Genomic DNA, 55,210 nt, shown 5'->3' with positions numbered 1-55,210 from the left:
GTGACCCACGGATTTGCACCGTTTGTCGGGTTTGCACCGTCACCTTCGGAACCGGCAACGTCGTTTTCCAGATCGATGGTGGCTGCAAGAACCGCACCTGTGAATTCCGCGGTGGAGCTGTCAAAGCTGCCGCTGTTTTCAGAAGTTGCTACAACATTGGCTGTGAACTCTGACGTTGGAACCGGCGTGACATCGGTTGGGAGTGTCGCAAGCAAGGTCACCTTGCGTGTTTCACCCGAAGCCAGAGGTCCTACAGTCCCTACGATCGGTGTCGCACCGTCTTCGGCAACCATGCGGAAGGTTGTGCCTGTCGGGAAGTCCACGTTGCTGACATCCAGAGTGTAGCTGTCTGTCACGTTAGAGGTGTTGGAGATCACAAACTCGAACGGGATCGTCGCACCTTGGGAGACATCAGCGTTATCTTCGACAACGTCGTTCGCAGTGGCATCCGTATCCGTTGCAGAGGCAACTGTTCCGTCACGCGTGCCGTCGAGATTGATCTTTGTATCGTCAATTTCGAGGCTGAACTGTTCATCTACAGTGATCTGGGCCGTGTTGGAGTCCGGGAAGGCAGTTCCGTCAACCGATTGGGTTGCGGTGTTGGGGATGATACCTGCTGGTACTCCGTCTGCCACTGTGGCTTTAAAGGTAACTGTACCGGAACGGCCGGACGGTACGCTGCTCAGGACAAACTGGAGAGTTTGTGCAGAGTCGTAAGACCATGCGATTGTTTGGCCGCCACCGTTGGTTTTGTCGGTTGCGTTCGCGCCGTTGCTTTCGTCCAGGGTACCGGTGGCATCAGACCATGTTGCGGAGTCCGCTACATATTCCAAACGTCCGTCAAGAATATCCTGTACGATATAGTTGCTGGCATCTGTCAGACCTGTGCTGGAGTAAGTCAGCTTGATGGTCACTTCGTCGCCGGCATCGACAATCGCGTTGTTGCCTGTACCCGAAGCGGGATCCACTGTCATCGATTTGACAACCTCGACAATCGCGCCGGTGGAAATGGTCAGAGTGTCTGTGTTGGTGTCTGCAATCGTGTTGTCCAGCGCGGATGTGGCTTCGACAGTGATGTCATCTGTGCCGGTTTCAGCAGCGTCGGCTGTGGCTTCGATGACAAAACCGAACTGTTCACCCGGAGCAAGGACCGGTGTTTCTGTGATCGGCGTTGCGCTGTCAGCGACACCGTCCATGTCCGCATCGGGATAGAAGACCAGTGTTGTGTCCAGTGCGCCGGTGTTTTGTTCCGTTGCCGTCAGTGTGAAGTAATCCGGTCCGTTACCGTCGTTGGTGACAACGTGCGGCAGGAAGGCTTTACCACCTGGTGCGATGGCTTCGGAATTGTCCGAGATCATCGTCAGGCCGGCGACTTGTTGAACGACTGTTTCAACTTTGTTCGACGTTACGGTGATTGAGTCACCGGAACTGTTGGTATAGGTTGCTACCGCTTGGTTGCCGATCACGGATCCGGCTTCCGGCGGCGCGGCCATTGCTGCGGCCCCTACGACCGACAGGAGTGCGGCTGCTGAACAGCCACGAAGGAAGATTGAACTAGAATTCACTTTACTCACCATTTGTTAAGGTTTGGATTGGTTAGGGTTGAGGGGGGGGTAATTTCGTCCGAATGGATGCCACGCGGGCTTAGTTCACGATCACGCGGTACGAATTCTCTGAGGCGCCACCACCGGGCAGCGGAGAATCAAGAACCCAGCGCACCGCTTCGATTGCTTCTGCGGGGACCGGCTCAAGCCGTTCCGAACCGTTCGCGTCGACTACCTTGCGCATCGCCGGAAGAGTGGACCATTCCAGTCCGGGAAGATCTTCGTCCAGCTCGGCCTCGATTTCGAAAGTCGCTGGAAGAGAGCTGTGGTGCTGATCCATAACGAAGGTCACGCCGTCGGGGATCGGGCCGGAAACAACCAGACCGGAAAGGTTGTCTTCGGTCGTGTTTTCGTGGGTGATAATATACTGGATGGTTTCACCGGGGGCGACGCTTGCGCGTTCGGCCAGAACTTCGTTCCCGTCGGCGTCCTGTTCTACAATGCGAAAGTCAAAGGATGACTTCAACGCATCGGCACTGGCGTGGGGCGCCTGAAAAACCACTGCGGCGACAATGACGCCGGCAGCAGAAAAGATACTTTTATTAAACAACATGTGATAGCTCCTTTTGGCCCCATCCCTAAGAGGCCGGTTGGTTTGAAACGCTTTCGAAAACCCAAGAGGCATCCGAGAACGATCAAGCTTTCACATTGATTGGGCTTTCCGAGCTATCCCCCCGAACGCATACCGTGAGTTGCATTTGATTAGGAAAATGCGCACAAGTCGTAACGGACTGAACGGATGCGTAGGCCCGGTATCCGATCGCAATATATTCCTATCCTTTTGAGAAGAGGTTCTCCCAAACCGCGCAGGGGAATCGCACGTCGAAAGAATCCCTTTCACGGGGAATCACCACTCTTGGAAGATAAAAGATTCCTAAAATTTTTTATAAAATACAGAAGGTTAATTGAGTATTCAGGTTGTGTCCTTCTGTCCGAACTGTCAGTTTCGCTTTATCGAATCCACGCAACGACAATTTTTCCGGCGTCCCCGGAAGGAGCGCGCCATGCGGACCATCCGAATACAATCAAACGATAGATCTGCTGCCTCAAAGCAGATACGTGCATGTGTTGGTGTCTTTGCAGGGTCTTGTCCCCCGGTGGAGTGCTTCACACTTGATCAGGCGTCGAAGAAGGGCGCAACAGGACTTAAGGCAAATGGGTTCTCTCTTATGGCTGCGTGGTTAACCGGTGGTATCTCGACAGGTAGCGCGCAGGGCATCCCGTGTATTCATCCGCGTGAAGGACTACACCTCCGGCTGTCGGAAGACTCAAAGGAGCTTTGCGGTAATCCTGAACCGCGAAACCCTGCGCCCCCTTCAAATGATACTCAAAGCGGTGCGCAGACAATTCCGTTGGCCCAGCTGGACGACGCGGGTTTGGGGCTCAATGTTCTGGTTGTGGAAGATAACGAATTGAATGCCGCGTTCATGCAGCAGGTTCTGCGCCGGTCCGGTGCCCGAGTTTGCGTGGCGGAAAATGGTGCGACAGGGCTGGAACGGATATTCGAAGAGACATTTGACATCGTACTGACAGACATCCAGATGCCGGTGATGGATGGTATCCAGATGTTACAGGCCTATGGAGAAAGCAGCCGTAAGCCGTGCGATTGGCCCCATTTTGTGGCTTGTAGCGGTGCTACAGAAACGGGAGGTCCGACCAATCTCCACTCTCTCGGTTTCGACGATGTGCTTGAAAAGCCGATTTCGATCAAGACAATCGTAAAGCTGCTGTTGAGTTTCGATGAAAAGAGAACGGCAAGTGGGGATTTGGGGCAAGTCAAATCAATGCCCTTAGAAAGGCTCGATCAGACAGGAGTAGTTGAGGGGAAACAGGCTTGTCACAGGAGCTGAAAGGCGATTCAGAAAGACAGCCTAATTCTGCTTCGCAATAGCAGCGAATCCGCATTCTGACGAAAGCAGTGTTGAACTTTGTCGATGAGCGGTAGCGGATTGATTTTGTTTGAAAAACTATACATTTAAGATAGTTTTGGTGCCCAGAAGAGGACTCGAACCTCCACGTCCATACGGACACTAGCACCTGAAGCTAGCGCGTCTACCAATTCCGCCATCTGGGCAACAGATCACGTAGGGGGCGATTTACAGATGGTCGGAGGGGGTGTCAACGGGTGATTCACATCTAATTTCAGCAATTGTGCTTGTGAGTGGGGCCACATCGCATTATTTCAGGGCAAACCCCAGTTGTCGGAGCGCAATTATGTTACAATCGCCTAAAGTTGTTACCATTTTCGGTGGGTCCGGATTTGTCGGCCGCTATATCGCGCGGCGTATGGCGAAAGAGGGCTGGCGCGTTCAGGTTGCTGTGCGCCGACCTAACGAAGCCGTTTTCGTTCGCCCTTATGGTGTTGTTGGACAGGTGGAGCCGGTTCTGGCGAATATCCGCAACGACGATTCTGTTGCGCATGTGATTGCGAACTCCGATGCGGTTGTGAACTGTGTGTCTGTTCTACAGGAGCATGGCAAGCAGACCTTTGAAGCGTTGAACGTCGAAGGTGCTGCACGTATTGCGAAGGCTTGTGCAGCGGCAGGCGTTGCGCGACTGGTGCATATTTCAGCGCTGGGCGCAGATGCGGACTCCGACAGTGCTTCGGCGCGTTCCAAAGCGGAAGGGGAGCAGGCCGTGCTGGATGCTTTTCCAACTGCGATGATCCTGCGGCCTTCTGTTATTTTCGGGAATGAAGACCAGTTCCTGAACCGGTTCGCCCAGATGTCTTCTTTCTCGCCAATTCTGCCGCTGTTTGGCGGAGCGTCCAAATTCCAGCCGGTCTATGTTGATGATGTGGCGCAGGCAGCTTGTAAGGGTATTCTCGGTCAGGCCGAGCCGGGGATCTACGAACTCGGCGGACCGGATGTGGAAAGCCTGTCTGACATCGTGAAGAATATGCTGCGCATCATCCGTCGCCGGCGTCTTGTGATCAACCAGCCGTTCTTTGTTGGAACGCTATTGGGCAAAACGCTGGATATGGTGCAAAAGCTGACACTCGGGCTGTTTACTAACACAATCCTGACCGCTGATCAGGTAAAGCAGCTGCGCAATGACAATGTTGTTTCCAGCACAGCCAAATCGTTTGCAGATCTTGGTATCACGCCAACATCTTATGAAACCGTAGCAGAGCAGTACCTCTATCGTTACCGCCCGTCCGGCCAGTATGCCGAGCTGACGGAAAGCGCACGCCATTTGCGTGGTGCCCCGACGAGCAGCGATTTCTAAGCTGATCGTCCGGAAGTGAAAACCTGCAAGCCCCGCCAGCGCGGGGCTTTTTGCTGTGTGGGTGTTAGCTGTAAGCGACCCCGAGCAGGATCAGCCCGAGAATGACGCGGTAGATCACGTAAGGGGTAAAGCTGACGCTGCGCAGCAGCCGCATCATAAGGGACAATGCCAGAAGTGCTGTCAGAAAGCTGAACACAGCCGCTATCGCGCCATCGCGCAAACCTGCGGCATTTGCTTCGGCCACAGCCTCCACCCCAAGAAGGACGGCAGACGACAGGATCACCGGAATCGACATTAGCATCGCAATGCGTGTTCCGTCTTCCCGTTTGTAGCCCAGAAACCGGGCGCCTGTAATGGCGATACCGGAGCGCGAGGTGCCCGGAATCAATGCAACCGCCTGCCATAAACCCAATTTTATGGCGTCCGGCATTCCCCAGTCGCTTTGCGTCCTTGATTGCGCGCCGCGCTGGTCGGCGATGTATAAAAGGATGCCGAATGCCAGCATGGTCCAGCCGATCACCGTTATGTTGCGCATTGCGTCCGACAGACCGGACAGTTTCAGGACAAGTCCGAAAAGAACCGCAGGAATGGTCGCTATAATCAACAGCAGGGCCAGTCTTGCGGACTGTGTGCCGGTGTTCCCTGTGGCAAGGTGGAAAAGTCCGGTGAAGGCGGATTTCGAGTCTTTCCAGAAGAATAGGATCACTGCGCCAAGGGTGCCGATATGAACCGCCACATCAATCAGTTGCCCTTGATCTGCTACCCCCATTACATTTGGCAGCAGTATCAGATGGCCAGAGCTTGAGACGGGTAAAAATTCGGTAATGCCCTGCACAATTGCGAGTATGAGAAGGTGGAGCAGGGGCATGGCGCTGGCCTTTGTGATTCGTTCTGAAAGGGAGACTATGCCCTGTAAGGCAGGAATGGAATCTCCGCTTAAGGTAAACTATGCTGACCTATTTATTTTTATGAGTGCGAAAAAATTGTAAAATTCAGGTTTATCAGATTATTTATGTCAGCATGATTTACCTATATTGCAGTTTTCCCTTTGCCTGTGGGAAAACATTGGTTAGAAGGCAGGCTCTGGAAGTAGATATTGCGGGTGTGTGGCCATGGCTGAACAAAAAATGCTGAAATTTGTAAACGTGGACCGCGATATGCCGGAGAAACGTGTGCCAAACCTGCGCACGTCCGATTTTGACGAGATTTACCAGCAGTTTGCAGCTGAAAAAGCAGCCGAGCAGTCCAGCCGCTGTTCCCAATGCGGTGTGCCATTCTGTCAGGATCACTGCCCACTGCACAACAATATCCCCGACTGGCTGAAACTAACAGCCGAGGGCCGTTTGCAGGAAGCCTATGAAGTCAGTCAGGCGACGAACCAATTCCCCGAGATTTGTGGCCGTATCTGCCCGCAGGACCGTCTGTGTGAGGGCAACTGCGTGATTGAACAGTCCGGCCACGGTACAGTGACAATTGGTGCCGTAGAGAAATACATCACTGACACCGCATGGGAGCAGGGTTGGGTCCAGCCGATCAAGCCATTCGCAGAACGCACGGAATCGGTAGGTATCATCGGTGCCGGCCCTGCTGGTCTGGCAGCGGCGGATGTTCTGCGCCGTGCAGGGGTTCAAGTGACGATTTACGATCGCTATGACCGCGCAGGCGGATTGCTGACCTATGGCATTCCCGGATTCAAACTGGAAAAAGAAGTGGTCGAGCGGCGCAATGGCCAGCTGGCAGAAGGCGGCGTGACCTTCAAGCTGGATTGTAACGTTGGCGAAGACATCAGCTTTGCAGAGCTTCGCAAGACACATGACGCGGTTCTGATCGGAACAGGCGTTTACAAATCCCGCGATCTCGGCGGACCGGGTGCAGGTTTGAACGGAATTGTTAAAGCTATAGACTATCTTACAGCATCTAACCGTCAGAACTTTGGCGACACGGTTCCCGAAATCGACAGCGGAGAACTTTGGGCCGAGGGTAAGAATGTGGTCGTCATCGGCGGCGGCGATACCGCGATGGACTGTGTGCGTACCGCGATCCGTCAGGGCGCGACTTCGGTGAAGTGTCTTTACCGTCGTGACCGTCAGAACATGCCGGGATCCCTGCGGGAAACTGCGAATGCGGAAGAAGAAGGCGTGGAATTCGTCTGGCTGTCTGCGCCCAAAGGCTTTGCCGGCGATGACAAGGTCACAGGCGTATATGTTCAGCAAATGCGACTCGGCGCACCGGATGTGACCGGTCGTCAGGCCCCAGAGGAAATTCCGGGTGCAGAATATCTGGAAAAGGCCGATCTGGTGATCAAGGCGCTTGGTTTTGAGCCGGAGGAACTGCCAACGCTTTGGGATACGCCGGAACTGGAAGTGACCCGCTGGGGTACGGTAAAGGCCGATTTTGTCAGCAAGCGCACAGCACTGGAAGGTGTGTACGCCGCAGGGGACATCGTGCGCGGTGCGTCTTTGGTTGTCTGGGCCATCGCAGACGGGCGCGACGCAGCAGGTTCGATCCTTGCAGATCTGAACGCAAAATCCGCCATCGCAGCCGAATAAAGACCGGAGCACGCGCAGCCATCAACCTGTGCGGTCCGTCACAGTATAAGATCCGGCCCTGACAGAGATCGGGGTTTTGAAAGGGAAAGCCACCATGACACAATATGATGCAAAATGGGTAGCCGAAGAAGAAGCAAAACGGGCCATGCTGGCCGAACAGGGGCTTTACCGCGAAGATGACGAGCATTCGTCTTGTGGTGTTGGCCTTGTCGTTTCCGTTGATGGTAAACCGAACCGCCGGGTGGTGGACGCCGGTATTACAGCCTTGCAGGCTATCTGGCACCGTGGCGCGGTGGATGCAGACGGGATGACAGGCGACGGTGCTGGTATCCATTTGCAGATCCCCAAAGAGTTTTTCTACGATCAGATCCGCCGGACAGGCCATGAGCCAGACACCGAAAAGATGATCGCTGTCGGTCAGGTCTTCCTGCCGCGGACAGATTTTGGGGCGCAGGAAAACTGCCGGACCATCGTGGAAAGCGAAGTGCTGAAGATGGGGTATTACATCTACGGCTGGCGCCATGTGCCGGTGGATGTGTCCTGTCTGGGGGAAAAGGCAAATGCGACCCGCCCTGAAATCGAACAGATCCTGATTTCAAACAGCAAAGGCGTGGACGAGGAACAGTTCGAGCGCGAGCTTTATGTCATTCGTCGCCGCATCGAAAAGGCCGTGGCCAAGGCAGCGATCCGTGATTTCTACATTTGTAGCCTGTCCTGCCGCTCGGTGATCTACAAGGGCATGATGTTGGCAGAACAGGTTGCAGTGTTTTACCCTGATCTGAAAGACGACCGGTTCGAAAGCGCCTTTGCGATTTATCACCAGCGTTATTCCACCAACACCTTCCCGCAATGGTGGCTTGCCCAGCCCTTCCGTATGCTGGCCCACAACGGTGAGATCAACACGCTTAAAGGCAACGTCAACTGGATGAAATCCCACGAAATCCGGATGGCATCCAAAAACTTTGGTGAACACGCCGAAGACATCAAACCGATCATTGCTGGCGGGTCGTCTGACTCTGCCGCGCTTGATTCCGTGTTTGAGGTGATGGTGCGTGCGGGCCGTTCTGCGCCGATGGCGAAAACCATGCTGGTACCGGAAAGCTGGTCCAACCTTTCCCACGAAATGCCCGATGCGTGGAAAGACATGTACGCCTATTGCAACTCTGTGATGGAGCCTTGGGATGGTCCTGCAGCGCTGGCGATGACTGACGGTCGCTGGGTTGTGGCCGGTCTGGACCGCAACGGTCTGCGTCCGATGCGCTATGTCATCACGAACGATGGTTTAGTGATTGCTGGCTCCGAAGCGGGCATGGTGCCTGTCGATGAATCCAGCATCCTGCGCAAAGGTGCGCTGGGTCCGGGCCAGATGCTGGGCGTTGACATGCAGGAAAACAAGGTCTGGCATGACGCTGAACTGAAAGACTCGCTTGCAGCGGCGCAGCCGTTCAGCAAATGGGTCGGGTCGATCACCAACCTTGAAGAGGCCACCAAGTCCATCAAGGAAAAGGCCATCTATAGCGGAGCGGAACTGCGCAAGCGTCAGATCGCCGCCGGTTTCAGCATTGAGGATCTGGAAGTTATCCTGCACCCGATGGCCGAGGACGGCAAAGAGGCTATTGCTTCTATGGGGGATGACACGCCAAGCGCGGTTCTGTCGGATAAATACCGCCCGCTAAGCCATTTCTTCCGTCAGAACTTCAGTCAGGTGACAAACCCGCCGATCGACTCCTTGCGCGAGTTCCGCGTGATGAGCCTGAAAACCCGTTTCGGGAACTTGGGCAACGTGCTGGACGAAAGCAATGCACAGACCGAGATTCTGGTCGTGGAAAGCCCCTTCATGGCCAACGCCAAGTTTGAGGCGATGGTCGAGGCTTTTGGTGCGAAAGTCACTGCGATTGACTGTTCGTTTGACCGCAATAACCCCAATGGCCTGCGCGATGCAGTAAACCGCATTCGCTCTGAAGCGGAAGAGGCTGTTCGCTCCGGTGCGGGGCATCTGGTGCTGACAGACCGTCAGCAAAACGAGGATAAAATCCCCGTTCCGATGATCCTTGCAACCTCTGCCGTGCACTCTTGGTTGACAGCAGCGGGTCTGCGGACCTTCTGTTCGATTAACGTTCGTTCGGCTGAATGTATGGACCCGCATTACTTTGCCGTTCTGATCGGTTCCGGCGCAACGACTGTGAACGCCTATCTGGCGCAGGACAGTCTGGCGGACCGGATCGAACGGGGCCTTCTTGATTGCACACTGGATGTAGCGATGGACCGCTACCGCGAGGCAATCAATCAGGGCCTTCTGAAAATCATGGCGAAGATGGGGATCTCTGTGATCTCCAGCTATCGCGGCGGCTTGAACTTTGAGGCTGTCGGCCTGTCCCGTGCGATGGTTGCCGAGTATTTCCCCGGAATGCACAGCCGGATTTCCGGTATCGGTCTGTTTGGTATCCAGAAAAAGATCAGCGAAGTGCATGCGCGCGGTTGGCTTGGCCAGCAGAACGTGCTGCCGATCGGCGGTTTTTACAAGGAACGGCGCAGCGGTGAGAAACACGCCTGGGAAGCGCAATCCATGCACATGCTGCAAGCGGCATGTGATCGGGCCAGCTTTGATCTGTGGAAACAGTATTCCCGCAAGATGCAGAGCAATCCGCCGATCCACCTTCGGGATCTGTTGGACTTCAATTCCACCGCGAAACCGATTTCTGTCGACGAGGTGGAAAGCATCACCTCTATCCGCAAACGGTTTGTGACACCGGGGATGTCTCTGGGGGCTTTGTCGCCTGAGGCGCATAAAACCCTGAACGTCGCGATGAACCGGATCGGAGCGAAATCCGACAGCGGTGAGGGCGGCGAAGATCCTGCGCATTTTGTGCCTGAACCAAACGGTGACAACCCGTCCGCCAAGATCAAACAGGTGGCTTCCGGCCGGTTTGGTGTGACAGCGGAATACCTGAACCAGTGCGAAGAACTGGAAATCAAGGTGGCCCAAGGCGCGAAACCGGGCGAGGGTGGCCAGCTTCCGGGGATCAAGGTCACAGACCTGATCGCGCGGTTGCGCCATTCGACCAAAGGCGTAACGCTGATTTCACCGCCGCCGCACCACGATATCTATTCGATCGAGGATCTGGCGCAGCTGATTTATGACCTGAAACAGATCAATCCGCGTGCGAAAGTGACTGTTAAACTGGTTGCAAGCAGCGGTGTCGGGACGATTGCGGCTGGTGTGGCCAAAGCCAAGGCGGATGTGATCCTGATTTCGGGGCACAACGGCGGAACAGGGGCATCCCCTGCAACTTCGATCAAATACGCCGGTCTGCCGTGGGAAATGGGGCTGAGCGAGGCGCATCAGGTTCTGTCCATGAACAAGCTGCGGGATCGTGTGACCCTTCGCACGGATGGCGGTTTGCGCACAGGGCGTGACATCGTGATTGCTGCCATGCTTGGTGCCGAGGAATATGGCATCGGCACCGCAGCGTTGATTGCGATGGGGTGTATCATGGTGCGCCAGTGCCAGTCCAACACCTGCCCTGTCGGGGTTTGTGTGCAGGACGAAGACCTGCGCAAGAAGTTCACCGGCACTGCGGATAAGGTTGTGAACCTGATCACTTTCTACGCACAGGAAGTGCGCGAGGTTCTGGCATCCTTGGGGGCACGTTCGCTCGACGAGGTGATCGGCCGTGCGGATATGCTGGCACAGGTGTCCCGCGGGTCTGCCCATCTGGACGATCTTGATCTGAACCCGCTTCTTGTCAGCATCGATAACGCCAACACCATCGTCTACAACCGTGACAAACCCCGTCAGGCTGTACCCGATACGCTGGATGCTTCGATTGTGAAGGACGCGGAGCCGTTCTTTAAGGATGGCGAGAAAATGCAGCTGTCCTATGCAGTGCAGAACACGCACCGCACAATCGGCACCCGTGTTTCGTCCCATATCGTGAAACGGTTCGGCATGAACAACACGCTGCAACCGGATCATCTGACAGTGAAACTTACCGGCAGTGCAGGGCAATCCCTGGGCGCATTTGCGGCACCCGGCCTGAAACTGGAAGTGTCCGGCGATGCGAACGATTATGTTGGCAAGGGGCTGTCGGGTGGCACAATTGTTGTCCGGCCTCCGCTGGGTTCGCCCATTACGGCCAGTGAAAACACCATTATCGGCAACACTGTGCTTTATGGTGCGACCGCAGGCCGGCTGTTTGCCAATGGTCGCGCAGGTGAACGGTTTGCGGTGCGCAACTCCGGTGCGAAAGTGGTGATCGAAGGGTGTGGCACAAACGGCTGTGAATACATGACCGGTGGTGTTGCGGTGATCCTTGGCTCTGTCGGGGCGAACTTTGGCGCGGGTATGACCGGCGGCATGGCCTATATCTACGATCCCGAAGCGCAGCTCGACAAGCTGATTAACCGTGAAACCCTTGTGACCAACGGGGTGACTGTAGATCACTGGAAGGACGAGTTGAAATCCCTGCTGGAAGATCACCTGGCAGAGACACGTTCGGCAAAGGCGGCGGATATTTTGCGCCGCTGGGATGAGGAACTTGCCAATTTTGTGCAGGTCTGTCCGAAAGAGATGCTGAACCGCCTGCCCGCCCCGCTGAGCATGGAAACAGGCAAAAAGACCGCCTGACTTCTCTCAGACACGTATTAAGTTAGACAGGAAGGCCGGAGTTTTCGGCCTTCTTTGCTTTTGTAGCTGTTGATTTGAAAGACGCCTTGGCTGAGACTGCCGCCAGAGGGAATATTCTAGATGGCCGATGACGACGCAACCCGAGTGCGCAAGAAGGTGAAAGCCCCGCGAAGCAAGGGCAAGGTCGGCCGGGCGGCAGACAGCTTTAGTGGTGCATGGCGCTACTGGATTCGCTGGGTGTTCCGTAAGCTCTTTTTGCTCTTATGTGCCGGTGTCGGGGTTAGCCTGCTGCTGGTTGTGCTGCTGCGGTTCGCGAATCCCTATCTGACCTATTACTATGTGACGGAGCGGATGCGTTTGGGGGAAATTGCACGGGAATGGACGCCAATCGAACAGTTCCCACCCGAAGTGCCGCAGGCTTTTGTTGCTGCCGAGGACGCCAATTTCTGCACCCATTTCGGATTTGATATTGAAGGCATCAAAGCAGCCCTTGCTGATGACGAACGCTTGCGCGGGGGCAGCACCATAAGTCAGCAGGTGGCCAAGAACGTATTTCTGTGGCAGGGGCGGACTTGGGTGCGTAAGGGGCTTGAGGCATGGTTTACTCTTTTGATCGAGCTTGTCTGGCCGAAAAAGCGGATCATCGAGGTCTATCTTAACATTGCCGAAACCGACGAAGGTGTATTTGGCGTTGCGGCGGCAGGGCGACATTATTTCAAGGTTGAGCCCGAAAATCTGTCGCTTTTACAGGCGGCCCGTATCGCGGCTGTTTTGCCTTCCCCGAAGAAACGTTCCGCCAGCCAGCCGACCGCCTTTGTCAAAAAACGGACGCGGCAAATAATGGCCGGTGCCCGAACTATTGCGGCTGACGGGCGTGCTCACTGTTTCAACAGTGGTTGAAAATTGTTACGCATGGGTGCAAATAGAACCACCCCAAATCAACGTCTGGCTGATATGTACAAGCTCTATCATTTCCCGCTCTCCCCGTTCTGTCGCAAGGTTCGCCTCGTCATGGCGGAAAAGAAGATCGAAGTTGAACTGGTTGAGGAGCGGTATTGGGAAGAACGCGCCGATTTTCTGCGGCTCAATCCGGGTGGACAGATTCCGGTTTTGCGCTCTGACAAAATCACACTGTCCGACAGCACCTCTATCTGCGAATATCTCGAAGAAAAGCGTCCCGAACCCCCTCTGTTCCCGCAAGGGGCAGAGCGACGGGCTGAGGTTCGTCGTCTAAACGCTTGGTTCGATGATAAATTCTACCGTGAAGTCACGCTCAACCTGTTGGGAGAGCGCGTGAACAAGAAAATCATGGGACGGGGCTATCCCGACAGCAAGAATGTAAAAACCGGCTCCTCCAAGATTAAGTTCCACCTTGATTATATGGGCTGGTTGCTGGACCGCCGGCGCTGGCTGGCGGGGGACCGTATGTCTCTGGCGGATTTTTCGGCGGCGGCGCAACTGTCCTGTCTTGATTACATTTCGGATGTGGACTGGAACCGGAACGAACTGGTCAAGGAGTGGTACGCCAAGATAAAATCCCGTCCTGCGTTCCGTTCGCTGCTGGCCGACCAGTTGCCGGGCTTTCCGCAACCACCCCATTATTCCGATCTGGATTTTTAGTGTCAGCAGAACTGACCCGCGCCCTGCGTGACAAGGCACTGGCTGAGGGATTCTCCGATTTCGGCATCTGCCGCCCCGACGCTGCCCCGCACACCGCGCAGAGATTGGCGGAGTTTGTCGGGGACGGCCGTCACGGCCAGATGGGCTGGATGGCAGAGCGGATGAACTGGCGCGGCTCTGCGGCGGCCCTGTGGCCGGAGGCACGGTCTGTGATCATGCTTGCCGAGAACTACGGGCCGGATCATGATCCGCTGGAGGCGCTGGCGCATAAGGATCGCGCTGCGATCAGTGTCTATGCGCAGAATAAAGACTACCACGACGTTGTGAAAAAGCGGCTCAAGCGGGTAGGGCGCTGGTTGATCGAACAGGCGGACGGGGCCGAGATTAAGGTCTTTGTGGATACGGCACCCGTGATGGAGAAACCGCTGGCAATGGCGGCCGGATTGGGCTGGCAGGGCAAGCACACCAATGTGGTGTCGCGGCGGCTCGGAAGCTGGTTCTTCCTTGGCGCGATCTTCACCACGCTGGAACTGGAAGAGACAAACGGCGAAGTGGACCATTGCGGAAGCTGTCGCAAGTGTCTTGATATCTGCCCAACAGATGCGTTTCCCGCGCCGTATCAACTGGATGCGCGGCGGTGCATTTCCTACCTGACCATCGAACATCGCGGGCCGGTGGATGTTGCCTTGCGCAAGGGATTGGGTAACCGGATATATGGCTGTGACGATTGCCTCGCGGTGTGTCCGTGGAACAAGTTTGCCAGCCGCGCGGCAGAGATCAAATATCACGGACGGGCCGAGCTGCAATCGCCCCGCCTCGGGGAACTGGCAGTATTGGACGAAACCGAATTTCGGGCGCTGTTTTCCGGATCACCGATCAAGCGGATCGGACGCAACGGATTCGTGCGAAATGTGCTCTACGCGATCGGGAATTCAGAAGATGCGGGATTGTTGTCGGTAGTGCAGGCGTTGTGTGAAGATGAAGACGAAACAGTTGCAGATGCGGCCCGTTGGGCCTGCGGCGAACTGGTTCAGACGGTAAAGGATTAGAACATGACGGGCGTATTGTTGAGCTTTGGCCACGGCTATTCTGCACAGGCACTGGCAACGCGATTGCTGCAGCAGGGCTGGGAAATTATTGGCACAAACCGTTCGGGTGAAACGCCCCAAGAAGGCGTAGAGACTGTAGCATGGCCCGGAACGGATATGGACCCCTACCTTGATCGGGCGACACATCTGCTGATCTCTGCCGGACCGGATGACGCGGGTGATCCTGTGCTTAACGGATTGCGGGAGGACATCAGGGGCCGGTCGTTTGATTGGGTCGGCTATCTGTCTACCACGGGCGTTTACGGGGATCATCAAGGCGGCTGGGTGGATGAGGCGACACCCCTGACCCCGTCGACCCGTCGCGGCCGCTTACGTGTCGCTGCCGAATCCGAATGGCAGGCAATGGAACTGCCGCTGCATATCTTCCGGCTTGCAGGAATTTACGGCCCCGGACGCGGCCCGTTTGCCAAGGTCCGCGCAGGCACCGCACGGCGGATCATCAAGAAAAATCAGGTGTTCTCCCGTATTCACGTGAATGATATTGCGCAGGTTCTGGCGGCGAGTATCGCGCGCCCCGATCCCGGCGCCATTTATAACCTGTGTGACGACGAAGCTGCGCCGCCCGAGGATGTTATAGGTTATGCCGCAGAGCTGCTTGGGGTTCCGGTGCCCGAAGCGGTTGATTTCGAAACTGCGGATATGACCCCGATGGCTCGCAGCTTTTATGCCGAAAGCAAGCGGGTGCGTAATGATCGCATCAAAACGGAGCTTGGGGTGGAACTGATTTATCCCGATTACCGAACCGGCTTGCAGGCTCTGTTGGCGGCAGAAAAGCCGTGAGGCGATCAGGGGCTTTGACCCTCTTGGCTGCTGGCCAATTCACCCGAGGATATTTCCGGAAAATGGAAACGACTTGATAAAAACAAAAAAGGGACAGGCCGTGGCCTATCCCTTTCGAATTCTCACTGGCTGCCTATAGCTTCCAGATTTGAATTGCTTAGTCAGCGGAAGCTACAGCTGCGCCAACGATCAGCAGTGCCAGGATTGGCAGCAGAGCGCCGGAAGAAGAAGAAGATGTTTCTTCAACAACTTCAACAACAGGTGCTACTACTGGTTCAACGTTACCAGCGAAAGCGGCGGAAGCGGCTACGGACATGGCGGCTGCCAGTGCGATTTTTTTCATAATATTTCTCCAAAGTTCTGCGACCCGCTTATGGGGGACAAGGTAGTATGACCCCACGAGACGCACCCAAGACTGTACCTCGTGCCGCGTTTTAAGCAGCAAAAAATGCGCTTTGCAACTGGAACATGGCCATAAATGGGCAGTGCAATACACATTGTCGTCAAATTAGCAACACTTGTGTGCCAACCCTTGATAGGTTGAATAATTCTTCTATGTGTTCGTTGAAAAGCCCGATGCATCCGTTGGACGAACGGCGCCCGATCTTGCGTGTATCATGGGTCCCGTGGATGCGGTAATACTTCCAGCTTAGATATAGTGCATGGGTGCCGAGCGGATTGTCCGGTCCGGGGGGGATGTATTTTGGCCAGTCCGGATTGCGTTTGAGCATATTGGGTGTCGGGCGCCAGTCTGGCCCGACCCTTTTGCGCGTAATAGAGGTACGGCCCGTGCGGGTCAGTTCCGGAGTTTCGGGCACGGATGTGGGGTAGAGTTTATAGACCGAGAGGTCTTCAGACCAGAAATGCAATGCGCGGCTGAGGGTATCAACCAGAATTACGCCGTTTCTGGTGTTGGAAAAGTAGGGACGCCAATCCTTATTGGTAAAGCCGGAGATATTGCGCTTTACCGCACCTGTTTCCGGATTTGACAGGTTTTCCTGTTTTAACTGGTTGTAAACGACTGGATCATTCGTCTGCTGTGCGAAGGCGGAGCTTCCGAAAGCGGTGGTTGCGAGCAGGGAGCCAGAGAATGCACGGCGCGTCATTTTGAATGGATCAGACATAAGAAAATTCCGTACTTAAAGGGTTACAGGTCCAAATTAGTGTTTTGATGGCACAGATTCAATTCAAACAATGCCGATGCGGGGAAAACCGGCCAATGGCCATTTGAATATCTGTTAAAACACCATTAAGGCAGGATGCATCTCAATTCGAGAAGCTTGCATTTGGGGAATACTGCCATGTTTCGTGTTGCTGTTACCATTCTGTCGCTGTTGTTTGCGATTTCTGCCTGTACCGAGGTCGATCCCAACCAGCGTCAGGTGTTCCGGATTTCTGCCGGTGATGTTTCTAAAATCCAGTACCGCCATCTGGACGCGGTCAATGCGGTCCGACAGGCGCAGGGGTTGAATCCGGTTCAACTGTCTTCGCAACTGAATGCAGCGGCAAAGACCCACGCACGGGATATTTCCAGACAGAACCGTCCGTGGCATTTCGGCTCTGACGGGTCCAACCCGATCCAAAGGGTCGAGCGGGCCGGTTATCAGGGGAAGATGCTTTCCGAGAATATTTCCGAGACTTTTGAAAACGATCTGGAAACTCTGGAAGCCTGGATGCGCGATCCTGTGACACGCGCTGGCATTTTACATCCGCAGGCGCGCGGGCTTGGCTTTAGCTGGCATCAGGATAGCAATGGTAAAATCTGGTGGGTTCAAATCCTCGGGTCGTAAGCGCCGACCCGAAAACTGACGCCTATAAAAAAACGCGCCTCCGGGGCGCGTTTTTCGTTTGTGTGATCAGAGGGTTACTGCCGGATGTAAATCGGGGTGCCATCCTGAACCATAGCGTAGATGCGTTCCATTTCCTTGTTCGTCACAGAGATACAGCCCGCGGTCCAGTCCGCCTTGTTCTTGTCTTTAAACAGAACCGGCCCACCGTGGATAAAGATATCTCCGCCCGGTGATTTGCCCAAGGCCGCCGCTTTGGCGCGATCCTGTTCGTTCGGGTAGGAAATCCCGATAGACAGATGAAAGGCACTGTTGGGGTTACGCCGGTCGATGAAATACACCCCTTCCGGCGTCTTTCCGTCGCCTTCAAATTCCTTATGTCCCACAGGGGCAAAGCCGAGATCTACATCGAATTGAGCCAGCGCTTTCGTCCCGTGCAGCAACCACATCTTCCGGTCGGATTTATCCACCAGCACCTGAGTAACTTGTGGTCCGTTATATTTTTTGAATTTGGAAGGAGAGCAGGCCGACAGGGCAATGCCGGCTGCCATCAGCAAAGCTGCGATTCGCATTCTTACAAACCTTCTATTCCACGTTCCATTTGTGCCCGCGATTTGCGGGCGCGTTCTGTTGCGCTTTTTAATTGTCCGCATGCAGCCATAATATCTTCGCCGCGCGGTTTTCGGATAGGGCTGGAATAGCCTGCTGCATTTACGATGTCAGCAAATTTATGGATCCGGTTGTTGGAAGAGCGCTCGTAAGGTGCTCCCGGCCACGGGTTAAAGGGAATCAGGTTGATTTTGGCAGGGATGCCTTCGATCAGTTTAACCAGCCGGCGGGCGTCTTCGTCGCTGTCGTTTACATCCTTCAGCATCACATATTCAAAGGTGATCCGCTCTGCGTTGGACAGTCGGGGGTAATCGCGGCAGGCTTGAAGTAATTCGTCGATCTTGTGTTTACGATTGATGGGGACCAGTTTGTCCCGCACATCGTCTGTGGTTGCGTGGAAAGAGATGGCGAGCATACAGCCGATTTCTTCACCGACGCGGTAAATCTCTGGCACGATGCCCGATGTGGAGAGGGTGATCCGGCGGCGGGAGAGTGCAATACCGCTGTCGTCCATAGCGATCTTCATAGCATCGCGCACGTTGTCTGTATTGTAGAGAGGTTCGCCCATCCCCATCAGAACGATATTGGACACGAGGCGCTTGTCACCGGGGGCGATGTCCCATTCTTCGAGATCATCCCGTGCCACGAGAATCTGGCCGACGATCTCCGCAACCGTCAGATTTCGAACCAGTTTCTGTGTCCCGGTGTGGCAGAAAGAACAGGTCAGCGTGCAGCCCACCTGAGAGGAAATGCACAGCGTGCCGCGATCTGTTTCTGGAATGTAGACCGCCTCCACTTCGTGGCCACCCTGAATCCGGAGAAGGTATTTACGGGTGCCATCCGTAGACACCTGTTTCGTTACGATCTCTGGACGCGAGATCTGGAAATTCTCGGCCAGTTTGGCGCGAATGTCTTTGGACAGGTTTGTCATTTCGTCAAACGACCGCACGCCTTTGACATAAAGCCATTGCCAGATCTGGCCGTGACGCATTTTGACCTGCTTTTCCTTGATGCCGACGTTAACCAGCGCCTCGGTGAGTTGGTCGCGGGTCATACCGACAAGATTGGGCAAGGCGCTGGCGTCCTGCTTGCGCGGGATGGTCAGTACGTCTTGGGTAATCGGAGCGGCGGGTGCGGATGCGGACATTTTCGAAACTCTCATTGAAAAAACCCCCAATCGCGGGGATTGAGGGTTGTTATAGCATGTTTCAGGCTTTGGGTAGACCCGGCTCTGTCAATTAACTGTCAGAGCGCAGCTTCGCCTGTTTCTTTACGTTTGCTGTGGTTCAGCTACAGCGTTTTTCTGCTTCTGCCAGCGCGGCTGTAAAGCCGTTCAGGGAGAAAGTGTCTTTGGTTTGCGTGCCGCGCTTTGATTTTGCGGTCATGATCGCAGACGCGCCGCGCTTGAGCGCTTCGCGAATTTTCTGGTCGTCATTGGCTGTGGCCGGCCATGCGTATTCGCCGTCAACGAACAGGTCGAAGCTGGCATCACCTACCAGCATGTTAACCGGCACGTCCGGATCGAACGGATAGCCGCCGGAGAAAGATACCTGACCGTTAATGCCATTTGCAGGGCGGTATGTCACCCAGAGCAGGATATCGCCGCGCCGTGCGGAAACCACTTTACCGCCACGGGTGTTCACAACTTTAGTCGGTTTGGAGACAACCCAGCATTCTTTGGTAGGTTGGTCTTCAACAAATACCGACCAGTCGGTTTTGGCGTCCACACGGTTGGTGGAATCCTGTGCATAGGCCACGCTGGCTGCCGCAAGGCAGACTGCCATAAATCCACAAGTATATGCCATCGAACGGAACATTTTTTCTCTCAGCCTCCGCGCTTTTGAGTGTGCTGAAACAAATACAGACTGTTGTCTCATCATTGCGATGGCCCTTTTCTACGAAAATAATGTGGTTTTCTTGTGGCCTTTCTCCTAGCCAAATGTCAGGTAATTGACCAGTAGCATGGCAAAAAAGTCGCAGAAATCGGCGGAAAATGGAGCATTATCATGGGTGATTGGGTGAATGTGGCGGAAGTGTGGCGTGGGGACATTCTGGAATCCGTGCATCAGGGCCGTGCGGTTGTCTGCGACTCACGCGGGGACGTGGTAGCAGCATGGGGCGATGTTGACGCTGTGACCTACCCACGGTCCTCCTGCAAAATGCTTCAGGCGCTCCCGCTTATGGAAAGTGGCGCGGCAGCGCGGTTTAGCCTGACACCGGAACAACTTGCCCTTGCTTGCGCTTCCCATGAAGGCGCCCACATACATACAGATCGGGTCGTGAAATGGTTGGGTGATCTGGAACTGGGCGAAGCTGATCTGCGCTGCGGTCCGCAAATTCCCCGTGCTCGGGAAGAGTTGGAAGAGCTGATCCGCGCAGGCCAGAGCCATGATCGCACCCATAACAACTGCTCGGGTAAGCACAGCGGATTTCTGACCTTAAACAAGCACTTGGGCGGTGATGCTGAATACGTGGAGCCGGATCATCCGGTCCAGCAGGCGATCCTGACAGCCTTTGAGGAAATGACCGGAGAGACGTCTCCGGGATACGGGATTGACGGTTGTTCCGCACCCAATCACGCCTGTACCCTTCGAGGGCTGGCAACAGCAATGGCCCGCATGGCCGATCCTTCGAAGCTGGGCAAAATTCGTGCGCAAGCAGCGCAGGATCTGGTGGCAGCCATGAAGGCGCATCCCGATCTCGTAGCGGGGCAGGGCCGTGCCTGTACCGAGTTGATGGACGCAATGGAGGGCCGCACCGTAGTCAAGACCGGAGCCGAAGGCGTGTTCATCGCCATTCTACCGGAGCGCGGGCTTGGTGTGGCGTTGAAAATTCAGGACGGCGCTACACGGGCCGCTGAAACAGCCATTGCCGCGCTTCTTGTGCGTCTTGGGGTTGCCGATCCGAACCATCCCTCTGTTATCAAAAGGTTGTGTCCGAAGCAGTATAATTTTGCGGGTTTAGAAACAGGTCGAATTGCGCCGGCTTCGGCGCTTTATGCCGACGGGGCAGCAATCTGATCAAGTTTCGCTTACCATTCTTTAAGACATAGCGCTTAGGTTCGGGGGCATCGGGACATCTGTTTGAAGCGGGCATCCGGTGATCCTCCCCTATCCGGAAAGGGGCGTACTGGGATGTGCAGCGGGGTCGTGGCCTTCGGTGCTCCGCTCGCAATCCTGCATTCGTAGCGGGAACATGCCGTGTCTTAGGACGGTTGATCGTTTACATAGTCCAGCGCCTTTAAAAGGGTGGCGTCGGCCTGCCGGATCAGGCGTCGGCTGATTGATGCAATTGCGACGAAATCGTCGTTGCGTATCGCGCCTACAAGATCACCGGCGACCTGTGCAAAGCTGATCAGGCCGATCTGTTTGCTAATTGCGATAAGTCTGTTGCTGAGCCTGGCCGCCCTTGCGAGATCACCATTAGACAACGCCGTTTCCAGCCCGTTCAAACGATCCGATACCTCGCAAGCTGCCCGCTCCACCACCTCGCGGCTTTGCCCCTTCCCGAGGTTCGTTTGCAATGTCGCGATAGCACGGGTTTCAACAGCAGCTTTTTCGATAAGCCGCAAGCGTTCTACCTTATCTCTTTTTTGCAATGTAAACGTCATTTTTGTCCCACTTTCATCTCTTTGTCCCCGGCTCGGAAGCTAGGATGGAGACGTTTCCAAAATCTTACCTGCTAAAATTGAAATGGTTGTAATTTGGCCTAAAGTTTAGCAAAAGGTGCCAAACCACAGGAGTTCCGCGCAATGGATTTTGCAAAACCGTTACCAAATTCCCTCGTCAAGCGTTATCAGGGCTGGCGTGCAACGACCTATTCGGAAAACAAGTCATGGTATATGAAACTGGCCGATGAAGGTCAGCATCCCCGTGGCCTGATTATTTCCTGTTGCGACAGTCGTGTGAATGCGACTTCTCTGTTTGGTGCGGATACGGGTGAATTCTTTATTCACCGGAACATCGCAAATCTTGTGCCCCCTTATGAACCGAACCGCGATTACCACGGCACTTCCGCTGCGATCGAATATGCAGTGAACACCCTGCGTGTGGTTAATGTGATCATTATGGGCCACACCCAGTGCGGTGGCGTTGCGGGATGCCATGCAATGTGTTCCGGACAGGCGCCGGAGCTGGAGGAAGATACCAGCTTTGTCGGTCGCTGGATGGACATCCTTCGCCCCGGTTTCGAACGGGCTGTGAAGTCTTCCGAGAAAGAGGAAGAGCAGGTTAAGGAACTTGAGCGTCAGAGTGTGCTGGTCTCTCTGGAAAACCTGATGACCTTCCCCTTTGTGCGGGAACGTGTCGAGGCAGAGGACCTGACGCTCCACGGTATTTCAGTCAACATCAAAAGTGGTGAACTTTCCCACTATGATCCGTCGCTGGGACAGTTCGTCGAGATTTAATTCTGCGTGCCCTCGGGGCATCTGTTAGCGTATTAGAAAAGCGACCTTCCATCTGGAAGGTCGCTTTTTTTGGAACGGCATTGCGGGATCAGCGCCCTACCGGCATTTTGCCCACCGGCCACTTCATCCGGTACCCGAACAGAACTTCTTGGGACGTCCCTGCTTCTAGGTCCAGATCCCAGACCAGAACCCCGCGTTTGCCATCGCGGTTGAGTTCATCCGGTGCAGGGGTGGCTTGCAGGCGGATGTTCAGATCTTCATCCTCGGACGTGGGTACGACATCCAGCAGTTTGACCGGCATGTTGTAATCCAGTGCGGAATACAGCGTGGTTCGGTAGGATTGATTGATTTCGGACTTGGAAGCGATGAAGCCGCTGTCCCCTTCGGCGACCCCCAGAACATCCCGTTGCAGGCGGATTCCATAGAGCGGCCCCAGTCCGATCGGTTCTGTCTGGTTGGGGCTGAGCCGTGGCAGATATGTGGTGCCAATCGGCGTACCGTCGCGGGATAGATCCACCTGACCGGCAAGAAGGATCGCGCCTGTATCATTCTCCAGATCGGTATACAGGAACGCATTCTCGTCCCGTGCCGCATTCGCCATACCGTAAAGATCGGCAGGGAAAACCAGCGTATCGATGTTAAAGGTGCTTGTCGCCGAGCCCCAGTCCAGACTGTGACCGCCACCGAGATCGAACAGGAGCGTTTGTCCCGCGAAACTTGCACCCGCGGGTTGTTCCTCGGCCACTTCGACCATCGGCGCTGGGGCGGGCGCATCCATACGCATCGCGCTGCTGTCGTATTCGGCCCTGACTGAGGCAGATTTGCGGGCCTGTACTTCATCCACCAAACGTTTCAGATCGGGGTAAGGGATAACTGTTCCCGTGCTGTCCCTCAGGTTGGCTGTAGACAAGGTGATCTTGACGTTATCCCAGTCGTGGAGCGGCTTTTCCCCTTCCCGAAACACCGAGACTTTTGCCGAACGGTGCAGTTCGAGCGTACCCTTCGCGCCAGTTTGTGTCAGGTCTGCACTGTATGTCGGTTGCCAGTAAGCGGGCTGGAGGTTGTCATATTCTACCGTTACGGATTGGGGTTCGCTCACTTCGATCCGCGTGGTTATCTGGCGGATCTGTTCGTGGCTTCGGGGCTGTAAACGCTCTACAATCTCTTCCGCATGGGCAAGGTCATCCTGCAAAGCCTTTCTTTGCGGCTCCATCGATTCCAGTTCCGTTTTGATCGCGGCAATACGCTGTTGGGCGGCCCGTGCGGTTTCTCCGATGGCGTCGGCAACAGCGGTGAGTTGGTCTGCCTGTATCGCGTCCTGCTGACCGGCCAGCCCGGTCTCGGCGGTGCTACGCACAAGTTGTAATTTCAATTCAGCCGCCAGCAAAGACGCCTGATTTTCTTCATAACTTTCTTCAAAGGCCCGTAGGGACGCGCGTGCCTTGTCACGTGCATCAATCGCAACCTGCAAACCGGCAGATGGCGCGCGGCGGATAGGGGGCGCATGAAAATTCGCAGCGGATTGAGAGATTATCCGGATGCCTGTAGCCCCGTTGAAAGCCACCTCGGGCACAGCGTTTTCGTAGCCGCCAAATGGCAGGTAAGCGATCAGGCTGTGGGTGCCCGGCGATAAGGTAGCGGGCGCGGAATACGTGATTATACCGCCCTGTCCCGTGATTAAAGCCTCTGTCACCTTTGTATTCAGGACAAGCGTATCAGCGAAGGCAGGTAAAGCTGTTGTTGCGAACAATGCTGCTAAAATTGGTTTCATATTCAATCCCGTTCGTTGAGGTGACTGTTATCCAATCTATGTTGGTGAAGGCGAAACTCAAGCCGCAGCGCAGAATTGGACATCACAGTTGTAAACAAAAGACCCCTGTAAACAAAAGACCCCGCCTGTGGGGCAGGCGGGGCAAGACTGTCAGAGGCAGTGGGCGGTATTAATCAGTTGCGCAGGGTGCCAATCACGAAGCAGCTGCCATGCGCGCCCCGGGTCGCGTTACAGGTGGCAAGCGCAGTTTTACGGGCCAGCTTGAGATCGGTGGAAGAGGAGGCTGCCACGGTGACTTCAGGACCAGGCTGGTCACAATCCAGTTTCTTGGCCGAGCGAACACGCGGAGCCGCATAAACTGTGAACGCGGGTTTTGTTACGGATTCTGCTGCCAGATCGGAAACTTCTTTCGCGCACAGGCCTTTTGGAACTGTGAGGTAGAGTTTGTCACGAGAGGCAGCTTGTACACCAGAAACTGGCATAGCGAGAACGGACGCAGCCACGGCTGCGAAAGCTGTGAAACGATATACGTTCATTTTCGGTTTTTCCTGAGATAAATCGGAGAGCAATCCGTTAATTCCTGTCGCTTCCGATTGCGTTGAATTAGGGCCAATCCGCTGTCCAAACAACATTTTTTTTCAGTCGAACCCGAGAATTTTGGAAGGCCATGTTTTTGTTCCAATAAAGTCGTGATCGCCCTTGTAACAAAGGGGTTTGAGGGCATTTCAGGGGCACGGGCACACTGAAATTGAGTCGTTTTTCCCCGAAAATTCCTGATTTCTGCTGCTCTTGTGCCGTGGGTTAAGTTTGTCGCAAAAATGATAGTTTCGCAGGGCTGGTTGGTTTCGGCCGAAGTGTGATTTTCATTCGCTAACATAGCGGAAAAAATAAAGCCCCGCGTGCTGTAACACGCGGGGCTTAGTTCATAGTTTATGTAAATTACTATTGTTTGACAGGGACCGTGTGAGCCACCGCAACGCAGGCATCTTCAGTTTTTCTGTCACGGGCTGCATTACAAGCCGCAAGAGATGCGCCTCGGGCCTCGGAATAAATCGGGCCTTTTGCAGTTGTGATTGTGCGAGGCACGCCTTTTTCCTCACAGCTTTGCCGTTTGGATGTAATGCGTTTGGTCGCGATGGAAAATACAGTGATGCCGGTCGTGGATTTCGCTTGCTCTGCCAATTCCGCAACAAAATTGGAGCATAAGCCAGGAAGTACAGACAGCGTAATCGGGTTGCCGGCAGCGTTGATAAGCTGCGCCGGTTTTATCTTTCCTTCGCCGCTGTCGGCGAGGCTCGGGGCGCCCGAAAATGGCGCTGTCACAAGAACGAAAGCAAGAGGCAGGTAGGAGAACTTCATAGCAGATTTCCTTATGTAGTTCGGAAGCAATCCATCAATTCCCGTTGCTCCCGACGTCCTCAATTTACTGTGAATGGGCGAATTCTCCAAATGAGGCATTTTTGTGGCATTTAATTCGTAACGCACTTTTAAGGCGATTCCGGCAAGTGCCTGATATCAAACATGATCGAAAAAGGGATATGTGATAATATTGCTGCAACACTGGTTCAATAAAGTCGCATGTGGACGTGCTGCGAATGAATACGGATATGGAATCGGAGCGGGTGCGCGTTCCAAAATAGCCAAAACCACAGTAAAAAGCCCCCGATTCCCGTAGAATCGAAGGCTCGATTTTTGCCGTTACGATTTACCGTATCGGTTAGCCTTTTTTCAGAATCCGGCGGCCCAGCAATTCAGCGATCTGGACTGCGTTCAGGGCAGCGCCCTTGCGCAGGTTGTCAGACACACACCACAGGTTGATTCCGTTGTCGATCGTGCTGTCTTGCCGAATGCGCGAAATGTAAGTGGCAAACTCGCCGACACACTCTTTAGGTGTGATGTACCCGCCGTCTTCGCGTTTATCCACAACCATGATGCCAGGCGCTTCACGCAGGATTTCGCGGGCTTCGTCTTCGTCGAGATAGTCTTCGAATTCGATGTTGATCGATTCAGAGTGACCCACGAATACGGGAACACGCACACAGGTCGCTGTAACCTTAATCGCCGGATCGACGATCTTTTTGGTTTCGGCAACCATTTTCCATTCTTCCTTGGTATCGCCGGAATCCAGAAACACGTCGATGTGCGGGATTACGTTAAACGCGATTTCTTTCGGATAGACGGAAGGCGCGACTTCCTGACCCGGAACATACATGCCCTTGGTCTGGTTCCACAGCTCGTCCATCGCTTCCTTGCCGGAACCGGATACGGACTGGTAAGTGGAAACAACAACCCGTTTGATTTTGGCACGGTCGTGCAAAGGCTTCAGCGCCACAACCATCTGTGCGGTCGAACAGTTCGGGTTGGCGATGATGTTCTTCTTGGAATACTGCTCAATCGCGTCGGGGTTACATTCCGGCACGATCAGCGGCACGTCAGGGTCGTAGCGGTAGAGCGACGAGTTGTCGATCACCACACAACCGGCTTTCGCAGCGATCGGCGCGTATTTTTTGGTCGCTTCAGAGCCTACAGCAAACAGGGCGATATCCCAGCCGGTAAAGTCGAAAGTGTCCAGGTCTTCCGTCTTAACCGTCTTGTCGCCAAAGCTGCACTCCGTTCCCTTGCTCTTGCGCGATGCAAGAACGGCAAGTTCGTCTACGGGGAACTGGCGCTCGGCCAGAATATTCAGCATTTCGCGGCCCACATTGCCAGTGGCGCCTACGACAACAACACGGTAGCCCATGTGTATATCTCCTAGGTTTTGACGCTGTGCCCCTGAACAACTGTCCTATGGCGCACATCGTACTTGATTGGACAAGTCCCCGAAGGGACGCGGCCTCATAACTGGAAAAGAGCTTAAGGGGAAGGGGCGCTGGGCTTTCTGCCTGCTTTAGCGGCGGTAATCTGTTAAAATCGTGATATTTCCACACATGAAATGGTAAAATACGGTTCAAATCCTGTGTAGTTCCGGCTCGGACCTTACCGCTTCGTTCAGACTTTCCAGTTATCCCTTCGCTCCAGACCTTATGGTGAGGAGCGATTTCAATGGTAAGCGAAGGGCCGGTTTTGCACCGGGTGGTGGATGGCGTCCAAACGTCGGGCACGCGGAGAGATGATACCCTTTACGGATCCAACCCGCGGGATTTGATTTCAGACGGGCCGGAAAGCTCCCTTGCAATTTCGGAAAACACCATCGGTGTTGCTGCGTTTGACTTGTTCACAAAAGGCTGGTCCTACAAAGGCGGGTCGTGGACCTACGTCCAAAGGTTGTTTGAACGGACAGATGCCGGTTTGTTGGCTTTGAATGATCTGATTGCCGCCGGTGCGGGCAGTGATCTTGTGCTGGCGAAGGGCGGTCATGACCTTTTGTACGGCAATGGAGGCAAGGACCGGCTAAAGGCCGGTTCGGGCGATGATTTTGTCTATGGCGGAATGGGCGATGACCTGTTGCATCTCGGCGACGGGGGGGATCGCGTAGAAGGTGGCGACGGGAATGACCGGATCTATTCCGGCGCCGGTGATGATCTTGTTTACGGAGACGGATCGGGGGAAAACCTGTTGCTGGCCTCGGCTTCCGACGAGAATGCGACCGGTTTTGCGGGATATGAAGCAGGCGCGAACTGGAAGGTTTCACACACCGCTGGCAATGCGCGCATGGTCCAGACCCTTGCGATTGAAAAGGGTGTTCACTATCAAATCTCATTCGATCTGGCGGCCAATCCGACCAGCGGTGCAGGCGGCGTTGCAGTCTTCTGGAACGGGGAACGTCTGGGCCGGTTTGAAGCGGATAGCAGCACATATAAAACCCATGTGATCTCTGTTGTTGGAGATGGGAAAACAGGCGCACTTCTATTCAAGGAATTCGAAACTACGCCGCGGGACGGGCCGGAAATCCATAGTGACCAACCGGTGTTCTACTATGATTCAGCAATCAGGATTAACGGGAAGTTAATAGAGGTGTCGGCCATTGCCTCGGGGCAGACGGGGCTGTTCTACGTTAAAAACGGGCAACTCGCACGTTATGATGGCAACGGGGACGCTACGATTCCGATAGGCGATGCTGCGGGATTTCCCGTTGGTGCATTGGGATACAACGGGCTTAACGACCTGATTTATGGTATCGCCGAAGGTAAAGGTGTTGATGATCGTGGTAAGATCGTAAACGCAGGCGATCTCGTGATATTTGACGCGAAAGGGATGGTTTTCCGTGCCGGTGCCACCGGCTCGACGGGTGTGGCGGGTGACTTTGACGGGAGTGGCAACCTCTGGATATTCGATGATCGCCTGAACCGGATTACCAAAGTGGAGGTAGATAACTTCAACGCGTTCGGGAATCCGGTGGGAAAACATTTTGACTTGCCCCGCGAACTCTTTCCTTGGGAGTTGCAGGATTTGACCTACAGCGCCACCGAAAATCTATGGTTCGGCGTGGTCGCACCGGCCTCCTCCGGCACCAATGGCCGGTTGCTGCGTATCGACTTGGAACCACTTGAGGCCGGAGGATACCCGACTGTCACCTCACTTGAAATTAACCGGACGCTGACACCGGAGGGTTTTGAAAAGGGAATGCCGGTCGGGACGGTCTCTTCAGTTTTTATGAACGGGGAGGGCGATCTCTTTTTCAGTGCAGATGTGGAGGATCGGACCGGAATCTACCAACTGCACACTGATAGTGACGCAGGCGCTGCTTTCGTCCGCTTGCGGGGAACAACCGGAACAACCGGCTACGACGATGGCGCGATTGATCCACACGGGGCCAATTTATTCGCAGACCGCGACCCGGATGCATCCTTTTATCTGCGAAATCCAAGCGTGCAGGCGCAAGGTATCGGAGAGGACATTTTGCGCGGCGGTGCTGGAGATGATGAACTTTACGGCGGTGCCGGTCACGACAAGGTCTTTGGTGGCGCCGGTGCGGACCGTCTGTGGGGCGGGGACGGCGGTGACCGATTGGAAGGGGGGCGGGGACGGGACTATATCACCGGCGAGAGCGGAGCGGACAAAATCAGCGCTGGCACTGGTGCGGATTACTTATACGGGGGGAGTGATAAGGACGAATTGCTTGGGGAAGGTGGCGATGATCTGATATGGGGTGGCAGCGATGCAGACAGGATATTCGGGGGTCTGGGGGCAGACAGGCTCGATGGCGGTGAAGGAAACGATAACCTTTGGGGAGGTGGCTACGCAGGCGACAGTGACGGAGATATTTTCGTCTTTTCCGCTGCTTCGGGCCGGGATTATATCCACGATTTCGATGCCGCACTGGATCGGATTGATCTCTCTGCGTTTCATATCGACTGGGCCGAGTTGAGGGACTATCTGTCCGATCAAAGCTGGGCATCTGTGATCGAACTTTATGCTTTTGCAGGAGGCAGCAGCGGCGATAGGATTATACTACCGGATGTGGAACCTGCTACTCTGGGGGAGGAAAACTTCATCCTTTGAGCAGGCTGCCTTTTTGCGGAAAATCGCTGCAAATTTTTATGAATACTGGGTTACGGGCGAAAGAACTGAAATGAAACAGACAAGAAATTCTCTCGGATTGGCATTCGTGATATTCGCAGGGTCAGGCGTCGCGGCCTCTGCTGACACGGCCGTTGTCGAACACGCAGAGCTTAACCGAACCGGCAACACGTGGACCGTGACCGTCACGCTTCGCCACGACGACACTGGATGGGACCATTACGCGGACGGATGGGGCGTTTACCTGCCGGACGGAACCGAGCTCGGGTATCGGGTGCTAACCCATCCTCACGTAGAGGAGCAGCCCTTCACCCGATCCTTGAGCGGGATTGAGATACCGGAAGGTACAGAAACTATCGTGATCGTGCCGAAAGACTCGGTACATGGGACCGGCGGCGAATACGCCATCAAACTCAAATAAGTGCGGATTCCCGCATGTGATTCGCACGTCCTGCTAAAGGTTTCAGAGGGTTAATCCAATCGCCGGTAGAATCCTTTTCAGGGATGCACACCCCTTCGGTGTGCGTTGCGAAGATAGGTGCCTTGAAGCCGGTCCAATGCGGATTAATTCTTGCAGTCCGGAAATGGCCTGTCCAAAATGAATGAGAGGATGGGCATCATCGCTGGACAGAGTGGGAATAACCGGCAGCGGTCTGCAATCTTTTGGTGGGGTAATAAATGACACTTCTATTCGCTGCGGCATTTGCAATGGGTCTGATTGCCGGCTTTGTGCTGCTTGCTCTGATGCTTGCGTTTTACGGCTGAACCGACGCTCGGCGGGTTCGGCGCTGTTTCATGTGAAACCGTAAGATAAAGGAATTCTTAGGTTTTTTGGGAAAGTCAGGCCGCTGGGGAAGGTCCGCAGCGGCCTGTTGCGTGTCAGCTCATTGCGGAGCCGAACAGGTTTGGTCCGGTGATCAGGTGTATGCCTCCGTCGAGTGGCAGGATCGCCCCCGTAACGTAGGCGCCAGCTTTCGAGCACAGGAACAAGGATGCGCCCTGCACGTCAGAAGGGGCGCCGATCCGGCCGAGTGGAACGTCACCGCCCACAGCTTTGGCCTGTTCTTCCTTCGCGGTTGCAAAGGCAGTCATTTTCGACTGGAAAGGGCCAGGTGCCAGTGCATTTACTGTGATGCGCTGCCCCGCCAGTTCCTTGCCCAGAATGGCAGTCATATGATGGACGGCGGATTTGGACGCGGAATAGCTGTAAGCACCATCCCCCAACGGGTGTTTGCCCATAACCGATCCAAGGTTCAGAACCCGCGCCGGATCTGCATCACTGGAGGCTGCGCTCAGAAGCGGTAGCAGTTGCTGGGTCAGGTGGAACAGACCGGCCACGTTTACATTCATCACCTTTTCCCAAGCGGAATGCGGGAATTGACCCAGCGGCGCGCCCCAGCTGATACCGGCGTTGTTTACGAGGATGTTCAGCTTGTCGGTGCGCGAGGTCACCTCGGCTACGATCGCGTCAATGCCTTCTTCGCTGGACACATCTCCGGAAAACGCTTCGACACTGCCCGCAGGGTTGGTTGCGTTGATAGCGGCTGCGGTCTCTTCAACCTGATGCAGCTTGCGCGAGCAGATGATGACCCGTGCTCCGGCGTGTGCAAATCCTTCAGCCATCATGGCACCGATGCCGGAGCCGCCTCCTGTGATGAGCGCGGTCTTACCCGACAGGCCGAATATCTCGTTAAGCATGTTTTTCTCTTCCCTAATTGCCGTAGCGTGTATGTTGACAGCTTAGGCGCTGGGCGGTTGTGATGCCAAGCAAATTGCCGCCTCGACGCGGCGTCACAGTTAGGAGCCCACCATGAGCGAACTGCCAGAACAGACGTTTTCGATTATCCAGAAACTGGAGGGCTATTCGGGGAAATCCGAAGGTCCGGCGATTTCCGACGCCTCCCTTTATCTTGAAGAGGCGACACTGCCGATGCCCGAACCTGCCGCGGGTCAGGTGTTGATCAAGCTGCGTCTGGCTTCGGTTAATCCGTCCGATCTGCACTTTATCAAAGGTGAATACGGGCAGCCTTGCGTTAAAGGGGCACCCGCCGGATTTGAAGGTTGCGGAGACGTCGTGGCTGCGGGCGCTGGTGCGGAAGGGCTCGTCGGGAAACGGGTTGCTTTTGTGGCGGCAGGGTCTGGCGCATGGTCTGAATATTGCGTGACAAATGCGTCAATGTGTATCCCGTTGCACCCGGCGGTGAAGGACGAGGATGGCGCAGCGCAGATCGTGAATCCTCTGACTGCTATTGCGATGGTGGATATCGCAGAAAAACACGGGGATTGTTTTGTGATTTCTGCTGCAGCGAGCCAGCTTGGCAAACTGATGATCGGGCTGGCGCGGGACAAGGGACTAAAGACGATCTGTCTGGTCCGCCGTATGGACAGCGCTGATGCGCTGCGTGAACTAGGGGCGACAGAGGTTCTGGACGTAACGGCCGATGATTTCGAAACGCAGTTTGCAGCCGCCAGCCGCACATTAAAGCCCCGTGTATTTCTTGACGCTGTGACGGATGCGATTTCCGAAAAGGTGTTTGTTGCCATGCCGAACAACGCCCGTTGGGTAACCTATGGCAAGCTGAACCCCGAATTGTTCCCGATGACCCAGATGGGGCAGTTGATCTTCCAGTCCAAAGTGATCGAGGGCTTCTGGCTGACCCGCTGGATGCAGGACAACGGTGCGTTGATGGCGGATCTGGCAAAAGAGGTTCAGACCCGTTTTGCTGACGGGCGCTGGTCCACGGACGTCGCGACCTATCTGCCTTTGCGGGATGTCGTATCCGGTCTGGCTGCGGCGACACAGATCAAAGACGGCAAGATCATGATCAGGCCGTAGGGCGTGATGAAAGAATATTGGCGGGACGACGCAAAGATCGTCCCGCCAAACCCCTTTCGGGGCGGCCTTTCAGGCCTTCCGCCGAGGTTCACAACCCGAAACCATTTCCTCCCAGAACGGTTGGGGGAGCGCTGCGGCGAAACTGAATTTTAAAACCGGCTCCAGACCTGCCCGTCGCAGACACCACCTTTGCAGCCGGTTACGTGAAGATTGCTGCCTCTGAGTTTCATAGATGCCTTAGCTTTGACGTTCAGAAGCGGCACAACGACCGTTCCGTTTTTGTAATCGCCATTGCCCAAAGGCTCTACCCCCCAGAAAAGCTCTTTTCCTACGTGCTTTGTTTTAACCTCTTTTCCGTTCGAATCAAACGCTCGGATCACGGTTCCACAAAGTTTGTCGCCGCACTGGCGAATCCGGATATGCGAGATCAGGTTTTTCCGGTCCGGTTCAGTGCGCCAGACGCCCAACACGGGGTCATTGGCAGCCGCCGGAATGGTGGTTGCTAGGACGGATAAAAGGGCAACAAACAGGGTATGAACGGGTTTGTTCATGGCAAACTCTCTGACAGAAAGATCGCTTGCGCAGAACATATTTTGATCTGCGGGCAGGAATATTCCTACGCGATTCCCCGCTTCAGGACAAATCACTTATTATTACACGGCAGCGCGTAACAGTGGATTTATCCGTTCTATAACAAGTGCTTGTTCGTTCACCAATCCGCGAAAACCCAAATGGAACGGAAGGGCTTTACCGCAGAAGCGCGCGGGTTAGCGGAGAGTCTGCATCACAAAGCGGGGCGATTACCGAGAAGTGGTGCTGGTCCGGTGCATAGACGTCAGAGGCCCTGATTCCGGCACGGGCCCATTTCTCTGCGATCAGCCGGTTTTGTCTCAGGAACTCCGGCCGTTCAGCTGCGCCGACCCAGAAGGTGATTGAGCAATCAGGAACGGCATTGAGCAGCGCCGGGCTCTCGGCTTCGGCCTCCGCAGTGTCCAGTTTAAGTGTATCGTTCATATCGGTTTCAACCAGCGGGCGTAAATCGTGCAGGCCGGAGATTGAAATCGTATGGGCGATTCGTTTTTGCACAGAGCCAGGCAAGCCGCTGTTGGTGCAATTCATCCGCGTAACCAGATGCCCGCCGGCGGAATGTCCGGTCAGACGCAGAGGGCCGGTTGTGATGGCGGCAATAGCCGTTACGGCAGCAGCGATTTCCTGCGTTATTTCACTGATGCGCGCCTCGGGGGCAAGCGTGTAGCCCGGAAAGGCGACCGACCAACCCTGCGCCAGTGGGCCGGCGGCAAGGTGAGACCAATAGTTTTTATCAAGCTGGTGCCAGTAGCCCCCATGAACAAAAATTACCGTGCCTTTGGACGGACCTTCAGGGTGGAACAGATCAAACAGGTTGCGCGGTTTGGGACCATAAGCGCGATCCAGCGTGGCACCGGCCTGCGTGGCACGAAACCCCGCGGCGCTTTTGGGCCATTTTTCCAGATAATCCGCGGCGCCCTCGATATAGGCGCCATTGGCAAAGGCATCGTTCCAGTCAATCATGTGAATTCTCCTGTTGCGCAACATTGAGCATGGATCGTGTGAAATGAAAACCGTGTCATTGACGCCGCGCCCGTTTCGGGTGAGTTTCCCGTGAAGTTCAAGTCAGCGAAAGGCCCATGTCGTGAACACTGTTTTTATCCAGATCCGATGCAAACCCGGTTCGACCTATCAGGTTGCAGATGAAATCGCCTTGCGGGAAAATTACGCCGAGCTGCATTCCACCAGTGGCGATTGGGATTTGCTGCTGAAGCTGTACATCCCCGAAGGCGAAGACACGGGCCGGTTTATCAATGACTACATTCTGGACATTGAAGGGATCGAGCGGACCCACACCATCCTGACCTTCAAAGCGTTCTAAGGGGGCTATTCGGCAAAGCTCCGTGCTTGGGCAGGGGTCATGCCTGTCCAGTTATGGAACGCGCGGTAAAAGCTGTTGGGATCGCGAAACGCCAGCAGGTAGGAAATTTCTTCAATGCTGATGTTGTCCATACGCAGGTAGTGCAGCGAAAGTTCGGATCGGGTCGCGTCCAGCACTTTCTGAAAGCTGCTGCCCTCCCGTTGCAGGTGTCGCTGGAGGGACCGCTTGGAAAGATGCAGTTTTTGACAAGCCGCCTCGACCGAGGACTGTCCGCTTGGCAGCATTTCATATAACGCATCGCGCAGCCGGTCTGCGGTTGGGGTGTTGCCGGTTTGCGCTTCGAGCTTGCGTTTCAGATCGGTCTCAAACACGGCCCAGAGGTTCGGATTCTCTGTGACCAGCCGCCGTTCCGCATCATCGCGCGAAATCGTCAGGGACACTGTTTTGCCCCGTGTAAGCCTTATGCCAAGGTGGGTCTCAATGTCCTTCGCCTCTGGCGGCAGTTCCGGCAGGCTTGCCGACAGGGGCACCACATGTTCGGCTGTAGTTGTGCGGATCAATTCTACAAAAAAGACCAGATCCATCGCGCCAAGCACCGCTGGAAGGTCAAGTTCCGGTTCGGTGGAGGTAATGGTCAGCGTCAGGCGGGTTTCATCGGTATGAATGTCCAGCTGTATCGGTCCGATCAGCGGTTTGAAAATGGCAATTCGGTTCAGGCCTGCCTGCACCGTATGAGAGCAGGTGAAAGCCAGCACCACAGATCCGAAAATTCCGTGCGCCAGAGATTTTCCAAGAAATACCGAAAGGTCCGGTCTTCGATATTCTGCTGCGGCCGCATCCCAGAGGGCAAAAATCTGGTGGGGCAGCAGGCCCCGATCATCATGATCAAAGTAATCCGGAGGCAAACCGGCGCGCCGCAAAATTGACTTGGGATCAATTTTGAGCAGGGCACACATGGTCTGCATATCCTGTGCCACGTGATAGCGGGTGCGTTTGTTCATAGACATAATTGTATAGCGTCCGGCACGGTGTGAAACGGTTTCCCATCAATTTGGCACTGTTTGTTAGTAAACTGGCGCAATATGCAAGTAACATTTGCATCCGCAACGACTATATCTGTTAAATCGCAGACCGGAGAGGATACACCGTGAAACTAACCGTAAATGGCGCCGATTACGCGCTGGATGTTGAGCCGGAAATGCCGCTCTTGTGGGTCTTGCGGGACGAGCTTGGGATTACAGGGCCGAAATACGGCTGCGGGATTGCCCAATGCGGAGCCTGTACCGTCCATATTGACGGAATGGCGGTGCGGTCCTGTTCTGTCGAAGTTGGCGCTGTGGATGGTGAGGTGACAACCATTGAAGGGCTCGGCACGCCCGAAAGCTTGCATGCAGTGCAGGCGGCGTGGATTGAGCATCAAGTGGCCCAATGCGGTTATTGCCAGTCGGGACAGATCATGGCGGCGGCCTCCTTTCTTGAGATGAACAGCGAACCGACAGATGAAGATATCGACGCGGCCATGTCAGCCAACTTGTGCCGCTGCGGCACCTATCCGCGCATTCGTGCGGCGGTAAAAACGGCTGCGGCCAAACTGAACGGAGCCTGATCATGGGACGATTGAAAACTATCGGGCGGCGGGCGTTTCTTGTCGGCTCTGCTGCGGTCGTCGGGGGCGTTGCTTTCGGGTTTTACCTTTACAAAAAGCCGGTCGAAAACCCTTTGTTGGCTGATCTCGGTTCCGATGAAGCGGCGCTGACCCCTTATGTGAAGATTGATGCAGAGGGCGTAACCCTGATCACGCCACGTGCGGATAAGGGGCAGGGTGCCTATTCCGTGCAGGCGGCCATGATCGCTGAAGAACTGGATGCGGAACTGGACCAGATCAGGGTCGATCCGGGTGTGCCTAGCCCTGCTTACTGGAACAGGGCGCTTGCGGATGAAGCAGTACCGTTTGCTGCGACCGATCATGGGGCTATGGCCACAGCGGCACGCGGCACGGTTGGCGCTGTGATGAAGATCATGGGAATGCAAGTGACCGGCGGGTCCAGCACCGTTGCCGACGGATTTGAGAAGCTGCGAATTGCAGGGGCAGTAGCGCGAGAAACATTGAAAGCGGCGGCGGCGCAGAAAACCGGCGTGGCGGTGGCGCGTTTGCGCACGCAGGGCGGCGCGGTGATCCTGCCGGATGGCACGGAAATTCCATATCAGGAACTTGCGGCCGAAGCGTCGCGGATTGAACCGGTAACAGAGGTTGCCCTGCGCCAGCCAGAGCAGTGGCGGCTGATCGGCAAACCGATGTTGCGGGTGGATACGGTGGCGAAGTCCACCGGAACGCTCCACTATGGTATCGATGCAAAGCTGAACGGTATGGTTCACGCGGCTGTCGTTCTCAACCCCCGTCAGGGTGGGGTACTCAACAGCTATGACGCCAGCGCAGCAAAGGACATGCGTGGCGTGAAAAAGATCGTGCCTGTGACAGGCGGTGTCGGGGTGATTGCAGACAACACGTGGCGTGCGTTTCAGGCTGCCGCTGCTGTGGAATGCGAATGGGGTCCGGCGGTTTTTGCGCCCGAGATGGCCGATCATTGGGCAGAACTGGAGCAGGCTTTTGACACTGATCCGGACAGTCGGGGCCGAGATGAAGGAGATGTCGAAAATACGCTCGGCGAAACGCCTTTGACGGCAGAATACCGTGCGCCCTATCTGGCCCATGCGCCGCTGGAACCGATCAACGCGGTTGTGTTGATTAAAGACGGGCGGGTTGATGTCTGGACAGGGACGCAGGTGCCCCGTTTTACCCAGAACAACGTCGCCGCCATAGCTGGGGTGGAACCGGAGCAGGTGCATATTCATGCACAGATGATGGGCGGCAGTTTCGGCCATCGTCTGGAAGACGAAGTTGCGCGGCGCTGCGCCGAACTTGCAATGGAAATGAAGGGCGTACCGGTAAAGCTGACATTCTCTCGCGAGCAGGATTTCGGCCACGACTATCTGCGTCCCGCAGCTATTGCGCGGATGCGCGGCGCTGTGGCGGGTGGAACGGTGAAAACATTCGATCTTGACGTCAGCGCGCCCTCTGTTCTTACCTCGCAAATGGCAGAGCGGCAGGGGATGCCGATGCCCGGACCGGACAGCTCGATCTCGCAGGCTTTGTGGGACCAGCCTTACGGAATTGAGAACTATCGCGTCACGGCGCATCGGGCACAAAACATGGCGCCGGTCAGCTCGTGGCGTTCTGTCGGGGCATCGCAAAACGCCTTTTTCCACGAAGGTTTCCTGAGTGAACTGATCACAGCGGCAGGGGGTGACCAGTTGGAGCAGCGGATTGCACTGTGCACCGATGATGTATCGCGCAGGGTGCTGCAAACGGTTGGCGAGATGTCGGATTGGGGCCGTGATCTCGGGCCGGACCGCGGGCGCGGTGTGGCGTTTTGCATGTCCTTTGGGACGCCGGTGGCCGAGGTGGTAGAGGTTACAAACTCACCGGATGGTATCCGGATAGATAATGTTTTTGTGGCAACGGATGTGGGTCGTGTGATTGATCCGGTGAACTTTGAAAATCTGGTGCAGGGCGGCGTTGTCTTTGGTTTGGGGCACGCGATGAACTGCGAAATCACCATTTCCGATGGCGGGATCGAGCAGACGAATTTCCATGAATATGAAGGAATGCGTATGTATCAGTGTCCGCGCATCACCGTTAAGGCGTTGGAACGTAACAGCCATATTCGCGGGATCGGGGAACCGCCGGTGCCGCCTGCGGCACCTGCTCTGGCCTCTGCCATTTTCGATGCGACAGGGGTGCGTTTGCGCGAAATGCCGTTCAACAAGTTTGTGGATTTCGTATGAGACCGGTCTTGAACAAAGCGCTGTTGGTGGTTGCCTTAAGCTTGCCCGTACCTGCATTGGCCGAAATCGAAATTCCAACAGGTCCGGAGGTTGGAACTGTAACCCGTGAAGAAGGGCTGGAGGCATGGGAGCGAATGTTCGCAGTTGTTTCCCATCCCCGCTGCGCCAACTGCCATGTCGGACCGAGTGACCGGCCCATGTGGTCAGGTGAAAGTTACGGGCGTACCCGTCCTCATGGTATGAATATCCGCGCGGGCGAAAGCCGGATAGGGGCGGAAACCCTTCCCTGTGCAACCTGCCACCTTGGTGAAAACTCTGATGTGGCCCACAGTGCGCCTGCGGTGCCAGATGACTGGCGGCTTGCGCCGGTAGAGGCTAACTGGTTCGGTCAGTCGGCACAGACCATCTGCAACCAGCTCCGCGATCCTGAATTAAACGGGGATCGTCACTATACCGAAATCGCAGAGCATCTGGGACATGATGTGATCTTGCATTGGGCTTGGAAGCCTGGGGGAAACCGTGAACCGGCGCCCGGAACCCTAGAGGCCCATATCGAGGATATTCTGGTATGGGGCGCTGCTGGCATGCCTTGTCCCGGATAGGGCGAGGTCAGGCCTTCAGGACTTTTTGGCTTTGGTGCCGGCCTGCATACCGTATAGAAACGCTTCGACGATCGCGGGACCGTCGGCGGGCGGGGGGCGTTTGTTCACATGGACAGGGGGATGTTCGTCTGCTGGCAGGGGTTTTTCGCCCGCTGCTGCGATACCAACGATAAGAAGGCCGATACCGAAGTAGGCTGTTCCAATGACAGTGGCAGCAAACACCGCGCCGTAGACCAGTGACAAGTGCAACCAGAGGCTGACCGTCAGGAAAGCCAGACCGACGAGCATCAGAATTGCGCCGCCACACATCAAACCAGCCCGTCGGGCGGTGCGTGCGGCGGCGTGTTTGAGTTGGGACAGCATGTTACCGGCGCGCGTTCAGCATGCCTACAAGGAAGCCGAGACCTGCAGCAATACCAAGCGCAGTCGCCGGTTGCGACTTGACGAAGTCATTGGCCTGTTCGTGCACCTCTTTCGCACGGCTTGTCACAGCTTCAGCAGCCTGTGCGCCTTTTTCACGCGCCATTTCAACGCGATCCGTCGCGGCCTCTTTCAGTTCTGAACTTTTGGCTTTGCCAAGATCGTTAATCGTTCCGGTCAACGCGCTCAGATCTTTGCGCAGGGTTTCAATTTGTGCGCTCAGATCGGCCACCGTCGCGTCTTTGCCTGAACCGTTTGCAGATGTACGTGCCATATCTGAACTCCTTTAAATAAACAGCATTCACCGTAGAAACGTTTCTGGCTGCGCTTTGGTTCCACGGTTGGGAAAATAAATTTTCGGGAACTTCTCAGACTGCGACGTGTTGACTCAGCATGAGAGCGCCAATCCCGGCGCAGTGATTAAAACTGGAAGGACTAAATTATGTTGTATTGGGCTGTAATCTTCTTCGTTGTCGCGATCGTTGCGGCGTTGTTTGGATTTGGCGGGATCGCTTCAGCTTCGGCTGGTATCGCGCAGTTGCTGTTCTTTGTTTTCGTAGCGCTGTTCGTGCTGATGCTGGTGGTGCGTGCCATGCGTGGCGCATCGCGGTAACGCACTAAACCTCACTTGAATTGAACTACGGCCTCTGTGTTCGCAGAGGCCGTTTCTACTGAAGAAAGGATCAAAATCATGACCTCCCCATTGAACGTTGTTCCCTCTGAACATGAAGTAAACTCCGGCGTGCGTAACGCTGACGCGATTGCGCAAGGTCTGAGCGATGTGCTTGCCGACACGTACCGGCTGATGTTCAAAACCCACGCCTACCACTGGAATGTTGAAGGCCCTTTGTTCTTCTCGCTGCATAAGTTGACGGAAGAACAGTATCAGAACCTTTTCGAGGCAGCCGACGTGCTGGCCGAACGAATTCGCGCCCTGGGCCAGCTTGCCCCGTCGAACCTGTCTACCATTATATCCGATTCCCGGATCAAGGATCTGGAAGGACAGCCTTCTGCCGGTGAGATGGTCGAGGATCTCGCCAAAGACCATGAAACCGTTTCCCATCGGTTACATGCACTGACCAAGCTGGCGGGAGATCACGGTGATCCGGTTACAGAAGACCTCGCCACCGCGCGTGCTGCTTTTCATGAACAGGCAGTCTGGATGTTGAAAGCGATCACCGCAAAATAATCCGGTCCGCAAACGAAAACCGCCCGCTGTACAGACAGCGGGCGGTTTTTTTGTGAAGAAGGGAAAAAATCAGACTTTCAAAGTCTCGGTCGAGGCAAAGAACATCGCCTGGCTTACAGCAGACTGGACCTGCTCTTCCTTGTAAGGTTTCGAGATCAGGAACGCAGGTTCCGGACGGTCACCTGTCAGCAAACGCTCCGGGAAGGCGGTGATGAAAATCACCGGTGTATCGCCGAGATCTTTCATAAGGTCGTTTACCGCATCAATCCCCGAAGAATTATCCGCAAGCTGGATGTCGGCAAGGATCAGATCGGGTTTCTTTTTGTTGCCAAGTTCTACAGCAGCGGTTCGGGTGCGGGCGATGCCGGTAACTTTATGACCGAGGTCGGTGACAATGGCGCTAATGTCCGCGGCAATGATCGGTTCGTCCTCGATAATCATGATATTTCCGGAAATGCTGTCTTCCATATCCTTGCGGGCTGTGGTGATCAGATGACGTACATCATCGCGGGAGACTTCCATGATCAGGGCAATTTCCTGGATCGAGAATTCTTCAACCGTGGAAAGAAGCAGCGCTTCGCGGGTGTTGGCGCCAAGAGCAGCAAGGTGTTTGAATGCGGGGCCAAGTTCTCCGGCGTCTTCCCGATTGATCGGTGCGCCAGTGCTTGCCCAGATCGCGTGGAAGCATTTGAAAAGTCCTCCCTTGACGGACAACGTATTGTCGAAGATCGACCGGTCCTGCAAAATTGCTTCCAGCGTCGCAACTGCATACTGGTCGCCACTGCTTTGAGTTCCCGTCAATGCACGGGCGTAGCGGCGCAGGAACGGAAGCTCGCGGGCTACCTGATCGGAAAAATCTTCATTGGAGTGGGTGGTCGACATTTTTTTAGCCTTTTTTTCGTATTCCTTGGAACCAAACGCATACTTGCGCGTTTGGTTCCCTAGTGTGATAATATTTTTATGTAGAAGAAGCTATGGGCCTGATGAGTAGAAGCGACGACAAAGAAAAAGAGCGGGTAGCCACCTTAATAGACCAGAATCTGAAGACGATATACTCTGATCTGGTCCAAGAGGAACTTCCCGACAGATTTAAGGATCTTCTGGCGGTGTTGAAAGCACAAGATGCCAGCCAAAAGGACAGCCAATGATGTCCTCAGATCCGCGGAATGAGCTGGTAGAGCATCTGCCGGCCCTAAGGGCGTTCGCCCTGAGCTTGACCAGAAATTCTGCAACAGCGGATGATATGGTACAGGATGCCGTTGTTAAGGCGTGGACAAATATAGATAAATTCGAACCGGGGTCCAAGATGAGGGCCTGGCTGTTCACGATCCTTCGGAACACTTATTACTCTAGCTTGCGGAAATCCAATCGCGAAGTGGCGGACGTAGACGGTGCGTTTACCGAAGGGTTGTCGGTGAAACCCGACCATGACGGCCGCATGCAGATGAGCGATTTTAAAGAGGCGTTCGAGACCCTGCCTGATGAACAGCGCGAGGCGCTTATTCTGGTAGGCGCTTCCGGTTTCACTTATGAAGAAACAGCCTCCATGACTGGCGTCGCGGTTGGGACTGTGAAAAGTCGTGTGAACCGTGGACGGGAGAAATTGACCGAATTGTTAAATCTTTCAGAGGGCGATCCCATGGAACTGACCGACTCTGCGACGATGGCGGTGATTACAAGTTCCGCGCCGGTAAAGCGTTGAGCGAGACGATAGAGACAAACCTTAAATGGTATAAGAGTCTGCGAATCCGCCTCGTGCTGATGATGTCGCTGGCTCTTTTGCCAATCGGTTTGATCGCCCTGATCCAGACCAACTCTGTTTCCACCAAAGCGCGCCAGAATGAAGAGCTGGCGCTTCTGGCGTTAACAGAGCAAGCTGCCTTGCAAGAGCGACTGGTGATCCAGAGCGCCTTTGGCGCTGCGCGGGGCATGGGGGCGATGCTCTCGGACAGCTTTAACGACACAGAACAGTGCAATCGCGCCCTGTCCAAACTGGTAGCCAGTGTAAAAGGTTACAGCTTCGCCGAGGTAGTGGACCTGTCCGGGCGTAGCCTGTGTTCGTCTGACGATCTGTCCAAGCGCAAGTTTCCCGTTCCCGATTTTGCCAGTGTCGCAGAGGCTGGAAAACCTGCGGTTGTCACGAAACGCAGCCTTCAGGCAGAAGGCGCTTCTGCGGTTTTCATCATGCAGCCGTTCTACAGCCGTGACACACTCTCGGGATTTATTTCCATTACGGTGCCTCACAAGGCGCTGACCATTGAAACCGAAACTATCGCCAGTGGCCAGTTTTTCGATATTGTCACACTCAACCACAAGGGGGAACTTCTCTCCTCCCAGAATGACTGGCAAGTGGCCAAAAAGGCCTTACCCACCGGTTTTAACATCGACTGGCTCTCCTCCTTCGGACCGCGGGTGTTTCTGGCGCGCAGCAGTGACGGCGTCCCGCGTACATACACAGCCGTGCCGGTCGAAGGCGGCCAGATGTTTGTTGTAGGTATCTGGTCGTCTGACAGGGAAAGATCGGAACGTTTTTTACGTATCCTGTCGACTTCGATCTTCCCGATACTGATGTGGATTTTTTCACTGACTGTGGCTTTGATTACCATTCACCGGCTGCTGACCCGCCAGATCAATTCCATTGGCCAGCAAATGCTCGAATTCGCTCGGGACCGGACATCGGTGACAGACACAATTGCACGCGACATGCCAAACGAATTGCGCACCATTCAGGATTCCTACCTGTCGATGGCGGATTCGATCCTGCGTGAAGAAGCCAAAATGGAAGACGCGATGCGGCATCAGTCGGTGCTGACGAAAGAAGTGCACCATCGGGTCAAAAACAACCTGCAACTGATTTCCTCGATCCTGAATATGCAAATTCGTGCCGCGAAACATGACGAAACCAAACTGATGCTGCGCCGCATTCAGGACCGTGTACTCAGCCTCGCTACCATTCACCGCGACCTTTACCAAAGCGGTACAGGCGGGCAGGTGAACATGGGTGAACTGATCCGCGAAGTGATTGAAAAAACTGTCCAGATCGGTTCGGAAAAGAGCATGGATATCGATGTGAAGCTCGATGTGGAAGATGTGATGCTTTTCCCCGATCAGGCCGTTCCGATGTCGCTGCTGGTCGCAGAAGCCGCAACCAACGCAATGAAATACGTGGGCGCACCAGAGGGCCAGAAGCCCTGGATTTCTGTGGAACTCAAAAACCTTGATGAAGGGACAAAATGCTGCCTGGAGTTAAAGAATTCCACGGGCGCGGAACGGGATGTGGAAAGCACCGGTCTGGGAGCAAAACTTATCTCGGCTTTTGCAATCCAGCTGGATGCGGACATCGACATTACCGAGGAAGAAAACACGTACACCATGCTGGTGAATTTCGACATCGCCACATTCAAACCGGAATCCGCGGATTTCTAAGCACATTTCAGCACAAACGTGACTGCATAGACAAAAGAGTGGGAAAATGGTGCTGCTGGAGAGAATTGAACTCTCGACCTCTCCCTTACCAAGGGAGTGCTCTACCTCTGAGCTACAGCAGCATGCTGTGATTGGCGGGGTTTTAGCGGAAATTTTGGGGAACGCAAGGCCTAACTGGACGGGTTTGTCAGTCTGATGTACAGAGTGGCTATGGGCAAGACAGATGCAGAGAACCGGGAACAGCTTTCCCCCAAAGAACGCGCCGCCGCAGAGCGGGCAGAGCGGTTGCGCAAGCAATTGCGTGACAACCTGCAAAGGCGTAAGCAGCAGAGCCGTGCGCGCAAGGCAGACACGGCATCAGATAACAACGAATAGCGCAGAGGGCAGCGTAACATGGACAGCATTATCGTAACGGGCAACGGGCCTGTGAACGGAGAAATTCCCATCGCAGGCGCGAAAAATGCCTGTCTGACGCTTATGCCGGCAACCTTGCTGAGCGAGGAGCCGCTGACGCTGACCAATGCGCCGCGCCTGTCGGACATTAAAACGATGGCAGAGTTGTTGTCGTCTCTCGGGACGGAAGTTGCCGGTTTGCAGGACGGGACGGTACAGGCGCTCGGCACCAAGGAAATCAGCAACCACGTTGCCCATTACGATATCGTGCGCAAGATGCGGGCGTCCAATCTGGTCCTAGGCCCGATGCTGGCGCGGCTTGGCCATGCTGTTGTATCGCTGCCGGGCGGGTGTGCCATTGGGGCACGGCCGATGGACATTCATACCGATGCGCTGGAATTGATGGGTGCGCAGATTGAACTGAAAGACGGCTATCTTCACGCCAAAACCACCGGCGGGCTGAAAGGGGCTGTCATTCCGTTGCGTTTCGCCTCTGTCGGGGCAACCGAAAACGTTCTGATGGCGGCGACGCTGGCCAAAGGCACCACAGTGATTGAAAACGCAGCCAAAGAGCCGGAGATTGTCGATCTGGCCCAGTGTCTGCGCAAAATGGGTGCGCAGATTGATGGCGAGGGAACCAGCCGCATTGAAGTTCAAGGTGTCGACCGTTTGCATGGTGCGACCCATCCGGTTGTAACGGACCGGATCGAACTGGGGACCTATATGCTCGCCCCTGCGATTGCCGGTGGCAAGGTGGAACTTCTGGGCGGGCGTCGCGACTTGCTTGGCGCGTTCTGTGACAAGCTGGAAGAGGCGGATATTTCGGTTGAAGAGACTGACAAGGGGCTGAAGGTCAGAAACAAAGGCACGCGGGTCAAGTCCGTGGATGTGAAAACCGAAATCTTCCCCGGTTTTCCGACGGATCTGCAGGCACAGATGATGGCGCTTCTTTGTACAGCGGAAGGGACTTCGGTTCTGGAAGAAACCATTTTCGAAAACCGCTTTATGCACGCGCCGGAGCTGATCCGAATGGGCGCGAATATTGAGGTTCACGGCGGGGTGGCCACTGTTAAAGGTGTGGACCGTTTGAAAGGTGCGCCGGTGATGGCGACGGATTTGCGGGCGTCTGTTTCGATGATCCTTGCCGGGCTGGCGGCAGAGGGTGAAACCATTGTTAGCCGCGTATATCATCTGGACCGCGGGTATGAAAAAGTTGTGCGCAAATTCAGCGCGGTTGGTGCCAAGATTGAGCGAGTGAAAGCCTAATGGTTCAGGACGCAAAGTTCGAAGACGGAGCAGAGCAGCCGCTGCGATTGCGGGCTCTGGACGGGGAAGATCTGGTGGCTGTCTCTACCATGTTGCAGGATGCCGTGCTGCCGGTGTCTGAAATGGACTGGCAGTCAGGCCAGCGGCGGTTCGGCCTTCTGGCAAACCGGTTCCGTTGGGAAGACGCCGAAGCCGCCTCTGTTGCGCGGCGCAGTGTAGAGCGGGTTCAGGCGGTTCTGGTGGTGGACAGTGTGCTCAAAGTGCGCACCTCCAGTCTGGATATAACGGACAAGGATCAGGTGATTTCCCTGTTGTCACTGACCTTTGAACCTGCCGAAGACGGCGCAGGCACCATCCTGCTTACACTGGCGGGGGACGGCGCAATTGCATTGGATGTGGAATGTGTCGATGTCACTCTGAAAGACGTGACGCGCCCCTATGTTGCCCCCTCCGGCAAAACCCCTTCGCATCCTGCTTGAGCCTGAACGCGCGGAAGGGTATGAGCACGGCAGGAGAATTTGCCAATGCCCTTGTTTCTAGACACCACTTCCCCCGACTTCGACGCTGATTTCGATAATCTGCTGCATCTGAAACGCGATACAGAAGTGCAGGTGGATGCCGTTGTTGCGGATATTCTGGCTGATGTTCAGGCCCGTGGCGATGATGCCGTGATCGAATTGACGGCAAAATTCGACGGCATGGATTTGACCCCTGAAACGCTGGCCTTTTCCAAGGCGGAAATTGATGCAGCGATTGAAACCGTGCCTGCGGCGGAACGCGCGGCGCTGGAACTGGCCGCAGAACGGATACGCGCCTATCACGAAAAGCAATTGCCTGAGGATGCGTGGTGGCAGGACGATAGCGGCGCACATCTCGGATGGCGCTGGAGCGCGGTCGAGGCGGCGGGGCTCTATGTTCCGGGCGGTCTGGCGTCTTATCCGTCCAGTGTGCTGATGAACGCGATTCCGGCATCCGTGGCCGGAGTAGAGAATCTGGTGATTTGTGCGCCAACCCCCAATGGTGCGGTTAACCCGCTGGTACTGTTGGCGGCGCGTTTGTCCGGTGTGGAAACTGTCTACCGGATTGGCGGGGCGCAAGCGGTGGGCGCGATGGCCTATGGTACGCAGACAATCGCCAAGGTGGACAAGATCACCGGACCGGGAAATGCCTTCGTTGCGGCGGCCAAGCGGCGGGTTTTCGGGACTGTGGGCATTGATATGATCGCGGGGCCATCGGAAATTCTGGTGATTGCCGATAAGGACAACAATCCCGACTGGATCGCAATGGACCTGCTTTCACAGGCCGAACATGACGAAAGCGCGCAGTCGGTCCTGATCACAGACGATGCGGATTTTGCGCGGGCCGTTACAGCTTCGGTGGAGAAGGCGCTCGAAACGCTGGAACGCCGCGAGATTGCCGCGAAAAGCTGGGCTGACTACGGCGCGGTTATTGTGACCTCCGATCTGGATCAGGCGGCAAAACTGTCAGACCGGATCGCGCCGGAACATCTGGAACTCTGTGTTGCGGATGCCGCCGATTACAGCCGCAAAATCCGCCACGCAGGGGCAATTTTCATCGGGGCATGGACGCCCGAAGCAATCGGTGATTACGTGGGCGGGCCGAACCATGTGCTGCCAACCTCCCGCTCTGCACGGTTTTCCAGCGGCTTGTCCGTTCTGGATTTCATGAAGCGGACCACACTGGCGCAGATGACACCGGCAGCTTTGCGGGCCATCGGACCGGCGGCCGAGACACTGGCCACATCGGAAAGCCTGCAAGCCCACGGCCTGTCTGTGCGGGCGCGGCTGGATCAAATGAACGAGGACGACAATGGATGATCTTTCAAAGCTGATCCATATTGAACTGGACGACAGCGGCCTGCCAGCCCCCACCCCCGAGGTGGAGCGGGAGCGAAAGGTCGCGCTGTTCGATCTGATGGAAGAAAATGTCTTTGGTTTGGTATCGCGGAACGGCAAAGAGGTTCCGGATGGGCCCTACCAGCTTTTCCTGTCGATCAAGGACCGTCGCGTTGTATGCGATGTGCGGACGGAAGACGGGTCTCCGGCCTCGGAATTTCACCTGTCGGTTTCGCCCCTGAAGCAGGTGATCAAGGACTACTTCCAGATTTGCGAGAGCTATTTTGATGCGGTGAAGAAGCTGCCCCCTGCCCAGATCGAGGCGATCGACATGGGGCGGCGGGGTATTCACGATGAAGGGTCGCGCCAGTTGCTGGAGCGGCTGGAGGGTAAGATTCGCACCGATATGCCGACGGCACGGCGGTTGTTTACCCTGATCTGCGTCCTGCACATGCGCGGCTAACCCGACTATGGAGCTGACCCGTCCCTCTTCTGTCCTGTTTTGTTGTGACCACAACTCCATCCGGTCTCCGATGGCCGAAGGGTTGCTGAAACAGGCGGTCGGGACATCCATCTTCGTGCAGTCCGCAGGTGTGAAGGGTGACATGGAAATCGACGGGTTTGCCATTACGGTTTGCCGCGAGTTGGGTGTCGAACTTTCCCGCCACCGCACCCGTTCGTTTGATGATCTGATGGAATGGGGCGATGATCTGGACAGCTATGACTTGATCGTGGCGCTGTCTCCTGCGGCACAGCGGCGTGCCCTTGAATACACGCGGTATTACTCGCTCGAGGTGGAATACTGGCAGACCTTGGACCCGAGCGGTTTTGGCGACAGCCGCGCGGCCAAACTGGACCGCTACCGCGAGGTGCGGGACCAGATCGCAGAACGTATCCGTAAAAGATTCCCTAAAGATTAGCCGCGGATTTTACCTGCAAACCGTCAGGGTTTCTTGCGCAGAAAGGGCGAAATGTTCATAGCGCCCGGACTCTGGGCGCGCTGGCGGGTGCGCAGTACAGGTGTGTTTGTGGACCGCCCGCGGCTTTCACGCCAGACGATGTAGATGCCGCTCAGGATGATGAGTGACGTTCCGATCAGCGTTGCAGAGTCGAGAGTTTCGTTAAAGATCATGTAGCCGAAGATGGTTGCCCAGATGATTTGGGAATACTGCATCGGGGCCACCACAGCGGCTTCTCCGGCGCGGTAGGCGGCGATCAGGAAGAGCCCGGCGACGAACGCTGTTATGGCGATCAGGCCGACCAATCCCAGATGCGCTATCGGCATGGGTTCGTAAACGAAGGCGAGCGCAGCCCCCATGATCAGAAAGTTCAACGCCAGCGGATAGAGCATCAACACGACCGAGCGTTCCTGCCGCCCGATCCGACGCACGACCACAGAGGCAAAGGAAGAACTCAGCGCAGCCATAAGGCCCGCCAGATGCCCGAGTTCCAGCTCTGCACTGCCCGGTCGCAGAACCACCAGCACACCGCACAGCCCGAGGACAACGGCGCCCCAGCGGTGGATGCCCACTTTCTCGCCAAGGATCGGCACGGACAGCACCGTGATCAACAGAGGCATGGCAAAGAGCAGGGCATAGACCTGTGACAGCGGCAGGTTGGAAAACGCATAAAATACGCAAAGCGCGGCAAAGACAGAGGCAAGTGTGCGCGCAGCGACCCACCACGGATTGACCGGACGCAGGTTGCCCTCTGTCGGGTCGCGCATCAGCATGGCCGTGACCAGCGGAAAGGACATCAACGACGAGAAGAAGATCAACTGTACAGGAGAATAACTGCCCCCGAGGAATTTCACGATCAGGTCGTGTGTTGCAAAGAATGCAAATGCCAGTAGGGCAAAAAGGATGCTGCGCAGGGCCATTGATAGACTGCTTTGGTCAGGGTCTTGAAGTTGCGGGCATCTTTGACCATTCCGGCACCTTTGGCAAATCCAAACAGGTCCAATGGTGCGGGCAGGGCGGCAGCTGCTTCGTGCCGCCTTGCCGGTTGTTTAGGGTCTGTGCCGTTTAGAGGCTGGCTTGCAGCTCTGCGATGATGGCGTCTGTCATTTCCGAAGTGCTGACAGGTTTGCCGCCTTCCGCCTGCATCAGATCGCCGGTGCGGATGCCTTTGGCCAGAACTGTTTCAACGGCTTTTTCCAGACGGGTTGCTTCCTCGCCCAGATCGAAGGAATAGCGCAGCGCCATGGCCAGCGACAGGATGCAGGCACAAGGGTTTGCCTTGCTCTGGCCCATGATGTCTGGGGCGGAGCCGTGTACCGGTTCATACATGGCTTTGGGGCGGCCGTTTTCCATCGGTGCACCAAGGGATGCAGACGGCAGCATGCCAAGGGAACCTGTCAGCATGGCAGCACAGTCGGACAGAATGTCCCCGAACAGGTTGTCGGTGACGATCACATCAAACTGTTTTGGTGCGCGTACCAGCTGCATCGCGCCGTTGTCGGCATACATGTGGGACAGTTCCACATCTGCGTAATCGGCCCGATGGACGGCGGTGACGACTTCGCGCCACAGAATACCGCTTTCCATCACGTTGGCTTTTTCCATGGAACAGACTTTGTTGTTCCGCTTGCGGGCCAGTTCGAATGCGCTACGGGCAACACGGTCAATTTCCGCTTCGGTGTAGCGCTGGGTGTTGATGCCCACACGCTGGCCATTTTCTTCGAAGATGCCACGGGGCTCGCCAAAGTAGGAACCGGAGGTCAGTTCGCGCACGATCATAATGTCGAGGCCGGAAACGATGTCCCGCTTGAGCGAGGAAAAATCTGCCAGCGCGTCAAAACATTGTGCCGGACGCAGGTTGGCGAACAGGTCCATTTCCTTGCGCAGACGCAGCAGGCCCCGTTCGGGTTTTACAGAAAAGTCCAGATCGTCGTATTTCGGACCACCCACAGCACCCAGCAGAACCGCGTCCACTTCCTGTGCTTTGGCCATGGTTGCGTCGGTCAGCGGAGTGCCATGCGCATCATAGGCTGCACCGCCCACAAGATCCTCGCTCACGTCGAATTTCACATCGCGCTTGTCGCCGAACCACGCGATAATACGCTGTACTTCGGTCATAACTTCCTGCCCGATGCCGTCGCCCGGCAGGATCAACAGTGATGGAGTGTTCATTGTCCCATGTCCTTTTTAATAATCTCGCATTTTCCTAGGGTGCAGGGGGCGTAGGGTCAAGCCGAACGGCGCGGTAAAGCCTGTCCGGCGTGTGGATAAATTTCTGCTGCCCTGCTTACAGGCGTTCGGGGAGATGTTCGGTCAGAAAGTCGAACACCCGCCGGACCTTTGCAGACGTGCGCAGCGCGGAATGGGCGGTCAGCCAGACAGGCAGGGAAGGGATCGTCAGGTCCGGCAAAAGTTCGACAAGACCATAGTGTTCTGCCTGTCGTTTCTGGCAAGCGCCAAGCCCGACACCGGCCCGCAGCGATTCCAGATATGTGACCTGATCATCCACCCGAAAGGCGAAGTCCTCACGCTGCATCGGGATGCCAAGGGCGGCCATGCCACGTATCATCAGATCTGATCGGTCATAGCCCAACAGCACGTGGTCTGCGACGTCTTCAAACCGCTCTGGTGTGCCCATGCGGGCCAGATAGGGCGGGGCACCGTACAGACCGATACGAATTTCACCGATCTTGCGCGCGATCAGATCCTGTTGCGCCGGTTGCACCATACGCACAGCAATGTCCGCCTCCCGCAGCAGCAGGTTTTCGGTGCTGTTTGTGGCCACCAGTTCGATTTGCAATTCCGGTTCCTGCGACAGAAGCTGCGCAAGGAGTTCCGGCAGGATATAGGTCGCGACGATTTCCGAAGCGGTGATCCGTACCGTGCCGCGCACCTCTGCAGTGCGCCCTTCGGTGATCAGCGACATTTCTGCAGCGGCCTGTTGCATGGTGCGAGCGTGGTCCAGCAGCGCCTGACCTGTTGGTGTCAGCTCGTATCCTTTCACCGCTCTCTGGAACAGTGTCGCGCCCAACTGGGTTTGCAACTGGTCTATATGGCGGCCAATGGTCGGCTGGCTGCGCCCGCTTTCTCTGGCAGCAGCAGAGTAAGAACCGTTTTCTGCCACGGCGAGGAAGCTCTGGATCAGGGTCCAGTCAAAACTTTGCATGTTTATCCATTCATTATTGAATAGGAATTATACAATCACAGCGAATTACCATTCAACAGTATTATAGATAGCTTTCCGATAGTAGCAAACCTTTTGGAAGGACTGGAAATGCCTAGAACTGTATTAATCCTCGGCGCCTCGGGCCGGTTTGGCCGTAGCATGGCTGTCGCATTCGAAAGAAACGGGTGGCAGTTGCGCCGGTTTGACCGCACGCGGGACGATCTGGCACAGGCGGCTGACGGTGTGGATGTCATCGTCCATGGCTGGAACCCGCCCTATCAACGGTGGGCCAAAGAATTGCCGGGCCTGAACCGCAAGGTTATCGCCGCCGCCCGTCGTTCAGGCGCGACTGTCTTGCTGGCGGGCAATAATTACGTCTACGGGCCGAATGCCCCCGAGGTGTTCAGCCCTGATACTCCGCATCGGGCTGACAACCTGATGGGACGGTTGCGGATCGACATGGAACAGGCTTTTCGCAATAGCGGGGTGCAAACGATCCTATTGCGGGCAGGGGATTTTCTGGACACACGCGCCAGTGGCAACTGGTTTGATATGATCATCAGCAAACCCGTCGCGAAAGGGCGTATAGATTATCCCGGTCCGGTGGATATTCCCCATACTTGGGCCTATCTGCCGGATTACTGCCGCGCCTTTGTTGCACTGGCAGAACAGCGCGACACGCTGCCCCGTTTTACGTCTGTGAACTTTGAAGGCTACACGCTAAGCGGCCGCGAGATGGCGCGCAGTCTCGGGGTGAGGGCCGAGCGGTTTAACTGGCTGCCGCTTCAACTGCTCTCGCCGGTCTGGCCCATGGCGCGGCGACTGTTGGAGATGCGCTATCTCTGGCACAAGCCGCACCGGACGGACGGGCGCGCCTTGCGGGAAATTCTGCCGGATTTTGTGCCGACCCCCGCAGAAGAGGCGTTGCGGCGTGCGGCATCAGTCAATATCGACCCAGACAAGACGGTGGTCGGAGCTGACGCGACCGTCTGAACCGATCCATTCAAACCCGGCCTCTTCGGGCGTTGGCCAGAACACGCCAGCGCCCGAAACGTTAAGCGAGGCAGAGGGCAACACATAGTCCACCCGCAGGTTGCCCGGGCCCGGTTCATCCCGCCAGTCTGCGGTGTCTGTCGCTGCGTCTGTCAAATGGTTTCCGTTGATGCCGCCTTGCGCCCTTGATGCCAAGACGCCTCCGCTTGATCGGGGTGCAGGGTCCTGAAGGTAATCCGCAGTCAGAAGCGTGTTGATCGCTTCATGGCTGCCTTCCCCATCCGCAGGGTCTGCGTTGAGATCGCCAAGCAGGATAAATTCCGCATTCTGCGGCACGAGGGTTTCACGGATGTAGCTGTCCCAAAACAGGATTTCGGCGCGATTGCGTTTGCCGTTCATATCCTCGGGCCCGTCAAACACCGGTGGTGTCGGGTGAGAGGCCAGAAGATGCAGCCGCCGGCCATCGGGCAGGATCACGGGAACGTCCCAATGGGATTTGGACGACAGGCGCATCGCATGTAGCGCGTCATAGCTTGGGAAGGCACTACCATCTGCGGCCTTGGGCATGTGTGCATCCGGAACCTGTTTCCACAGTATTTCGGAAAAATCGCGGGCTTCTTCTGTGGCCAATGGAAAGCGGGAAACCAGCGCCATCGCATACTGTCCGCGAAAATGGCCAAAACCGTAATTGTCTGCCGGCCCGCCCAATCGCCCATCGCCATCCAAATCCCGACCGCTTGGCACGCCGGTGTTCTGTGGGGGCGCGTAGAAATAGGGATAATCGAGCGCGTCTCGGCCTTCGGTGCCTTGGTTCAGCCTGCGCAGAAAGGCAGTCAGCGCGAGGTTCTCATAGTCGTGGTCAAGCTCGTTTATCAGCAGGATGTCTGGACGGACGGTTTGCAGGATCGCCACAACTGCTTTGATCTGCTCGTCCTGACCCCGTTCAATGTCCCGTAGCAGTAATCCCGGCCCCTTGCGGCTGAGCGCGGCGTTAAAGGTTGCGATGCGGATAGAGTCGGCGGCTGCGGCCAAACCGGTCAGGCAGAACGCAACAACCAGCAGGAGCCGCATCAGGATTCTTCGGGATCAGACAGTTCGATATTCTGTGCAGCCAGAAGATTGGCAACCTTGTACAGCGCGGCGGCCCGCAGGATGGAGACAGCCGGCACAAAGCACCAGATCACGATCATCCAGAGCAGCAGCAGGCTGTTGCCGCTGTTGATGGGCTGAAGAGGGCCAACAAAGGCGTAAGCCGCTTGCGGGATCAGATAGGGCAGGGTCAGGCCGATGATCAGACTGACCAGACCGGACTGGCGCAGCGTGCCTTGGGTTTCCTCGCCCATAGCCACGTCAAAATTCGGCATGTTGATCCACAGATTAAAGTTCTCTGCGTGAAGCGGCCACGAGAAGTTCCAGATCACAAAGCTTGAGACTATCAGCGTGATCGCAGTGAGGCTGAGCGCCAGTGCGGCGGCATTGGTCACAAGCCGCTGGCTTGTCGGGCCCATATTCGCTGTCAGTCCTTCAAAGAAGGTTAGCGGGCTGCCTGTGAAATCCCAGAACTGTGCGCTTTTCATTGCAAATCCGGAAACAGCCAGCGATGTGCCGGTGGAACTGACGGGTTCGCTGAAGGCAAAAGCAATGCCTGTCAGCAAAAGGGCCAGTATCGCAAAGCGGAACCTGTTATAGGGCGCCGCGAAGCGGAATTCGATTAAACTGGGGGTGGTGAACCCGTATTCGAAGATCACGAAAGCTGCGGCGATTGCCGCCGCCAGAATCGCCAGATCTGCGGAGTTCGGTGATAGCTCGGGTAGCACAATTACCGGCAATACAATCATTGCGGCAACCAATGCGGCCCTCACAGATGCGCCTGCAAGCCTCGTCAACACTGCTCTCATCCTCTCGTCCAGTTCATGCCGGACTTTTGTATAGGCCGAAGCCTTATTTATGCCTTAATGAAGCCCAAATCAAAAAAGTGATCAAGCGCCAGAGCATAAAATTGTTGAGAAACAGGGGGTTTTGGGGCGAACCTGTAGTAGAATTGCACCACCACAATATGGCCACATTTTACTGTGGCCATATCAATATCTGGTAGTCAGACCAATTAGACCCAAGGGGCCCGTGCTGAATAACCGGCTTCGAAACTGTCGATCGAAGCGGCTTTTTGCAGGGTCAGTCCGATGTCGTCCAAGCCATTCAGAAGGCAGTGTTTTTTGAACTCGTCCACTTCGAATTTGAATTCTGTTCCATCCGTGGCAGAGACCGTCTGGTTTTCCAGATCAACGGTGATCCGTGCGTTGGATCCGCGTTCCGCATCTTCCATCAGAACATCCACAGCTTCCTTGGGCAAAACCACCGGAAGGATGCCATTCTTGAAGCAGTTATTATAAAAAATGTCTGCAAAAGATGTGGAGATGACAACTTTGATTCCAAAATCTCCCAGCGCCCAAGGGGCGTGCTCACGGGACGATCCGCAGCCGAAGTTGTCTCCGGCCACAAGAATCTCTGCATCGCGGTAGGCAGGTTTGTTCAGTACAAAATCCTCTACCTCGGTGCCGTCGCGGTTAAAGCGCATCTCGTCAAACAGGTTGGCGCCAAGGCCGGTCCGTTTGATGGTTTTGAGAAACTGCTTCGGAATGATCATATCGGTGTCGATGTTGACCAACGGCATAGGGGCAGCAACGCCTGAAACTGTCGTGAACTTTTCCATGATGATCTCTCCTTACGCGAAGTCGCGGATGTCTGTCAGTTTACCGGTCACGGCAGCTGCAGCGGCCATAGCGGGGGACAGAAGGTGGGT

General features: G+C 55.5%; 57 protein-coding genes and 2 tRNA genes (2 of these 59 only partly in view). 30 read left to right on the top strand and 29 right to left on the bottom strand.

The features are described from left to right. Positions 1-1,565: the 5' portion of a hypothetical protein gene (locus C0U40_RS00825; protein WP_286134720.1), read on the bottom strand. The gene continues 1,081 nt to the left of window position 1, outside the view; only the first 1,565 of its 2,646 coding nucleotides appear in the window; the start codon lies at positions 1,563-1,565; its stop codon lies off the left edge, out of view. Between the two features lie 79 nt (positions 1,566-1,644). Further along, complete coding sequence (locus C0U40_RS00820) at positions 1,645-2,157, bottom strand: DUF11 domain-containing protein (RefSeq protein ID WP_180957582.1); 513 nt, start codon at positions 2,155-2,157, stop codon at positions 1,645-1,647. 616 nt (positions 2,158-2,773) lie between these two features. Between C0U40_RS00820 and C0U40_RS20145 the strand changes: the two genes are divergently transcribed. Further along, positions 2,774-3,454, top strand: a complete 681-nt coding sequence (locus tag C0U40_RS20145; protein ID WP_219619760.1) for a response regulator — start codon at positions 2,774-2,776, stop codon at positions 3,452-3,454. Positions 3,455-3,591: 137 nt separating this feature from the next. Here the strand turns inward: C0U40_RS20145 and C0U40_RS00810 are convergent. Next, positions 3,592-3,678, bottom strand: a tRNA-Leu gene (locus C0U40_RS00810). Between the two features lie 140 nt (positions 3,679-3,818). Here C0U40_RS00810 and C0U40_RS00805 point away from each other — a divergent pair. After that, positions 3,819-4,832, top strand: coding sequence for a complex I NDUFA9 subunit family protein (locus tag C0U40_RS00805; RefSeq protein WP_101653865.1), 1,014 nt, complete (start codon positions 3,819-3,821; stop codon positions 4,830-4,832). A gap of 64 nt (positions 4,833-4,896) precedes the next feature. Here C0U40_RS00805 and C0U40_RS00800 read toward each other — a convergent pair whose 3' ends face one another. Continuing rightward, positions 4,897-5,700 carry an undecaprenyl-diphosphate phosphatase gene (locus C0U40_RS00800; RefSeq protein ID WP_101653864.1) on the bottom strand — a complete coding sequence of 268 codons (804 nt, stop codon included), beginning with the start codon at positions 5,698-5,700 and terminating at the stop codon, positions 4,897-4,899. Between the two features lie 244 nt (positions 5,701-5,944). Between C0U40_RS00800 and C0U40_RS00795 the strand changes: the two genes are divergently transcribed. From C0U40_RS00795 to C0U40_RS00770, 6 genes are all read left to right on the top strand, one after another. Further along, entirely contained in the window at positions 5,945-7,381 is a 1,437-nt protein-coding gene (locus C0U40_RS00795; protein WP_101653863.1) for an NAD(P)-dependent oxidoreductase, read from the top strand. 94 nt (positions 7,382-7,475) lie between these two features. Then, complete coding sequence (gene gltB, locus C0U40_RS00790) at positions 7,476-12,008, top strand: glutamate synthase large subunit (RefSeq protein ID WP_101653862.1); 4,533 nt, start codon at positions 7,476-7,478, stop codon at positions 12,006-12,008. A gap of 120 nt (positions 12,009-12,128) precedes the next feature. Beyond that, on the top strand, positions 12,129-12,908 hold the full coding sequence (gene mtgA / locus C0U40_RS00785; protein WP_101653861.1) for a monofunctional biosynthetic peptidoglycan transglycosylase: 780 nt from the start codon (positions 12,129-12,131) through the stop codon (positions 12,906-12,908). A 54-nt stretch (positions 12,909-12,962) separates the two neighbouring features. Further along, positions 12,963-13,628, top strand: coding sequence for an FtsZ-binding protein FzlA (gene fzlA / locus C0U40_RS00780; RefSeq protein WP_101653860.1), 666 nt, complete (start codon positions 12,963-12,965; stop codon positions 13,626-13,628). Continuing rightward, complete coding sequence (gene queG / locus C0U40_RS00775) at positions 13,628-14,677, top strand: tRNA epoxyqueuosine(34) reductase QueG (RefSeq protein ID WP_101653859.1); 1,050 nt, start codon at positions 13,628-13,630, stop codon at positions 14,675-14,677. Before fzlA ends, queG begins: the two co-directional genes overlap by 1 nt. Before the next feature lie 3 nt (positions 14,678-14,680). Next, positions 14,681-15,517, top strand: coding sequence for an SDR family oxidoreductase (locus tag C0U40_RS00770; RefSeq protein WP_101653858.1), 837 nt, complete (start codon positions 14,681-14,683; stop codon positions 15,515-15,517). Between the two features lie 157 nt (positions 15,518-15,674). Here the strand turns inward: C0U40_RS00770 and C0U40_RS00765 are convergent, their stop codons facing one another. Further along, positions 15,675-15,860 carry a hypothetical protein gene (locus C0U40_RS00765; protein ID WP_101653857.1) on the bottom strand — a complete coding sequence of 62 codons (186 nt, stop codon included), beginning with the start codon at positions 15,858-15,860 and terminating at the stop codon, positions 15,675-15,677. 160 nt (positions 15,861-16,020) lie between these two features. Beyond that, on the bottom strand, positions 16,021-16,641 hold the full coding sequence (locus C0U40_RS00760; protein ID WP_101653856.1) for a L,D-transpeptidase: 621 nt from the start codon (positions 16,639-16,641) through the stop codon (positions 16,021-16,023). Positions 16,642-16,818: 177 nt separating this feature from the next. Here C0U40_RS00760 and C0U40_RS00755 point away from each other — a divergent pair, with 177 nt between their 5' ends. After that, entirely contained in the window at positions 16,819-17,307 is a 489-nt protein-coding gene (locus tag C0U40_RS00755; RefSeq protein WP_101653855.1) for a CAP domain-containing protein, read from the top strand. A gap of 74 nt (positions 17,308-17,381) precedes the next feature. Here C0U40_RS00755 and C0U40_RS00750 read toward each other — a convergent pair whose 3' ends face one another. From C0U40_RS00750 to C0U40_RS00740, 3 genes are all read right to left on the bottom strand, one after another. Further along, positions 17,382-17,876, bottom strand: coding sequence for a L,D-transpeptidase family protein (locus tag C0U40_RS00750; RefSeq protein WP_101653854.1), 495 nt, complete (start codon positions 17,874-17,876; stop codon positions 17,382-17,384). Between the two features lie 2 nt (positions 17,877-17,878). Continuing rightward, positions 17,879-19,060 (bottom strand): 23S rRNA (adenine(2503)-C(2))-methyltransferase RlmN, encoded by a 1,182-nt coding sequence (gene rlmN, locus C0U40_RS00745; protein ID WP_101653853.1) that lies wholly within the window; start codon positions 19,058-19,060, stop codon positions 17,879-17,881. Between the two features lie 139 nt (positions 19,061-19,199). Continuing rightward, entirely contained in the window at positions 19,200-19,730 is a 531-nt protein-coding gene (locus C0U40_RS00740) for an invasion associated locus B family protein (protein WP_286134719.1), read from the bottom strand. A 189-nt stretch (positions 19,731-19,919) separates the two neighbouring features. On the opposite strand from C0U40_RS00740, the gene C0U40_RS00735 reads away from it, so the two are divergent. After that, positions 19,920-20,933, top strand: a complete 1,014-nt coding sequence (locus C0U40_RS00735; protein WP_101653851.1) for an asparaginase — start codon at positions 19,920-19,922, stop codon at positions 20,931-20,933. A gap of 185 nt (positions 20,934-21,118) precedes the next feature. Here C0U40_RS00735 and C0U40_RS00730 read toward each other — a convergent pair whose 3' ends face one another. Continuing rightward, on the bottom strand, positions 21,119-21,523 hold the full coding sequence (locus C0U40_RS00730; RefSeq protein ID WP_101653850.1) for a hypothetical protein: 405 nt from the start codon (positions 21,521-21,523) through the stop codon (positions 21,119-21,121). Positions 21,524-21,664: 141 nt separating this feature from the next. Between C0U40_RS00730 and C0U40_RS00725 the strand changes: the two genes are divergently transcribed. Further along, complete coding sequence (locus C0U40_RS00725; protein WP_101653849.1) at positions 21,665-22,318, top strand: carbonic anhydrase; 654 nt, start codon at positions 21,665-21,667, stop codon at positions 22,316-22,318. A gap of 88 nt (positions 22,319-22,406) precedes the next feature. Here C0U40_RS00725 and C0U40_RS00720 read toward each other — a convergent pair whose 3' ends face one another. From C0U40_RS00720 to C0U40_RS00705, 4 genes are all read right to left on the bottom strand, one after another. Beyond that, entirely contained in the window at positions 22,407-24,089 is a 1,683-nt protein-coding gene (locus tag C0U40_RS00720; protein WP_101653848.1) for a DUF4139 domain-containing protein, read from the bottom strand. Positions 24,090-24,262: 173 nt separating this feature from the next. Further along, complete coding sequence (locus C0U40_RS00715) at positions 24,263-24,625, bottom strand: hypothetical protein (protein ID WP_101653847.1); 363 nt, start codon at positions 24,623-24,625, stop codon at positions 24,263-24,265. Between the two features lie 406 nt (positions 24,626-25,031). Next, the gene (locus tag C0U40_RS00710) at positions 25,032-25,574 is read right to left on the bottom strand and encodes a hypothetical protein (RefSeq protein ID WP_145991872.1); all 543 of its coding nucleotides are present in this window, start codon (positions 25,572-25,574) and stop codon (positions 25,032-25,034) included. Between the two features lie 232 nt (positions 25,575-25,806). Beyond that, on the bottom strand, positions 25,807-26,829 hold the full coding sequence (locus tag C0U40_RS00705) for an aspartate-semialdehyde dehydrogenase (protein ID WP_101653845.1): 1,023 nt from the start codon (positions 26,827-26,829) through the stop codon (positions 25,807-25,809). Between the two features lie 302 nt (positions 26,830-27,131). Here C0U40_RS00705 and C0U40_RS00700 point away from each other — a divergent pair, with 302 nt between their 5' ends. Continuing rightward, complete coding sequence (locus C0U40_RS00700; protein WP_101653844.1) at positions 27,132-29,531, top strand: calcium-binding protein; 2,400 nt, start codon at positions 27,132-27,134, stop codon at positions 29,529-29,531. A gap of 70 nt (positions 29,532-29,601) precedes the next feature. Further along, positions 29,602-29,970: a hypothetical protein gene (locus C0U40_RS00695; RefSeq protein ID WP_101653843.1), complete on the top strand. Its 369-nt coding sequence runs from the start codon at positions 29,602-29,604 to the stop codon at positions 29,968-29,970. 458 nt (positions 29,971-30,428) lie between these two features. Here C0U40_RS00695 and C0U40_RS00690 read toward each other — a convergent pair whose 3' ends face one another. Beyond that, a complete protein-coding gene (locus tag C0U40_RS00690; protein WP_101653842.1) occupies positions 30,429-31,247 on the bottom strand; it encodes an SDR family oxidoreductase in 819 nt (272 codons plus the stop codon). 112 nt (positions 31,248-31,359) lie between these two features. Here C0U40_RS00690 and C0U40_RS00685 point away from each other — a divergent pair, with 112 nt between their 5' ends. After that, positions 31,360-32,385 (top strand): alcohol dehydrogenase catalytic domain-containing protein, encoded by a 1,026-nt coding sequence (locus tag C0U40_RS00685; RefSeq protein ID WP_101653841.1) that lies wholly within the window; start codon positions 31,360-31,362, stop codon positions 32,383-32,385. A gap of 149 nt (positions 32,386-32,534) precedes the next feature. Here C0U40_RS00685 and C0U40_RS00680 read toward each other — a convergent pair whose 3' ends face one another. After that, the gene (locus C0U40_RS00680; protein WP_286134718.1) at positions 32,535-32,936 is read right to left on the bottom strand and encodes a DUF2147 domain-containing protein; all 402 of its coding nucleotides are present in this window, start codon (positions 32,934-32,936) and stop codon (positions 32,535-32,537) included. Positions 32,937-33,132: 196 nt separating this feature from the next. Then, complete coding sequence (locus C0U40_RS00675; RefSeq protein ID WP_219619759.1) at positions 33,133-33,936, bottom strand: alpha/beta hydrolase; 804 nt, start codon at positions 33,934-33,936, stop codon at positions 33,133-33,135. A gap of 121 nt (positions 33,937-34,057) precedes the next feature. Between C0U40_RS00675 and C0U40_RS00670 the strand changes: the two genes are divergently transcribed. After that, positions 34,058-34,294 carry an Lrp/AsnC ligand binding domain-containing protein gene (locus tag C0U40_RS00670; RefSeq protein ID WP_069298400.1) on the top strand — a complete coding sequence of 79 codons (237 nt, stop codon included), beginning with the start codon at positions 34,058-34,060 and terminating at the stop codon, positions 34,292-34,294. 5 nt (positions 34,295-34,299) lie between these two features. Here C0U40_RS00670 and C0U40_RS00665 read toward each other — a convergent pair whose 3' ends face one another. Further along, on the bottom strand, positions 34,300-35,301 hold the full coding sequence (locus tag C0U40_RS00665; RefSeq protein WP_101653839.1) for an AraC family transcriptional regulator: 1,002 nt from the start codon (positions 35,299-35,301) through the stop codon (positions 34,300-34,302). A gap of 140 nt (positions 35,302-35,441) precedes the next feature. On the opposite strand from C0U40_RS00665, the gene C0U40_RS00660 reads away from it, so the two are divergent. From C0U40_RS00660 to C0U40_RS00650, 3 genes are read left to right on the top strand one after another with little or no spacing between them, the layout of a single operon-like run. Beyond that, complete coding sequence (locus C0U40_RS00660; RefSeq protein WP_101653838.1) at positions 35,442-35,900, top strand: (2Fe-2S)-binding protein; 459 nt, start codon at positions 35,442-35,444, stop codon at positions 35,898-35,900. Positions 35,901-35,902: 2 nt separating this feature from the next. Then, positions 35,903-38,140: a xanthine dehydrogenase family protein molybdopterin-binding subunit gene (locus tag C0U40_RS00655; RefSeq protein WP_101653837.1), complete on the top strand. Its 2,238-nt coding sequence runs from the start codon at positions 35,903-35,905 to the stop codon at positions 38,138-38,140. Next, the gene (locus C0U40_RS00650) at positions 38,137-38,742 is read left to right on the top strand and encodes a hypothetical protein (RefSeq protein WP_101653836.1); all 606 of its coding nucleotides are present in this window, start codon (positions 38,137-38,139) and stop codon (positions 38,740-38,742) included. Before C0U40_RS00655 ends, C0U40_RS00650 begins: the two co-directional genes overlap by 4 nt. Before the next feature lie 15 nt (positions 38,743-38,757). Here C0U40_RS00650 and C0U40_RS00645 read toward each other — a convergent pair whose 3' ends face one another. Both C0U40_RS00645 and C0U40_RS00640 read right to left on the bottom strand, forming a co-directional pair. Continuing rightward, a complete protein-coding gene (locus C0U40_RS00645) occupies positions 38,758-39,105 on the bottom strand; it encodes a phage holin family protein (protein WP_101653835.1) in 348 nt (115 codons plus the stop codon). A gap of 1 nt (position 39,106) precedes the next feature. Then, the gene (locus C0U40_RS00640) at positions 39,107-39,436 is read right to left on the bottom strand and encodes a DUF883 family protein (RefSeq protein WP_101653834.1); all 330 of its coding nucleotides are present in this window, start codon (positions 39,434-39,436) and stop codon (positions 39,107-39,109) included. Between the two features lie 168 nt (positions 39,437-39,604). On the opposite strand from C0U40_RS00640, the gene C0U40_RS00635 reads away from it, so the two are divergent. Continuing rightward, a complete protein-coding gene (locus C0U40_RS00635; protein ID WP_101653833.1) occupies positions 39,605-39,775 on the top strand; it encodes a DUF1328 domain-containing protein in 171 nt (56 codons plus the stop codon). Between the two features lie 78 nt (positions 39,776-39,853). Further along, on the top strand, positions 39,854-40,351 hold the full coding sequence (locus C0U40_RS00630) for a Dps family protein (protein ID WP_101653832.1): 498 nt from the start codon (positions 39,854-39,856) through the stop codon (positions 40,349-40,351). Between the two features lie 69 nt (positions 40,352-40,420). Here C0U40_RS00630 and C0U40_RS00625 read toward each other — a convergent pair whose 3' ends face one another. Next, positions 40,421-41,233 carry a response regulator gene (locus C0U40_RS00625; RefSeq protein WP_101653831.1) on the bottom strand — a complete coding sequence of 271 codons (813 nt, stop codon included), beginning with the start codon at positions 41,231-41,233 and terminating at the stop codon, positions 40,421-40,423. A gap of 101 nt (positions 41,234-41,334) precedes the next feature. Between C0U40_RS00625 and C0U40_RS20140 the strand changes: the two genes are divergently transcribed. Genes C0U40_RS20140 through C0U40_RS00615 form a run of 3 tightly spaced genes read left to right on the top strand, consistent with a single transcriptional unit; the run spans position 41,335 to position 43,777 of the window. Continuing rightward, positions 41,335-41,499, top strand: coding sequence for a NepR family anti-sigma factor (locus tag C0U40_RS20140; protein ID WP_286134717.1), 165 nt, complete (start codon positions 41,335-41,337; stop codon positions 41,497-41,499). After that, positions 41,496-42,053: an RNA polymerase sigma factor gene (locus C0U40_RS00620; protein WP_101653830.1), complete on the top strand. Its 558-nt coding sequence runs from the start codon at positions 41,496-41,498 to the stop codon at positions 42,051-42,053. Before C0U40_RS20140 ends, C0U40_RS00620 begins: the two co-directional genes overlap by 4 nt. Next, a complete protein-coding gene (locus C0U40_RS00615) occupies positions 42,050-43,777 on the top strand; it encodes a sensor histidine kinase (RefSeq protein ID WP_145991871.1) in 1,728 nt (575 codons plus the stop codon). Before C0U40_RS00620 ends, C0U40_RS00615 begins: the two co-directional genes overlap by 4 nt. A gap of 47 nt (positions 43,778-43,824) precedes the next feature. On the opposite strand, the gene C0U40_RS00610 is transcribed toward C0U40_RS00615, so the two are convergent. Further along, a tRNA-Thr gene (locus C0U40_RS00610) sits at positions 43,825-43,899 on the bottom strand. 88 nt (positions 43,900-43,987) lie between these two features. Here C0U40_RS00610 and C0U40_RS20135 point away from each other — a divergent pair. The 6 genes from C0U40_RS20135 to C0U40_RS00585 are packed head-to-tail and all read left to right on the top strand — an operon-like array spanning position 43,988 to position 48,212. Continuing rightward, positions 43,988-44,152 carry a hypothetical protein gene (locus C0U40_RS20135; RefSeq protein WP_180957579.1) on the top strand — a complete coding sequence of 55 codons (165 nt, stop codon included), beginning with the start codon at positions 43,988-43,990 and terminating at the stop codon, positions 44,150-44,152. A gap of 18 nt (positions 44,153-44,170) precedes the next feature. Further along, positions 44,171-45,436, top strand: coding sequence for a UDP-N-acetylglucosamine 1-carboxyvinyltransferase (gene murA, locus C0U40_RS00605; protein WP_101653828.1), 1,266 nt, complete (start codon positions 44,171-44,173; stop codon positions 45,434-45,436). After that, positions 45,436-45,915, top strand: coding sequence for a DUF2948 family protein (locus C0U40_RS00600; RefSeq protein WP_101653827.1), 480 nt, complete (start codon positions 45,436-45,438; stop codon positions 45,913-45,915). The genes murA and C0U40_RS00600 overlap by 1 nt, the downstream gene beginning before the upstream one ends. Before the next feature lie 45 nt (positions 45,916-45,960). Then, positions 45,961-47,274, top strand: a complete 1,314-nt coding sequence (gene hisD / locus C0U40_RS00595; protein ID WP_101653826.1) for a histidinol dehydrogenase — start codon at positions 45,961-45,963, stop codon at positions 47,272-47,274. Beyond that, positions 47,267-47,755, top strand: coding sequence for a UPF0262 family protein (locus C0U40_RS00590; RefSeq protein WP_101653825.1), 489 nt, complete (start codon positions 47,267-47,269; stop codon positions 47,753-47,755). The genes hisD and C0U40_RS00590 overlap by 8 nt, the downstream gene beginning before the upstream one ends. A 7-nt stretch (positions 47,756-47,762) precedes the next feature. Further along, the gene (locus C0U40_RS00585) at positions 47,763-48,212 is read left to right on the top strand and encodes a low molecular weight phosphatase family protein (protein ID WP_101653824.1); all 450 of its coding nucleotides are present in this window, start codon (positions 47,763-47,765) and stop codon (positions 48,210-48,212) included. A gap of 23 nt (positions 48,213-48,235) precedes the next feature. On the opposite strand, the gene C0U40_RS00580 is transcribed toward C0U40_RS00585, so the two are convergent. The 3 genes from C0U40_RS00580 to C0U40_RS00570 all read right to left on the bottom strand — a co-directional run bounded on the left by C0U40_RS00580 (position 48,236) and on the right by C0U40_RS00570 (position 51,417). After that, positions 48,236-49,171 (bottom strand): DMT family transporter, encoded by a 936-nt coding sequence (locus tag C0U40_RS00580; protein WP_101653823.1) that lies wholly within the window; start codon positions 49,169-49,171, stop codon positions 48,236-48,238. Positions 49,172-49,316: 145 nt separating this feature from the next. Next, the gene (gene leuB / locus C0U40_RS00575; RefSeq protein ID WP_101653822.1) at positions 49,317-50,423 is read right to left on the bottom strand and encodes a 3-isopropylmalate dehydrogenase; all 1,107 of its coding nucleotides are present in this window, start codon (positions 50,421-50,423) and stop codon (positions 49,317-49,319) included. A 115-nt stretch (positions 50,424-50,538) separates the two neighbouring features. Beyond that, positions 50,539-51,417 (bottom strand): LysR family transcriptional regulator, encoded by an 879-nt coding sequence (locus C0U40_RS00570; RefSeq protein ID WP_101653821.1) that lies wholly within the window; start codon positions 51,415-51,417, stop codon positions 50,539-50,541. A gap of 108 nt (positions 51,418-51,525) precedes the next feature. Here C0U40_RS00570 and C0U40_RS00565 point away from each other — a divergent pair, with 108 nt between their 5' ends. Continuing rightward, complete coding sequence (locus C0U40_RS00565; protein ID WP_101653820.1) at positions 51,526-52,410, top strand: epimerase; 885 nt, start codon at positions 51,526-51,528, stop codon at positions 52,408-52,410. Here C0U40_RS00565 and C0U40_RS00560 read toward each other — a convergent pair. The 4 genes from C0U40_RS00560 to leuC form a co-directional block, all read right to left on the bottom strand. Then, complete coding sequence (locus C0U40_RS00560; RefSeq protein ID WP_101653819.1) at positions 52,357-53,481, bottom strand: endonuclease/exonuclease/phosphatase family protein; 1,125 nt, start codon at positions 53,479-53,481, stop codon at positions 52,357-52,359. The genes C0U40_RS00565 and C0U40_RS00560 overlap by 54 nt on opposite strands. Next, positions 53,481-54,248 (bottom strand): hypothetical protein, encoded by a 768-nt coding sequence (locus tag C0U40_RS00555; protein ID WP_101653818.1) that lies wholly within the window; start codon positions 54,246-54,248, stop codon positions 53,481-53,483. Before C0U40_RS00555 ends, C0U40_RS00560 begins: the two co-directional genes overlap by 1 nt. A gap of 266 nt (positions 54,249-54,514) precedes the next feature. Then, on the bottom strand, positions 54,515-55,120 hold the full coding sequence (gene leuD / locus C0U40_RS00550; protein WP_101653817.1) for a 3-isopropylmalate dehydratase small subunit: 606 nt from the start codon (positions 55,118-55,120) through the stop codon (positions 54,515-54,517). Positions 55,121-55,132: 12 nt separating this feature from the next. After that, positions 55,133-55,210, bottom strand: partial view of a 3-isopropylmalate dehydratase large subunit gene (gene leuC, locus C0U40_RS00545; protein ID WP_101653816.1) — the 3' portion only. Its footprint extends 1,332 nt past the window's final position; 78 of the gene's 1,410 nt are visible here — the last part of the coding sequence; its start codon lies off the right edge, out of view — the gene reads right to left on this strand; the stop codon is at positions 55,133-55,135.

The sequence above is a fragment of the Neptunicoccus cionae genome (assembly GCF_002860325.1).
GTDB classification, from domain to species: domain Bacteria; phylum Pseudomonadota; class Alphaproteobacteria; order Rhodobacterales; family Rhodobacteraceae; genus Amylibacter; species Amylibacter lutimaris.
The sequence above is the reverse complement of the archived record's forward strand: the minus strand, read 5'-3'. Positions and strand labels throughout refer to the sequence as shown.

What these genes read in the sequence shown, in the direction of transcription:
- C0U40_RS00820 (WP_180957582.1), bottom strand. Translation starts at nt 2,157, where the DNA reads ATGTTGTTTAATAAAAGTATCTTTTCTGCTGCCGGCGTCATTGTCGCC.
- C0U40_RS20145 (WP_219619760.1), top strand. Translation starts at nt 2,774, where the DNA reads ATGGCTGCGTGGTTAACCGGTGGTATCTCGACAGGTAGCGCGCAGGGC.
- C0U40_RS00805 (WP_101653865.1), top strand. Translation starts at nt 3,819, where the DNA reads ATGTTACAATCGCCTAAAGTTGTTACCATTTTCGGTGGGTCCGGATTT.
- C0U40_RS00800 (WP_101653864.1), bottom strand. Translation starts at nt 5,700, where the DNA reads ATGCCCCTGCTCCACCTTCTCATACTCGCAATTGTGCAGGGCATTACC.
- C0U40_RS00795 (WP_101653863.1), top strand. Translation starts at nt 5,945, where the DNA reads ATGGCTGAACAAAAAATGCTGAAATTTGTAAACGTGGACCGCGATATG.
- gltB (WP_101653862.1), top strand. Translation starts at nt 7,476, where the DNA reads ATGACACAATATGATGCAAAATGGGTAGCCGAAGAAGAAGCAAAACGG.
- mtgA (WP_101653861.1), top strand. Translation starts at nt 12,129, where the DNA reads ATGGCCGATGACGACGCAACCCGAGTGCGCAAGAAGGTGAAAGCCCCG.
- fzlA (WP_101653860.1), top strand. Translation starts at nt 12,963, where the DNA reads ATGTACAAGCTCTATCATTTCCCGCTCTCCCCGTTCTGTCGCAAGGTT.
- C0U40_RS00770 (WP_101653858.1), top strand. Translation starts at nt 14,681, where the DNA reads ATGACGGGCGTATTGTTGAGCTTTGGCCACGGCTATTCTGCACAGGCA.
- C0U40_RS00765 (WP_101653857.1), bottom strand. Translation starts at nt 15,860, where the DNA reads ATGAAAAAAATCGCACTGGCAGCCGCCATGTCCGTAGCCGCTTCCGCC.
- C0U40_RS00760 (WP_101653856.1), bottom strand. Translation starts at nt 16,641, where the DNA reads ATGTCTGATCCATTCAAAATGACGCGCCGTGCATTCTCTGGCTCCCTG.
- C0U40_RS00755 (WP_101653855.1), top strand. Translation starts at nt 16,819, where the DNA reads ATGTTTCGTGTTGCTGTTACCATTCTGTCGCTGTTGTTTGCGATTTCT.
- C0U40_RS00750 (WP_101653854.1), bottom strand. Translation starts at nt 17,876, where the DNA reads ATGCGAATCGCAGCTTTGCTGATGGCAGCCGGCATTGCCCTGTCGGCC.
- rlmN (WP_101653853.1), bottom strand. Translation starts at nt 19,060, where the DNA reads ATGTCCGCATCCGCACCCGCCGCTCCGATTACCCAAGACGTACTGACC.
- C0U40_RS00740 (WP_286134719.1), bottom strand. Translation starts at nt 19,730, where the DNA reads ATGTTCCGTTCGATGGCATATACTTGTGGATTTATGGCAGTCTGCCTT.
- C0U40_RS00735 (WP_101653851.1), top strand. Translation starts at nt 19,920, where the DNA reads ATGGGTGATTGGGTGAATGTGGCGGAAGTGTGGCGTGGGGACATTCTG.
- C0U40_RS00730 (WP_101653850.1), bottom strand. Translation starts at nt 21,523, where the DNA reads ATGACGTTTACATTGCAAAAAAGAGATAAGGTAGAACGCTTGCGGCTT.
- C0U40_RS00725 (WP_101653849.1), top strand. Translation starts at nt 21,665, where the DNA reads ATGGATTTTGCAAAACCGTTACCAAATTCCCTCGTCAAGCGTTATCAG.
- C0U40_RS00720 (WP_101653848.1), bottom strand. Translation starts at nt 24,089, where the DNA reads ATGAAACCAATTTTAGCAGCATTGTTCGCAACAACAGCTTTACCTGCC.
- C0U40_RS00715 (WP_101653847.1), bottom strand. Translation starts at nt 24,625, where the DNA reads ATGAACGTATATCGTTTCACAGCTTTCGCAGCCGTGGCTGCGTCCGTT.
- C0U40_RS00705 (WP_101653845.1), bottom strand. Translation starts at nt 26,829, where the DNA reads ATGGGCTACCGTGTTGTTGTCGTAGGCGCCACTGGCAATGTGGGCCGC.
- C0U40_RS00700 (WP_101653844.1), top strand. Translation starts at nt 27,132, where the DNA reads ATGGTAAGCGAAGGGCCGGTTTTGCACCGGGTGGTGGATGGCGTCCAA.
- C0U40_RS00695 (WP_101653843.1), top strand. Translation starts at nt 29,602, where the DNA reads ATGAAACAGACAAGAAATTCTCTCGGATTGGCATTCGTGATATTCGCA.
- C0U40_RS00690 (WP_101653842.1), bottom strand. Translation starts at nt 31,247, where the DNA reads ATGCTTAACGAGATATTCGGCCTGTCGGGTAAGACCGCGCTCATCACA.
- C0U40_RS00685 (WP_101653841.1), top strand. Translation starts at nt 31,360, where the DNA reads ATGAGCGAACTGCCAGAACAGACGTTTTCGATTATCCAGAAACTGGAG.
- C0U40_RS00680 (WP_286134718.1), bottom strand. Translation starts at nt 32,936, where the DNA reads ATGAACAAACCCGTTCATACCCTGTTTGTTGCCCTTTTATCCGTCCTA.
- C0U40_RS00675 (WP_219619759.1), bottom strand. Translation starts at nt 33,936, where the DNA reads ATGATTGACTGGAACGATGCCTTTGCCAATGGCGCCTATATCGAGGGC.
- C0U40_RS00665 (WP_101653839.1), bottom strand. Translation starts at nt 35,301, where the DNA reads ATGTCTATGAACAAACGCACCCGCTATCACGTGGCACAGGATATGCAG.
- C0U40_RS00655 (WP_101653837.1), top strand. Translation starts at nt 35,903, where the DNA reads ATGGGACGATTGAAAACTATCGGGCGGCGGGCGTTTCTTGTCGGCTCT.
- C0U40_RS00650 (WP_101653836.1), top strand. Translation starts at nt 38,137, where the DNA reads ATGAGACCGGTCTTGAACAAAGCGCTGTTGGTGGTTGCCTTAAGCTTG.
- C0U40_RS00645 (WP_101653835.1), bottom strand. Translation starts at nt 39,105, where the DNA reads ATGCTGTCCCAACTCAAACACGCCGCCGCACGCACCGCCCGACGGGCT.
- C0U40_RS00640 (WP_101653834.1), bottom strand. Translation starts at nt 39,436, where the DNA reads ATGGCACGTACATCTGCAAACGGTTCAGGCAAAGACGCGACGGTGGCC.
- C0U40_RS00635 (WP_101653833.1), top strand. Translation starts at nt 39,605, where the DNA reads ATGTTGTATTGGGCTGTAATCTTCTTCGTTGTCGCGATCGTTGCGGCG.
- C0U40_RS00630 (WP_101653832.1), top strand. Translation starts at nt 39,854, where the DNA reads ATGACCTCCCCATTGAACGTTGTTCCCTCTGAACATGAAGTAAACTCC.
- C0U40_RS00625 (WP_101653831.1), bottom strand. Translation starts at nt 41,233, where the DNA reads ATGTCGACCACCCACTCCAATGAAGATTTTTCCGATCAGGTAGCCCGC.
- C0U40_RS20140 (WP_286134717.1), top strand. Translation starts at nt 41,335, where the DNA reads ATGAGTAGAAGCGACGACAAAGAAAAAGAGCGGGTAGCCACCTTAATA.
- C0U40_RS00620 (WP_101653830.1), top strand. Translation starts at nt 41,496, where the DNA reads ATGATGTCCTCAGATCCGCGGAATGAGCTGGTAGAGCATCTGCCGGCC.
- C0U40_RS20135 (WP_180957579.1), top strand. Translation starts at nt 43,988, where the DNA reads ATGGGCAAGACAGATGCAGAGAACCGGGAACAGCTTTCCCCCAAAGAA.
- murA (WP_101653828.1), top strand. Translation starts at nt 44,171, where the DNA reads ATGGACAGCATTATCGTAACGGGCAACGGGCCTGTGAACGGAGAAATT.
- C0U40_RS00600 (WP_101653827.1), top strand. Translation starts at nt 45,436, where the DNA reads ATGGTTCAGGACGCAAAGTTCGAAGACGGAGCAGAGCAGCCGCTGCGA.
- hisD (WP_101653826.1), top strand. Translation starts at nt 45,961, where the DNA reads ATGCCCTTGTTTCTAGACACCACTTCCCCCGACTTCGACGCTGATTTC.
- C0U40_RS00590 (WP_101653825.1), top strand. Translation starts at nt 47,267, where the DNA reads ATGGATGATCTTTCAAAGCTGATCCATATTGAACTGGACGACAGCGGC.
- C0U40_RS00585 (WP_101653824.1), top strand. Translation starts at nt 47,763, where the DNA reads ATGGAGCTGACCCGTCCCTCTTCTGTCCTGTTTTGTTGTGACCACAAC.
- C0U40_RS00580 (WP_101653823.1), bottom strand. Translation starts at nt 49,171, where the DNA reads ATGGCCCTGCGCAGCATCCTTTTTGCCCTACTGGCATTTGCATTCTTT.
- leuB (WP_101653822.1), bottom strand. Translation starts at nt 50,423, where the DNA reads ATGAACACTCCATCACTGTTGATCCTGCCGGGCGACGGCATCGGGCAG.
- C0U40_RS00570 (WP_101653821.1), bottom strand. Translation starts at nt 51,417, where the DNA reads ATGCAAAGTTTTGACTGGACCCTGATCCAGAGCTTCCTCGCCGTGGCA.
- C0U40_RS00565 (WP_101653820.1), top strand. Translation starts at nt 51,526, where the DNA reads ATGCCTAGAACTGTATTAATCCTCGGCGCCTCGGGCCGGTTTGGCCGT.
- C0U40_RS00560 (WP_101653819.1), bottom strand. Translation starts at nt 53,481, where the DNA reads ATGCGGCTCCTGCTGGTTGTTGCGTTCTGCCTGACCGGTTTGGCCGCA.
- C0U40_RS00555 (WP_101653818.1), bottom strand. Translation starts at nt 54,248, where the DNA reads ATGATTGTATTGCCGGTAATTGTGCTACCCGAGCTATCACCGAACTCC.
- leuD (WP_101653817.1), bottom strand. Translation starts at nt 55,120, where the DNA reads ATGGAAAAGTTCACGACAGTTTCAGGCGTTGCTGCCCCTATGCCGTTG.